The 55930-nt window shown below is 68.9% G+C and carries 59 protein-coding genes and 2 rRNA genes (2 of these 61 cut by a window edge); 38 read left to right on the forward strand and 23 right to left on the reverse strand.

The features are described from left to right. The 3 genes in view from ACRSBM_RS28680 to ACRSBM_RS28690 are tightly spaced (at most 9 nt apart) and all read left to right on the forward strand, a layout consistent with a single transcriptional unit that may run on beyond the window. Positions 1–458 carry the final stretch of an acyl-CoA dehydrogenase family protein gene (locus ACRSBM_RS28680; protein ID WP_434447896.1) on the forward strand. Its footprint begins 712 nt before the window's first position, so only the last 458 of its 1170 coding nucleotides appear in the window; its start codon lies beyond the left edge, outside the window; the stop codon is at positions 456–458. Between the two features lie 9 nt (positions 459–467). Beyond that, entirely contained in the window at positions 468–1208 is a 741-nt protein-coding gene (locus ACRSBM_RS28685; RefSeq protein ID WP_434447899.1) for a MaoC/PaaZ C-terminal domain-containing protein, read from the forward strand. Next, on the forward strand, positions 1205–1765 hold the full coding sequence (locus ACRSBM_RS28690) for a LuxR C-terminal-related transcriptional regulator (protein ID WP_434447902.1): 561 nt from the start codon (positions 1205–1207) through the stop codon (positions 1763–1765). The genes ACRSBM_RS28685 and ACRSBM_RS28690 overlap by 4 nt, the downstream gene beginning before the upstream one ends. On the opposite strand, the gene ACRSBM_RS28695 is transcribed toward ACRSBM_RS28690, so the two are convergent. Then, positions 1762–3714, reverse strand: a complete 1953-nt coding sequence (locus tag ACRSBM_RS28695) for a LuxR C-terminal-related transcriptional regulator (protein ID WP_434447905.1) — start codon at positions 3712–3714, stop codon at positions 1762–1764. The genes ACRSBM_RS28690 and ACRSBM_RS28695 overlap by 4 nt on opposite strands. A gap of 199 nt (positions 3715–3913) precedes the next feature. On the opposite strand from ACRSBM_RS28695, the gene ACRSBM_RS28700 reads away from it, so the two are divergent. After that, on the forward strand, positions 3914–4297 hold the full coding sequence (locus ACRSBM_RS28700; RefSeq protein ID WP_434447909.1) for an SsgA family sporulation/cell division regulator: 384 nt from the start codon (positions 3914–3916) through the stop codon (positions 4295–4297). Here ACRSBM_RS28700 and ACRSBM_RS28705 read toward each other — a convergent pair. Then, positions 4228–6561 (reverse strand): helix-turn-helix domain-containing protein, encoded by a 2334-nt coding sequence (locus tag ACRSBM_RS28705; RefSeq protein ID WP_434447912.1) that lies wholly within the window; start codon positions 6559–6561, stop codon positions 4228–4230. The genes ACRSBM_RS28700 and ACRSBM_RS28705 overlap by 70 nt on opposite strands. A gap of 10 nt (positions 6562–6571) precedes the next feature. Beyond that, complete coding sequence (locus ACRSBM_RS28710) at positions 6572–7219, reverse strand: GntR family transcriptional regulator (protein WP_434447914.1); 648 nt, start codon at positions 7217–7219, stop codon at positions 6572–6574. Between the two features lie 105 nt (positions 7220–7324). Here ACRSBM_RS28710 and ACRSBM_RS28715 point away from each other — a divergent pair, with 105 nt between their 5' ends. The 9 genes from ACRSBM_RS28715 to ACRSBM_RS28755 all read left to right on the forward strand — a co-directional run bounded on the left by ACRSBM_RS28715 (position 7325) and on the right by ACRSBM_RS28755 (position 16442). Beyond that, positions 7325–8278 (forward strand): asparaginase, encoded by a 954-nt coding sequence (locus ACRSBM_RS28715; protein ID WP_434447916.1) that lies wholly within the window; start codon positions 7325–7327, stop codon positions 8276–8278. A 65-nt stretch (positions 8279–8343) separates the two neighbouring features. Beyond that, the gene (locus ACRSBM_RS28720; protein ID WP_434447919.1) at positions 8344–8634 is read left to right on the forward strand and encodes a hypothetical protein; all 291 of its coding nucleotides are present in this window, start codon (positions 8344–8346) and stop codon (positions 8632–8634) included. Between the two features lie 90 nt (positions 8635–8724). Then, the gene (gene msrB / locus ACRSBM_RS28725; RefSeq protein ID WP_434447921.1) at positions 8725–9147 is read left to right on the forward strand and encodes a peptide-methionine (R)-S-oxide reductase MsrB; all 423 of its coding nucleotides are present in this window, start codon (positions 8725–8727) and stop codon (positions 9145–9147) included. A 359-nt stretch (positions 9148–9506) separates the two neighbouring features. Next, positions 9507–10370, forward strand: a complete 864-nt coding sequence (locus ACRSBM_RS28730) for a TIGR04222 domain-containing membrane protein (RefSeq protein ID WP_434447924.1) — start codon at positions 9507–9509, stop codon at positions 10368–10370. Positions 10371–10460: 90 nt separating this feature from the next. After that, on the forward strand, positions 10461–11228 hold the full coding sequence (locus ACRSBM_RS28735; protein ID WP_434447927.1) for a TIGR04222 domain-containing membrane protein: 768 nt from the start codon (positions 10461–10463) through the stop codon (positions 11226–11228). After that, positions 11228–11998 (forward strand): TIGR04222 domain-containing membrane protein, encoded by a 771-nt coding sequence (locus ACRSBM_RS28740; protein WP_434447928.1) that lies wholly within the window; start codon positions 11228–11230, stop codon positions 11996–11998. Before ACRSBM_RS28735 ends, ACRSBM_RS28740 begins: the two co-directional genes overlap by 1 nt. After that, a complete protein-coding gene (locus ACRSBM_RS28745) occupies positions 11998–12816 on the forward strand; it encodes a DUF692 domain-containing protein (RefSeq protein WP_434447930.1) in 819 nt (272 codons plus the stop codon). The genes ACRSBM_RS28740 and ACRSBM_RS28745 overlap by 1 nt, the downstream gene beginning before the upstream one ends. Positions 12817–12889: 73 nt before the next feature. After that, on the forward strand, positions 12890–13180 hold the full coding sequence (locus ACRSBM_RS28750) for a hypothetical protein (protein WP_434447933.1): 291 nt from the start codon (positions 12890–12892) through the stop codon (positions 13178–13180). Positions 13181–13355: 175 nt separating this feature from the next. Continuing rightward, complete coding sequence (locus ACRSBM_RS28755) at positions 13356–16442, forward strand: S8 family peptidase (protein ID WP_434447936.1); 3087 nt, start codon at positions 13356–13358, stop codon at positions 16440–16442. Here ACRSBM_RS28755 and hemQ read toward each other — a convergent pair. Genes hemQ through hemE form a run of 3 tightly spaced genes read right to left on the reverse strand, consistent with a single transcriptional unit; the run spans position 16429 to position 19606 of the window. Beyond that, positions 16429–17121: a hydrogen peroxide-dependent heme synthase gene (gene hemQ / locus ACRSBM_RS28760; protein WP_434447939.1), complete on the reverse strand. Its 693-nt coding sequence runs from the start codon at positions 17119–17121 to the stop codon at positions 16429–16431. The genes ACRSBM_RS28755 and hemQ overlap by 14 nt on opposite strands. 23 nt (positions 17122–17144) lie before the next feature. Further along, positions 17145–18572: a protoporphyrinogen oxidase gene (hemG, locus tag ACRSBM_RS28765; RefSeq protein WP_434447942.1), complete on the reverse strand. Its 1428-nt coding sequence runs from the start codon at positions 18570–18572 to the stop codon at positions 17145–17147. Beyond that, positions 18572–19606, reverse strand: a complete 1035-nt coding sequence (gene hemE / locus ACRSBM_RS28770; RefSeq protein ID WP_434447945.1) for a uroporphyrinogen decarboxylase — start codon at positions 19604–19606, stop codon at positions 18572–18574. Before hemE ends, hemG begins: the two co-directional genes overlap by 1 nt. Before the next feature lie 72 nt (positions 19607–19678). Between hemE and ACRSBM_RS28775 the strand changes: the two genes are divergently transcribed. Continuing rightward, entirely contained in the window at positions 19679–20221 is a 543-nt protein-coding gene (locus ACRSBM_RS28775) for a DUF3000 domain-containing protein (protein ID WP_045314992.1), read from the forward strand. 12 nt (positions 20222–20233) lie between these two features. Here ACRSBM_RS28775 and ACRSBM_RS28780 read toward each other — a convergent pair whose 3' ends face one another. Next, positions 20234–21376 carry a dipeptidase gene (locus ACRSBM_RS28780; protein WP_434447947.1) on the reverse strand — a complete coding sequence of 381 codons (1143 nt, stop codon included), beginning with the start codon at positions 21374–21376 and terminating at the stop codon, positions 20234–20236. A 255-nt stretch (positions 21377–21631) separates the two neighbouring features. Between ACRSBM_RS28780 and ACRSBM_RS28785 the strand changes: the two genes are divergently transcribed. Beyond that, the gene (locus ACRSBM_RS28785) at positions 21632–22348 is read left to right on the forward strand and encodes a response regulator (protein WP_015099292.1); all 717 of its coding nucleotides are present in this window, start codon (positions 21632–21634) and stop codon (positions 22346–22348) included. Between the two features lie 70 nt (positions 22349–22418). Then, on the forward strand, positions 22419–23675 hold the full coding sequence (locus tag ACRSBM_RS28790; protein ID WP_434447949.1) for an HRDC domain-containing protein: 1257 nt from the start codon (positions 22419–22421) through the stop codon (positions 23673–23675). Between the two features lie 148 nt (positions 23676–23823). Here ACRSBM_RS28790 and ACRSBM_RS28795 read toward each other — a convergent pair whose 3' ends face one another. Continuing rightward, complete coding sequence (locus tag ACRSBM_RS28795) at positions 23824–24474, reverse strand: O-methyltransferase (RefSeq protein ID WP_434447952.1); 651 nt, start codon at positions 24472–24474, stop codon at positions 23824–23826. A gap of 70 nt (positions 24475–24544) precedes the next feature. Between ACRSBM_RS28795 and ACRSBM_RS28800 the strand changes: the two genes are divergently transcribed. From ACRSBM_RS28800 to ACRSBM_RS28810, 3 genes are all read left to right on the forward strand, one after another. After that, positions 24545–25141 carry a TetR/AcrR family transcriptional regulator gene (locus ACRSBM_RS28800; protein ID WP_434447955.1) on the forward strand — a complete coding sequence of 199 codons (597 nt, stop codon included), beginning with the start codon at positions 24545–24547 and terminating at the stop codon, positions 25139–25141. Between the two features lie 95 nt (positions 25142–25236). Next, entirely contained in the window at positions 25237–25422 is a 186-nt protein-coding gene (locus ACRSBM_RS28805) for a GNAT family N-acetyltransferase (protein WP_434447957.1), read from the forward strand. A gap of 5 nt (positions 25423–25427) precedes the next feature. Then, complete coding sequence (locus ACRSBM_RS28810) at positions 25428–25724, forward strand: GNAT family N-acetyltransferase (protein ID WP_434447960.1); 297 nt, start codon at positions 25428–25430, stop codon at positions 25722–25724. Positions 25725–25741: 17 nt separating this feature from the next. On the opposite strand, the gene ACRSBM_RS28815 is transcribed toward ACRSBM_RS28810, so the two are convergent. Together ACRSBM_RS28815 and ACRSBM_RS28820 are read right to left on the reverse strand one after the other, a co-directional pair. Beyond that, positions 25742–25906, reverse strand: coding sequence for a hypothetical protein (locus ACRSBM_RS28815; RefSeq protein WP_434447963.1), 165 nt, complete (start codon positions 25904–25906; stop codon positions 25742–25744). A 102-nt stretch (positions 25907–26008) separates the two neighbouring features. Next, positions 26009–26659: a MerR family transcriptional regulator gene (locus ACRSBM_RS28820; protein ID WP_434447966.1), complete on the reverse strand. Its 651-nt coding sequence runs from the start codon at positions 26657–26659 to the stop codon at positions 26009–26011. A gap of 59 nt (positions 26660–26718) precedes the next feature. Here ACRSBM_RS28820 and ACRSBM_RS28825 point away from each other — a divergent pair, with 59 nt between their 5' ends. Genes ACRSBM_RS28825 through ACRSBM_RS28840 form a run of 4 tightly spaced genes read left to right on the forward strand, consistent with a single transcriptional unit; the run spans position 26719 to position 31457 of the window. After that, entirely contained in the window at positions 26719–27600 is an 882-nt protein-coding gene (locus ACRSBM_RS28825; RefSeq protein WP_434447968.1) for a hypothetical protein, read from the forward strand. Then, the gene (locus tag ACRSBM_RS28830) at positions 27597–28046 is read left to right on the forward strand and encodes an ABA4-like family protein (protein ID WP_434447971.1); all 450 of its coding nucleotides are present in this window, start codon (positions 27597–27599) and stop codon (positions 28044–28046) included. The genes ACRSBM_RS28825 and ACRSBM_RS28830 overlap by 4 nt, the downstream gene beginning before the upstream one ends. 34 nt (positions 28047–28080) lie before the next feature. After that, positions 28081–29352, forward strand: a complete 1272-nt coding sequence (locus ACRSBM_RS28835; protein ID WP_434447973.1) for a thiolase family protein — start codon at positions 28081–28083, stop codon at positions 29350–29352. After that, entirely contained in the window at positions 29349–31457 is a 2109-nt protein-coding gene (locus ACRSBM_RS28840; RefSeq protein WP_434447975.1) for a 3-hydroxyacyl-CoA dehydrogenase NAD-binding domain-containing protein, read from the forward strand. The genes ACRSBM_RS28835 and ACRSBM_RS28840 overlap by 4 nt, the downstream gene beginning before the upstream one ends. A gap of 43 nt (positions 31458–31500) precedes the next feature. On the opposite strand, the gene ACRSBM_RS28845 is transcribed toward ACRSBM_RS28840, so the two are convergent. Then, entirely contained in the window at positions 31501–31818 is a 318-nt protein-coding gene (locus ACRSBM_RS28845) for a hypothetical protein (RefSeq protein WP_434447977.1), read from the reverse strand. 191 nt (positions 31819–32009) lie between these two features. On the opposite strand from ACRSBM_RS28845, the gene ACRSBM_RS28850 reads away from it, so the two are divergent. Continuing rightward, positions 32010–32420, forward strand: coding sequence for an HAD domain-containing protein (locus ACRSBM_RS28850; protein WP_434447980.1), 411 nt, complete (start codon positions 32010–32012; stop codon positions 32418–32420). Here ACRSBM_RS28850 and ACRSBM_RS28855 read toward each other — a convergent pair. The 3 genes from ACRSBM_RS28855 to ACRSBM_RS28865 all read right to left on the reverse strand — a co-directional run bounded on the left by ACRSBM_RS28855 (position 32371) and on the right by ACRSBM_RS28865 (position 33920). Further along, complete coding sequence (locus ACRSBM_RS28855; RefSeq protein WP_434447981.1) at positions 32371–32874, reverse strand: DUF2199 domain-containing protein; 504 nt, start codon at positions 32872–32874, stop codon at positions 32371–32373. The two genes, ACRSBM_RS28850 and ACRSBM_RS28855, sit on opposite strands and share 50 nt — an antisense overlap. A 360-nt stretch (positions 32875–33234) precedes the next feature. Beyond that, positions 33235–33645, reverse strand: coding sequence for a type II toxin-antitoxin system VapC family toxin (locus tag ACRSBM_RS28860; RefSeq protein ID WP_434447983.1), 411 nt, complete (start codon positions 33643–33645; stop codon positions 33235–33237). Continuing rightward, positions 33633–33920, reverse strand: a complete 288-nt coding sequence (locus ACRSBM_RS28865) for a type II toxin-antitoxin system Phd/YefM family antitoxin (protein WP_434447985.1) — start codon at positions 33918–33920, stop codon at positions 33633–33635. The genes ACRSBM_RS28860 and ACRSBM_RS28865 overlap by 13 nt, the downstream gene beginning before the upstream one ends. 72 nt (positions 33921–33992) lie before the next feature. Here ACRSBM_RS28865 and ACRSBM_RS28870 point away from each other — a divergent pair, with 72 nt between their 5' ends. From ACRSBM_RS28870 to ACRSBM_RS28910, 9 genes are all read left to right on the forward strand, one after another. Continuing rightward, entirely contained in the window at positions 33993–34712 is a 720-nt protein-coding gene (locus tag ACRSBM_RS28870) for a DUF72 domain-containing protein (RefSeq protein WP_434447986.1), read from the forward strand. Then, positions 34709–36421: a glycoside hydrolase family 5 protein gene (locus ACRSBM_RS28875; protein WP_434447988.1), complete on the forward strand. Its 1713-nt coding sequence runs from the start codon at positions 34709–34711 to the stop codon at positions 36419–36421. Before ACRSBM_RS28870 ends, ACRSBM_RS28875 begins: the two co-directional genes overlap by 4 nt. Before the next feature lie 88 nt (positions 36422–36509). Next, positions 36510–37331, forward strand: a complete 822-nt coding sequence (locus tag ACRSBM_RS28880; RefSeq protein ID WP_434447990.1) for a DUF72 domain-containing protein — start codon at positions 36510–36512, stop codon at positions 37329–37331. A gap of 39 nt (positions 37332–37370) precedes the next feature. Continuing rightward, positions 37371–37727, forward strand: a complete 357-nt coding sequence (locus ACRSBM_RS28885) for a peptidase inhibitor family I36 protein (protein ID WP_434447992.1) — start codon at positions 37371–37373, stop codon at positions 37725–37727. 119 nt (positions 37728–37846) lie between these two features. Continuing rightward, complete coding sequence (locus ACRSBM_RS28890; RefSeq protein ID WP_434447993.1) at positions 37847–40249, forward strand: AAA family ATPase; 2403 nt, start codon at positions 37847–37849, stop codon at positions 40247–40249. Continuing rightward, positions 40246–40662, forward strand: coding sequence for a hypothetical protein (locus ACRSBM_RS28895; protein WP_434447995.1), 417 nt, complete (start codon positions 40246–40248; stop codon positions 40660–40662). The genes ACRSBM_RS28890 and ACRSBM_RS28895 overlap by 4 nt, the downstream gene beginning before the upstream one ends. Beyond that, a complete protein-coding gene (locus ACRSBM_RS28900) occupies positions 40640–41476 on the forward strand; it encodes a metallophosphoesterase family protein (protein WP_434447996.1) in 837 nt (278 codons plus the stop codon). Before ACRSBM_RS28895 ends, ACRSBM_RS28900 begins: the two co-directional genes overlap by 23 nt. Beyond that, positions 41473–44103 (forward strand): AAA family ATPase, encoded by a 2631-nt coding sequence (locus tag ACRSBM_RS28905; protein ID WP_434447997.1) that lies wholly within the window; start codon positions 41473–41475, stop codon positions 44101–44103. The genes ACRSBM_RS28900 and ACRSBM_RS28905 overlap by 4 nt, the downstream gene beginning before the upstream one ends. A gap of 263 nt (positions 44104–44366) precedes the next feature. Next, positions 44367–44999, forward strand: coding sequence for a hypothetical protein (locus ACRSBM_RS28910; RefSeq protein ID WP_434447998.1), 633 nt, complete (start codon positions 44367–44369; stop codon positions 44997–44999). 14 nt (positions 45000–45013) lie between these two features. Here the strand turns inward: ACRSBM_RS28910 and ACRSBM_RS28915 are convergent, their stop codons facing one another. The 5 genes from ACRSBM_RS28915 to ACRSBM_RS28935 all read right to left on the reverse strand — a co-directional run bounded on the left by ACRSBM_RS28915 (position 45014) and on the right by ACRSBM_RS28935 (position 48150). Next, on the reverse strand, positions 45014–45676 hold the full coding sequence (locus tag ACRSBM_RS28915; protein ID WP_434448000.1) for an AAA domain-containing protein: 663 nt from the start codon (positions 45674–45676) through the stop codon (positions 45014–45016). A gap of 178 nt (positions 45677–45854) precedes the next feature. Next, entirely contained in the window at positions 45855–46667 is an 813-nt protein-coding gene (locus ACRSBM_RS28920) for a hypothetical protein (protein ID WP_434448001.1), read from the reverse strand. Continuing rightward, on the reverse strand, positions 46667–47824 hold the full coding sequence (locus tag ACRSBM_RS28925) for a WXG100 family type VII secretion target (RefSeq protein ID WP_434448002.1): 1158 nt from the start codon (positions 47822–47824) through the stop codon (positions 46667–46669). The genes ACRSBM_RS28920 and ACRSBM_RS28925 overlap by 1 nt, the downstream gene beginning before the upstream one ends. Before the next feature lie 12 nt (positions 47825–47836). After that, complete coding sequence (locus ACRSBM_RS28930; protein WP_434448004.1) at positions 47837–48019, reverse strand: hypothetical protein; 183 nt, start codon at positions 48017–48019, stop codon at positions 47837–47839. Beyond that, the gene (locus ACRSBM_RS28935) at positions 48016–48150 is read right to left on the reverse strand and encodes a hypothetical protein (protein WP_434448005.1); all 135 of its coding nucleotides are present in this window, start codon (positions 48148–48150) and stop codon (positions 48016–48018) included. Before ACRSBM_RS28935 ends, ACRSBM_RS28930 begins: the two co-directional genes overlap by 4 nt. Positions 48151–48787: 637 nt before the next feature. On the opposite strand from ACRSBM_RS28935, the gene ACRSBM_RS28940 reads away from it, so the two are divergent. From ACRSBM_RS28940 to ACRSBM_RS28950, 3 genes are all read left to right on the forward strand, one after another. Beyond that, positions 48788–49726 (forward strand): helix-turn-helix domain-containing protein, encoded by a 939-nt coding sequence (locus tag ACRSBM_RS28940; RefSeq protein ID WP_434448007.1) that lies wholly within the window; start codon positions 48788–48790, stop codon positions 49724–49726. A 27-nt stretch (positions 49727–49753) separates the two neighbouring features. Further along, entirely contained in the window at positions 49754–50869 is a 1116-nt protein-coding gene (locus ACRSBM_RS28945; RefSeq protein ID WP_434448008.1) for a hypothetical protein, read from the forward strand. A 62-nt stretch (positions 50870–50931) separates the two neighbouring features. Next, on the forward strand, positions 50932–51849 hold the full coding sequence (locus ACRSBM_RS28950) for a hypothetical protein (RefSeq protein WP_434448009.1): 918 nt from the start codon (positions 50932–50934) through the stop codon (positions 51847–51849). On the opposite strand, the gene ACRSBM_RS28955 is transcribed toward ACRSBM_RS28950, so the two are convergent. Next, entirely contained in the window at positions 51822–52622 is an 801-nt protein-coding gene (locus ACRSBM_RS28955; protein WP_434448010.1) for an SDR family NAD(P)-dependent oxidoreductase, read from the reverse strand. The two genes, ACRSBM_RS28950 and ACRSBM_RS28955, sit on opposite strands and share 28 nt — an antisense overlap. A gap of 87 nt (positions 52623–52709) precedes the next feature. On the opposite strand from ACRSBM_RS28955, the gene ACRSBM_RS28960 reads away from it, so the two are divergent. Further along, entirely contained in the window at positions 52710–53069 is a 360-nt protein-coding gene (locus ACRSBM_RS28960) for a nucleotide pyrophosphohydrolase (RefSeq protein ID WP_434448011.1), read from the forward strand. Continuing rightward, positions 53066–53656, forward strand: a complete 591-nt coding sequence (locus ACRSBM_RS28965) for a hypothetical protein (RefSeq protein WP_434448012.1) — start codon at positions 53066–53068, stop codon at positions 53654–53656. The genes ACRSBM_RS28960 and ACRSBM_RS28965 overlap by 4 nt, the downstream gene beginning before the upstream one ends. Here ACRSBM_RS28965 and ACRSBM_RS28970 read toward each other — a convergent pair. From ACRSBM_RS28970 to ACRSBM_RS28980, 3 genes are all read right to left on the reverse strand, one after another. Then, positions 53653–53817 (reverse strand): hypothetical protein, encoded by a 165-nt coding sequence (locus ACRSBM_RS28970; protein WP_156094242.1) that lies wholly within the window; start codon positions 53815–53817, stop codon positions 53653–53655. The two genes, ACRSBM_RS28965 and ACRSBM_RS28970, sit on opposite strands and share 4 nt — an antisense overlap. Before the next feature lie 160 nt (positions 53818–53977). Beyond that, positions 53978–54094: ribosomal RNA gene (rrf, locus tag ACRSBM_RS28975) — 5S ribosomal RNA — on the reverse strand. A gap of 94 nt (positions 54095–54188) precedes the next feature. Continuing rightward, positions 54189–55930, reverse strand: a 23S ribosomal RNA gene (locus tag ACRSBM_RS28980); it runs 1343 nt beyond the window's last position.

Consider the following 55930-nt stretch of genomic DNA (forward strand, 5'->3'; position numbering starts at 1 on the left):
GGATCGGCCAGGGCCGCTACCTGCTGCCCGCCCGCGCGCTCGGCAGCGTCGAGCGGCTGGTCGAGATGGCGATCGAGCAGGCCAAGAACCGCGTCACGTTCGGCCAGCCCATCGCCGAGTACCAGGCGATCCAGTGGATGATCGCCGACTCCGCGGTCGAGATCGAGGCGCTGCGCTGGCTCGTGCTGCACGCCGCGTGGCTCGTCGACCAGAAGCAGGACTCGCGGCAGGCGCAGTCGATCGCGAAGCTCTACGGCGGCATCAAGGCCAACGAGATCGTCGACCGCGTGCTGCAGATCCACGGCGGCATGGGCTACACCCGCGAGCTGCCGATCGAGCGCTGGTACCGCGAACTGCGGCTGCTGCGCATCTACGAGGGCACCGACGAGATCCAGCGCCGCACGATCGCCCGCAACCTGCTCAAGGGCCACGCGAACGTCCGGGGCACATTGGGTTAGCTTGGGCTGATGCTGCAGCACGACATCCTCGGCGTCGTCGAACGACAGGTCCGCACCTGGTCGGCCGGCGACGCCGAGGTGTACGCGGCGGCGGTCGGCGGCCACTCCCCCGCGTTCGCCATCCCGCTGCTGCAACACGGCGGCCCGCAGCTCGGGCTGACCGGCGCCGACATGACGCAGGTCCTGCACGCCGAACAGTCGCTGTGGCTGCACCGCGAGCTCCCGGCGCACGGCTCGACGGTCGTCACCAAGACGGTCGAGAACATCTACGACAAGGGATCCGGCGCCCTCGTCGTCAGCACGTGGGAGTCGGACTACGCGACGACGCGGTCGTCGTGCTTCGTCAAGGGCGAAGGCGGTTTCGGCGGCGAACGCGGTGAGAGCCGCCAGTTCACCGTCCCCGGCACCACACCGGACGTCGGCTTCTTCCAGACGTCCGCCGACCAGGCGCTGCGCTACCGGGAGACCGGCGACGTGAACCCGATGCACCACGACCCGGCGTTCGCCGCCCGCGCCGGGTTCCCCCGGCCGATCCTGCACGGCCTGTGCACGCTCGGGATCACCGTGCGCGGCCTCGACTTCACCGAGCTGCACGCCCGGTTCACCGCACCCGTGCTGCCCGGTGACGAGCTCAGGATCGAGCGCTGGCCCACCGGCGAGTTCCGCACGTCCGCGAACGGCCGGCAGGTTCTGATCGGTTCGGTTTTCCGAAGTGGGCAGCCGCCGAACACGCGCACGATCGGCGCATGAGTAGTGCCCTGGCAACCGTGGACTCCGGCATCGAGCCGGTACGCGTGGCGGTGGAGTCCCGTGACCTGATCAGCGCGGCCGGCGTGACACACCTGCTGAAGAACTCACCGCGGGTCCGGGTGGTGCAGGATCGTTCGGACGCGCATGTGCTGCTGGCCGTCGTCAACGAGCTGTGCGCGCAACAGGCCGCACGCCTGCGGGCCGGCGGTTCGTCCCGGATCGTGGTGATCGCGGCACGCGTGCACGACCTCACACCGTCGATCGCCGCCCAGGCCGGGCTCGCGGTCCCCTTGCGACGAGCCGACGTCAACGCCGAACGCCTGATCAGACTGCTCGTCGGCGGGCAGGCGGTGCAGGAGCGCGCACCGGTGCTCAACGACCGCGACCTGCAGCTGCTGCGCCTGCTGGCCGACGGCGCCACGATCGCGGAGGTCGCCGCGCGGCTGTTCTGCTCGGAGCGGACCGTGAAGTACGCGCTGCACCAGCTGCTGGAACGGTTCGGGCTGCGCAACCGCGTTCACGCCGTGGCGTGGGCGTTGCGTTCCGGCCTGCTCTAAACGGGACCGAAGACCGACGAGAGCTGCACCCGCCTGCTGATGCCGACCTTGCGGTAGACGCGGGTCAGGTGCAGCTCGACCGCTCGTTGCGTGACGTTGAACCGCGCGGCGATCGCCCGGTTCGTCTCGCCTTCCAGCACCAGCAACACGATGCGCGACTCGTGCGGCGTCAGCCTGTCCCACGCCGCCCCGCGCACCGGCACCCGTGGCCGCGCCAACGCCGCCCGCGCCTGCTCCACCAGCTCGGCGGCGCCCGCCCGTTCGGCATCAGCGAGCGCGGCCCGTGGCGCGCCGAGGGCAAGGTGCATGCGAGCTCGGTGGTGCAGCAACAGGGTGCAGGCCCATGCCGGCGGCAACGAGCCCGTGTAACCGAGTCGCACCAAGGTCTCCCGCGCATCACCGGGACGTCCACTATCCACACAGGACGCCACGAACGCCGCCGCGCCCAACGCCACGCACCCTCGCGCAGGTGCCGCCTGGGCGAGGTCGCGCATGAGCCGGCCGACCTCGGCGTGGTCGCCGGCAGCCCGATGGGCCCACATCTCCAGGGCGGTCAGCCAGTCCTGCTCCGCCCCGGCGAGCCGGGCCCGCAGCCGTGGCGCGAGCTCCAGCACCATGTGCTCCGAACCGTTGCGCAGCAACCCGAGCCCGGCGAGAGCGAGCGACGGGACCAGACGCGGCCCGCTCTCCGGAAGATCGCGCAGCACCTGCTCGGGGTCCGCCGGGACGACCGGATCGCCGCCCACGGCGAGCACGTCCTCGTCGCACTGCCAGTCGAGCACCACCGCGTCGACCCACTCCCCGGCGACGGATCGCTGCCGCGCGAGCTCGTCGGCCCGGGGCGCGATCCCGCACCGCAGGTGCAGGTCCGCCATCCCCACCGCGACCCGCGCCGCGATCTCCGCGCTCACCGGCTCGCGCAGCGCCGCGCGCAGGCACCTCGCGGCGAGCTCCGCCCGTCCCGCCGCCCGGTGCAGCCGGGCCGCGCCGTGCAGCACGGGCGCGACCCAGTGCGCCCCAACGGGTTCCGCGCACGCCACGACGTGCTCGGCCACGAGCGCGGCCGGGTCACATCGCCTGTTCAGGACCTCCGCGGCCGCGCGGTGCAGACGTTCCCGCGACTCCGGTGCCATCTCGTGCCGGATCGCGTGTCCCAGTGCCGGTGATCGCACGCGCATCGGCTCGCCGGCCGCGAGCCGGGCGTCCACGAGGCGTTCGAACGCCGCGAGCGTCCGGAACGACCCCATTCCGGCGACCTCGCACACCACGTCCAGCGACGCGTTCCCGAGGACGGCGAGCGCCCGCGCCACGGCCACCGCGTCGTCGTCCAGCACCTGCCAGCTCCGGCGCACGGCCCGCAGCAGCCGCGGCAGCCGCAGTCCGGGCAGCACAGCGCGCAACGAGTCCGCGGAAACGTCGGGAACAACGTCCAGGACGTCGCTCAGCACCCCCGGCGCCCCGCCGCTGAACTCCAGGCACAACGCCGTCACCTCCGGCGGGACCTCGACGTCGAACCGGCGCCGGACCATCTCGGCGACCGCGGCGGCGTCGATCGGCCGCACCGGCACCCGCACGGCGTCCACGACCGCCAGTGCGTCCGGATCGCAGTCCCCGGCGACCACCACGGCGCCCCGAAACCGCGCCAGCCGCTCGGCCTCCTCCGCGCACAGCCGCTCGACGTCGTCGACCACGAGCACCGTGTGCCGGTCGGTTCCGGTCAGCGCCCGCAGCCCGCGCACCGGCCGCAACCCGCTGCGCACCGCGATGGACGACGCGACGGACAACAAAGCGCTCTTGCCCATACCAGTCGCACCATGCACAACGCACGACCGAGCGCCACCACTCAGGGCGTCCGTCAAGGCGGCGATCTCCCGCTCACGGCCCACGAGCAGCCCGCCCGCCTGGCGCGCGGCGGTGTCGACGAGGCCGGGACGAAGTGGGGCGACCATGCCGACCAGCAAATCGTCAGCGGCGCCGGAGGACCATGCAGAAGGACCGGCAGAACTGCCCCTTCGTACAGCACCACGGGTCGGCCCAGCCGGAAACTGCTCAACCAATCAATTGGTAATGACAAAAACGCAGATGAACCAATTAGGCCCCCATTACGTGATGCTTTTTGTACACAGGCGAACACGACAGGGAGTCCCGATGCGGGTCGCGACACGCACCGTCTTCGACTTCGTCCGGCCGGGCGGCACCACCGCTCCGGTCGAGACCGAGCTGCTCTACCAGGCCGACGACCCGTTCGCGGTGACGATGAAGTTCCGCGCCGGTGGCTCGGTGGCCACCTGGATCATGGGCCGCGACCTGGTCTCCGAGGGCATGAGCATGACGGCGGGCGCCGGCGACGTGCGGTTGCGGCCGGTGCGGGGCCGCATGCTGGTGCTGGAGCTGATCTCCGACCGGCACGTGACGGTGTTGCGGGTGCCCGCGGAGACGCTGCGGAAGTTCCTCGACGCCACCTACCGGCTGGTGCCGCCCGGCACCGAGCGGTTCGACGCCGACGCGTTCCTGAGCGCCGTCCTGCGCTGACGGAGGTCGCCCTCGTCCGTCAGGCACTTCCGCACCTCGGCGGCGATCTCGCGCGTGGCGTCGGTGTCCCACCGCTCGCACGCGGCGAGCGAGTCACGCAGATGACGTTCATACGCACCGCATTCGCCCCGTGAGGCGGCGTTGCCGGCGAGCTCCCGCAGGACCTCGATCTCCCCGAGTCCGTCACCGATCACGCGGAACCCGTCGAGCGCCCGCGCCAGGTCCTCGTCGGACTCGGCGAGCCGGTCCGCGGCGCGGTGGGCCAGGGCGCGATGCCACTGCGTGCGCGCGAGCCACGACGTCATCCGTGCGCGTGTGTAGACGTCCTCGGCCTCGGTCAACGCGGCAACGGCTTCATCCGGCCGGTCAGCGTCTATCAGCGCGAGACCGAGCCATCCGAGCGTGCGCCCGAGCGCGGAGAGTTCGTAGATGGAGTGGGCATAGGTGCGTTGTTCCTTCGCCACTTCCTCGTGGGCGGTCACAGCGGCGTTCGGCCGGTTCATCAACCGCCACAGCACACCGAGCACAGACTGTGCGTAGTGCACGTCCGTGGGCTCGTGCATCGACGCGATCGCCTTGAGGCACACGCGTTCGGCCTCGTCGAAGTGGCCCAGTCCGCTGTGCGCGGCCGACGCGATGAGCCACACCCAGCCGAGGTGCCCCGGCTCCCCCGACGACTCGGCGACCCGTGCCGCGTGGGTCAGCACCTCCAGCGCCGGTCCCGGCCGGTCGGCCACGTCGAACAGCACCCAGCCGAGCTGGGCGAGCAGCACGACCTCCTGCCACGGCTCGCGTGCGCAGGCGAGGGCGAGGCGGTAGACGCGTTCCCAGACCAGGCCCGGTTCGACGGCCGCGTAGTGCGACAGAGCGATCGCGGCGCGGGCCACGTCGTCGTGCAGGTCCTTCGCCCGCGCCCGGTCGAGGATCTCGGGCAGCAGGTCGCGGTGCTCGTCCAGCCAGCGCCGCGCCGTCGCCACGTCCGGGAAAGCCCGGCCGCGCCGCCGGACGCGCCGCGCGTCCCCGGTCTGTCCGAACAGGACTCCCGCGGCCACCGTGGTCTCCAGCAGCCAGGCCAGCATCCTCCGGTGCGCCTCGTCGTCGGTGGCGTCGACCAGGCCCTGGGCGAACGTCCGGACGAGGCCGTGGATCGCGTAGCCCCGGTCGTCCGGGTCGAGCAGGCTGACCTCGGTGAGCTCCTCCAGCGCCTGCTCGGCCTCGATGACGGTGACGCCGGCCAGTTCGGCGGCGAGCTCCGCGGTGACGTGCGTGCCGACGAGCAGCCCGAGACGCCGGAACACCAGCCGCGCGGTCTGGGGCAGGTGCGCGAGCGACACCTCGAACGCGCCGCGCACGTCGAGATCGCCCGCGGTGAGCGCGGCCAGGCGGCGCTCCTCGATCTGCTCCACGAGGTGGCTCAGCGGCCAGCGGGGACGGCTGGCGAGCCGGTTGCCCGCGATCCGCACCGCGAGCGGCGACCTCCCGCACAGCCGGACGAGCTCCCGCGCGGTCCGGGGATCGGCGTCGACGCGGTCCGTCCCGACGATCGACGCCAGCAGTTCGAGGGCACAGGGCTCGGTCAGGCCGCCGAGCCGCAGCCAGGTCGCGCCCTCCAGCCCGGCCAGCCTGCGCCGGGACGTGACGACCGTGAGGCAGTCCGGACTCGCTCCGAGCAGGCGGACCTCCTGCTCCGTACGCGCGCCGTCGAGTATGAGCAGCAGGCGCTTGCCCGCGAGCAACGACCGGTAGAGCCGCGTCTGCCCGTGCACGTCCTCCGGCACGTGCTCAGCGGGGACACCGAGGTCCTTGAGCAACCGCTGGAGTGGCTGCGCGGCGCCACCCAGGTCGACGAGCAGCTGTCCGTCCGGAAATCGGCCCTCCAGGAGGTGGGCCGCCCTCACGGCGAGGCTCGTCTTGCCGGTTCCCGCGGCGCCGTGGACCACCACGAGCCCGCTGGGCCTGTTCGCGATGATGTCGAGCTCGGCATCCCTGCCGACGAGGTCCGCCACGTACATCGGCAACGACCCGGCCGGGCTCGTCAGCGTGATCCGGCCGGTCCTGGCGAGGCGGCGCAGCTCGTCGCGGTCGCGTGCGTCGAGGTCCAGGGCGTCGAGCAGGGCCTCGGTCGTGCGGCGCTGCGGGGAACGGGCACGGCCGCGTTCCATGTCGCTGATGGCGCGGACGCTGACACCGGACCGCTCGCTGAGCTCCTCCTGGCTGAGCCCGGCGTTCTTGCGGTGCCGCAACAGCAGGGCGCCGAACGTCATGCGACCGACGCTAGTGGTTCAGGCTCGTGAGCATCTGCGCACACACCCGCGAGAGGTGCCGGCGCATCACCGTCGACGCCTTCGCCGCGTCGCCGTCCGCGACCGCCCTCACGAGTTCGTCGTGGTCGTCCATCGACGCGTGCTGGTGGGGTGGGTCGTCTTCCAGCGCACTGCGCAGGAGCACCACGCGTTGCTGCACGAGCCGCACCTGCTCGGCGATGTACGGGCTGCGGGCGGCGTCGAGCAGCGACTGGTGGAACGCGAGGTCCAGCCGGTACGGGAACGGCTGCCCCGTCCGATAGTTGCGCCGGCTCTCCGCGCAGACCTCCTGCAACCGCACCAGGTCGACGTCGGTCCGGCGTGACGCCGCCAGTTCCGCTGCCGCGCATTCCAGGGCGGTGCGCAGCTCGAACAACGCCCTGACGTCCTCGGGAGTGGCATCGGGCACGAACGCGCCCCGGTGCGGCACCAGCGTCAGCAGCCCCTCGGAGGCCAGGTGCCGGATCGCCTCGCGCAACGGGCCGCGGCTGATGCCGAGCTTCTGCGCCACCTCGACCTCGTTGACCCGCGAGCCGGGAGGGATCTCCCCGGTGAGCACCTGCTCGCGCAGCACGTCCACGGCCTGACCGGCCAAGCTGAGGTGGAGCGGGGGTGTCACCTTCGTCTCCTGATCTGGACGGCACCGGCCGTCCTCCCGCTAAACTAGCGAACGTGTCAACTGTCGACAGTTGGCAGTTTCGGAGCTGAACGCGGGAGGGGCGACATGGGACACGAGGTCTTGGCCGAGGTCTGGCGGGGCGACTTCCTGGAGTCGGTGCACCACGGCACCGTCGTCGCCACCGATCCGTCCGGCACCCCGGTCCTCTCCGCCGGCAGGCCGGGCGACGTCGCGTTCCCGCGCTCGTCGAACAAGCCGTTGCAGGCCCTCGCGATGCTCCGGGCCGGCCTCGGCCTCGACGGGTCGTTGCTCGCCCTGGCCTGCGCCTCCCACTCCGGCGAGGACTTCCACGTCGCCGGCGCCCTGCGGATCCTGGCCTCGGCCGGTCTGACCGAGGACGCCCTGCAGTGCACCCCGGACCTCCCGCTCGGCGAGCAGGCCCGCGCCCGGCATCTCGCGCAGGGCCTGGCCGCCGCACCGAAGTACATGAACTGCTCGGGCAAGCACGCCGCGATGCTCGCGACCTGCGTCGCCAACGGCTGGTCGACCGCGGACTACCTCGACCCGGCGCACCCACTGCAGGTCGCGACCCGCCGGACCATCGAGGACGTCGCCGGCGAGCCCGTCGCCCAGGTCGGCGTGGACGGCTGCGGTGCCCCGATCTTCGCCATCAGCCTCACCGGCCTCGCCCGCGCGTTCGGCCGCCTCGCCAGCGCGCCGGCGGGAACCCTCGAACACCGGGTCGCCACCGCCATGAACACCTACCCGCAGTGGGTCGGTGGCACCGGTCGCGACGTCACGGTCCTGATGGACGCCCTGCCCGGTGTCATCGCCAAGGACGGCGCCGAGGGCGTCTACGCGGTCGGCCTGCCCACCGGCGAAGGCGTCGCGCTGAAGATCGCGGACGGCTCGTCGCGCGCCCGCGCCGTCGTCATCGTCGCGGTGCTCAAGCGGCTCGGGGTGGACGTGAGCGAGGTCGAGGGCCTCGCCACGGTGCCGGTCCTCGGGCACGGCCGCGCGGTGGGCGCCGTCAGGCCCGCGCTCGCCATCGCGAGCTGAGGCTTCACTGACCGGCAACGCCCGGCTCGTCTTGTTCCCGCGCTCCAGCCACTAAGCTGGGACATATGGGCGATTCGAAGGAAGAGGACGAGAAGTTCCAGGAGGAACTGATCGGCCTCGACCCCAACGACCCCGAGACGAAGGCGTTCGCCGACCACCTCGACAGGATGCAGCGGCAGCGCCCCGGCTACACCGTCGAGGGGTACCTGGAAGGTGTCCAGGACTTCGCCGACTCGGCGAACCGGACCACCGGGCACCAGCGGCTGGTGGCCGTCATCGTGGTGGGCCTGATCCTGCTCGGCGTCCTCCTCACGGTCTGGTTCGCGCTGGGCGACATCCTCTCCATCATCTTCTGACCCGAACGACTCCTTAACCGTGTCTTACGGGGCGGCGGACGACACACCCTGCCGGGAAGCCCTGTACTCGCGGCGGCGTTATAAAGAGTCATGGAACCTGTTGTCGGCGCCACCCCCAAAGTCGTGCGTTCCGAAGAGGAATGGCGCGCCACGCTCAACCCCGCCGAGTACGCGGTGCTGCGCCAGGCCGGCACCGAGCGTCCGTGGACCGGCGAGTACACCGAGACCAAGACCGAAGGCGTCTACGAGTGCCGTGCGTGCGGAGCCGAACTGTTCCGCAGCGACACCAAGTTCGACTCGCACTGCGGCTGGCCGTCGTTCTTCTCGCCGCTGGCGGGCGACTCGGTCATCCTGCGCGAGGACCGCACGCTCGGCATGAAGCGCGTGGAAGTGCTCTGCGCCGCGTGCCACAGCCACCTCGGACACGTTTTCGAGGGCGAGGGGTACCCCACCCCGACCGATCAGCGGTACTGCATCAACTCCGTCTCCTTGAAACTCGTTCCGTCCGAATAGGAGACTGGGCCCCGAGTCCGGTCACACTGGACCGGGCCGACCTGGGAGGCACAATGATCTTCCGTACCGCCCCGCGGGGCACCGACGGCGAAGGCTCCGGCGGAGTCGACGGCGGCTCGTCGAGCTAGTGGCGTGTGGCCCGGAACGTTGGCTGGGTAGTGCACGCTCAGCAGGGCGCCTCGCGGCAACGTTCCGAGCCGCACCACCGGCAACGCCCGCGAAGAATGGGCGACAGCCACAAATCAGTGACAGATCGCGGACAACCCTAAGGCTTCGTCAACAAGCCTTGTGGGCCTGTGGCGTGGACCACACCATTGACGCACCGAAGCACATTCGGGGCAGTCAGGGGGTGGGGTCGCATGGAGCAGTGGGGGTTGTCCGGACCGGAGTTCCTTCAGCTGTACTGGATCGGGCTGGCGCTGGCGGTGCTGGTCGCGATCGTCGTCCGGGTACGCGTGCGGGCGGGTCACAGCACCCAGCCCGTACGCTCCCTGGACATGGACGAGCTCGCATATCTTGCGGGCGGTCCACGGCGCGTGGTCGAGACGGCCATCGCGCGACTGCTCACCGCGGGTGAGCTCAGGACTTCACGGCGTGGCACCGTTCAGGCCACGTCCACCACGCAGTCGCTGAACCCGGTGGACCGCGCCGTCATCATCGACAGCGAGCGCTACACCAACCGCACGGTCAACCTGATGATCCCGGCCATCGCCAAGGACGAGGTCGTCACCTGGATCGGCAGGCGACTCGTGACCATGGGCCTGCTGGTCGACCCGGACGCCGCGAAGAGCGCGGTACGCAAGGGATCCATCGCACTGTGGGTGCTGCTCGCGATCGGAATCGCCCGCTGGGTCAACGGCATCGAGATCGGCGCGGACATCGGCTGGCTCACGCTGTCGCTCGTCCTCACCGGCCTGCTGCTCCTGCTCCTCATGCGCCGCGGCAAGAACGTGACACGTACGCCCAGGGGCAACCGGGTGCTCGCGGAGGCGCGCGGCACGAAGGCCAGGACGGACGAGGCCGTCTACGCGGGCGCGGCCGGAGCGGTCCTCTTCGGTGGCCTCGCCGTCTACCCGGACCTCGCGGTGCGCAGCTCGTTGCTCGCCTCCAGTTCGTCCGGAGGCGGCGCCTACAGCTCGTGTTCATCCGGTTCTTCTTCGTGTTCAAGCGGAAGCAGTTGTGGCGGTGGCGGCGGCTGCGGTGGCGGGTGCGGCGGCAGCTGATCCGTTGTCAGGTCCGATTCGGGTAACACCGGGAACCCAGGGGTAGATCTCACGTCGAAGAAGCACTGGCGCCAGTGAAGGGGAGTGCTGATGTCCACGTCTTCGACACCGCACCGGGCCACGTGGTCCGCGGAGGAGATCGGGTTCCTGGCAGGGGGACCGGGCAGGGCGGCCCAGGCCGTGCTCGCCCGGTTGATGGACGGCGGTCTCGTGCGCGTCTCCCGCGAGGGACTCGTGACCGCCGTCCACCAGAACACCTACGGCGCCACGACTCCGCTGGAGGCGTACGTCCTCGCCGGACTCCACGGCACCGCTCGCCCGATCCACCAGGTCGTGCAGGTGGCGATGGCGAGCCACGAGATGGGCGCGCTGGCGCAGAGCCTGATCGCCCGCGGGGTCGTGCACCAGGGGTGGGGCAGGCCCAGCGGCGGCAGGACCGCGTTGCGGGTGGTGTCGTTCCTGCTGGCCTTCGCCTCGGTGATCGTCGCCTTCGCGGTCGAGTCCTGGGTGTTCGTGCTGACGGGAATGCTGTTCGTGGTGGCACTCCTGCTGCGCGACAAGGGCAGGCTCACGGCGAACGGCAGGACCGTGGTGCGATACGCGTTCCGCAACGCCCGCAGCGGCGCGGACCAGGTGGCGTTGTTCGGGCTGCGCCAGGGCAAGCAGCGCACGAAGACGTCCAGTTCGTACAGCGGCAGCGGTGGTTGCAGCTCGTACGACTGGAGCCACCACAGCTGCGGCGGCTCGTCGTCGAGCAGTTCGAGCAGTTGCAGTAGTTCCAGCAGTTGTTCGAGCAGCAGCAGTTCGAGTTGTAGCAGCAGTAGTGGTAGCAGTTGCGGCAGCGGAGGAGGCGACTGATGGCGACATCGACGACGGCACGCGGAACGCGGTTGCCCCCGGAGCAGATCGGCTACCTGGTGGCAGGACCCGGCCGGGCGGCGGAGACCGCGGTGGCCAGGCTGCTCGACGCCGACCTGGTGCGGGTGTCGCGCGACGGACTCGTGTCCGCCGTGCACCAGACCGAGCTGGGCGCCTCGACCGCGGTCGAGACGTTCATCCTCGTCAACCTGCGCAAGGCGGTCCGGTTCGACGCGGTCGTGCGGAACGCCGCGAAAAGCGCGGAGATGCGGACGCTGCACCAGCAACTGCGGGCACGCAGGCTGACGCGCGACCCCCGTCCCCGGCTCGCGGCGTGGTGGGTCTTCCTCGCGATCGGCGGCGTCCTGAGCTTGCTGGCCTTCCTGGAGCCGTGGACCCTCTTCGGCGCGGCAGGGTTCCTGGGCGCCGCGTATTGGACGTATGGCGCGAAACCGCTCACCAGGGCGGGCCGGGCGGCGTTGAAGGACGTGACCGCGAGCGACAGGGTTCTCGCGGTGGCACTGGAAGGTTTCCGCGGCAGGATCGGCAATCAGAGTGCCGGCGAGCTCTTCGGGCTGCCGCAGAGCGTGGTCAAGATGCTGCCGCGCAAGAGGAAGAGGAAGGCCGGGCGCGGAGGTGCCACGGGCGCGGCCGGCTGCGGCAGCGGGTGTGGCAGCAGCGGTTGTGGAAGCAGCAGCAGTTGTTCGTCGGGCAGCAGCAGTGACGGCGGCAGCAGCAGTTGCGGCGGTGGCGGCGGAGGAGGCGACTGATGGCGGGGATCAAGGACCTGGGTGTCGGCATCGGCTGGCGCCCGGAGATCGACCTGACCGTGGAACGGTTGCCCGGCGTGGACTTCGTCGAGGTCGTCGCCGAGAACCTCCACATCGGACACCTGCCGGAGTCGGTGACGCTGTTACTGGAGCGTGGCATCCCGGTACTCCCCCACGCCGTGTCGCTGTCGCTGGGCGGCGCGGACGAGGTCGACCTCCACCGGGTCGAGCACCTGGGCGCCGTCGCCGAGGCCGTCGGAGCGCCGATGGTCAGCGACCACGTCTGCTTCGTGCGGGCCGGTGGCCTCGACTCGGGCCATCTCATGCCGGTGCCGCGCACCAGGGACGCCCTCGACGTGCTCGTCGCGAACGTCAAGCTCGCCCAGCGGAACCTGCCGGTGCCGCTCGCGCTGGAGAACGTCGCCGCGCTGCTGGAGTGGCCGGACGGCGAGCTGTCCGAGGGCCAGTTCCTCGCCGAGCTCGTCGAGCGCACGGACTGCTGGTTGCTCGTCGACGTCGCGAACCTCTACGCGAACGCCCGCAACATCGGCACGGACCCGGAGCGGTTCCTCGACGAGATCCCGCTGGAGCGGCTGGCCTACGTGCACGTGGCCGGCGGCGAACAGCACGGAGACGTCTACCACGACACGCACGCCCACGCGGTTCTGCCGGAAGTGCTGGAAGTGCTGGACGAACTCTGCTCGCGCGTCGCCCCGCCCGGCGTCCTGCTGGAGCGCGACGACAACTACCCGTCCGACACCGAAATCGCGTCCGAACTGGCCGCGATCCGCGCCGTCGTGGACAAACACCGTGCCTGAAATCCGCGAAAAGAATGATCCTTCGGCCGCACGCGAAAGGCTTGCGGCCCAGCAGGCCGAGCTGCTAAACGCATTGCTCGCGAACGGACCGGCTCCGGCGGGATTCGACGAACAACGACTCGGCGTCGAACGCCGCGCGTTGCTGTCGAAACGGCGCGGCATCGCGCGGATGCTCGGCCCCGCGGTCGCCGACGAGCTCGGCGACCGGTTCCGGCCGCTCTTCGACGCCTACGCGGTCGAACATCCTCGTCGTGCGGGCTCACGCGCACGCGAGGATGCGGCGGCGTTCGCGGAATGGTGCCGTGCCTCCGGAGAGCTGCCGGCGAAACGCCAGGCGCGCTGGAAGTTCTGGCGGTCGAACTGACGAGCGAACGTTCCGGGGGCCAGAATCCCCCATTCAGCCCTGTGTGACCTGACCCACCATCGATACGTTCGAAAGGGTCGGGGGGCCTTTTTACCATTGCCTTCGCTTTGCCGCGAAAGGCCTTCCGGCCTGCGCGGACCACAGCGCGCAGAATTCGAACCACGAGGGGATTCGAATGCGCGGAAAATCCAAAGTGCTGGGCGCCGTCACGGCGCTCGCCCTGACCGTGGCACCGGCCGCCACAGCCGCGGCCGCTCCACCAGCGGGCAACGCCCCGCAGAAGACCGCCGACGAGGTCACCCTCGTCACGGGCGACAAGGTCCTGCTGGGACACGACAGGCAGGTCGTCGCGATCCAGCCAGGAGAGGGCCGCGGGAACATGGCCTTCAAGACCGCTCGCACCGCGGACGGTCACACGATGGTCGTGCCGAAGGACGCGTTCGAGCCCCTGGCGGCGGGCCGGCTCGACAGCAGACTCTTCGACGTCACCACGTTGCTGGAGTTCGGCTACCGCGACCGCATGCCGTTGATCGTGGACGGCCGGGCGAGACTCGGTGCCAGGTCCTCGGACGACTGGACGGCGCTCAAGGCCGAGGCCGCGACCGGTGACAAGGTCTGGCTCGACGGCATCCGCAAGCCGAGCCTCGACCGCAGCGTCGCCCAGATCGGCGCGCCGGCCGCCCACCAGAAGGGCATCACCGGCAAGGGGATCAAGGTCGCGATCGTCGACACCGGTGTCGACGAGAAGCACCCGGACCTCGCCGGTCAGCAGATCGCGGAGAAGAACTTCACCTCCGACCCCGACACCACCGACAACGTCGGCCACGGCACGCACGTCGGGTCGACGGTCGCGAGCCACGACTCGAAGTACGGCGGCGTCGCACCGGGCGCGCAGCTCATCGACGCGAAGGTCTGCATCGAGTTCGGCTGCCAGGAGTCCTGGATCCTCGACGGCATGCGCTGGGCGGCGGAGCAGGGCGCCCAGGTCGTCAACATGAGCCTCGGCGGTGGCGACACCCCCGAGGTCGACCCGCTGGAGCAGGCCGTCAACGACCTGACGGCCCAGTACGGCACGTTGTTCGTCATCGCGGCGGGCAACTCGGGGTCGCCCGGCTCGGTGAGCTCGCCCAGCACGGCGGAGGCCGCGCTGTCGGTCGGCGCCGTCGACCGCGACGACAAGATCGCCCCGTTCTCCAGCAAGGGCCCTCGCGTCGGAGACAGCGGGCTCAAGCCCGAGGTGACCGCACCGGGCGTCGACATCGTCGCCGCCAAGGCCGGGACCACCGACCACTTCGCGGCCAGCGGCACGTCCATGGCGACCCCGCACGTGGCGGGCGCGGCGGCGTTGCTCAAGCAGCAGCACCCGGAGTGGACGCCGGCGCAGCTCAAGTCGGCGCTCGCGACCACGGCCAAGCCCGCCGAGGGCGTCAGCGCGTTCGACCAGGGCGCCGGGCGCATCGACGTGGCCAAGGCGGTCGAGCAGGTGCTGACCGGCGACGTCGCCGTCAACCTCGGCCTGCACGAGTGGCCGCACGGTGACGACAAGCCGGTGACCAAGGCGATCACCTACACCAACCCGACGGACGCGGCGATCACGCTCGACCTGGCGCTCAAAACCACCGCGCCGGCCGGCATGTTCGCTCTCGGCGCCACGAAGGTCACGGTGCCGGCCAAGGGAACGGCGTCGGTCAACGTCACCGGTGACAGCCGCGTCGGCACCCAGGACGCCGCGTACACGGGCGAGGTCGTCGCCACGTCCGGTTCGCACACCGTCCGCACGCTCGTCGGCATCGACCGCGAGGTGGAGAGCTACACCCTCACGATCGACATGACCGGTCGCGACGGACAGGATCCGGGGACCTCGTTCACGTTCCTGGTCGGCCTGGACAACAACACGTTCAAGCCGATCGCCGGTACGGGCGACGTGAAGATCCGCCTGCCCAAGGGCACGTACTTCCTCGACACGACGCTGTACAACGGCGAGCGGGGCATGGACCTGCTCTACCAGCCCACCGTGAAGCTGACCGGCGACGTGACGGTCAAGCAGGACGCCCGCCTGGCCCAGCCCGTGTCGGTGAAGGCACCGGAGGAGACCGGTGACTTCACGCTCGGGATGATCGCCTTCCGCCGAGCTGTCGACGGCCAGAGCCGCCTGCAGGGCACCATGCTCGTGTTCGGCGGTTTCCAGGACGTCGGGATCGCCCAGGCAGGCGGACCGCTGCCGCCCGGCGACCTGTCGTCGCTCGCGATGCTGCAGGCCAACACCACGGCCGACCCGCACACGTTCTACCGGCTCGCCTACCCGGTTCCCGGCGGCCTCCCCGTCGGCCTGGTCAAGGCGCCTGCCAAGAAAGAACTGGCCAGGGTCGAGTCCACCATCGGCGGCCAGAAGCCGGACAGCCAGGCGTCGAAGGGCGAGTTGCCGTTGTCCCCGCAGGGATTGGGCGGCAGCACCGCGCTCTACCCGGTGGCGCCGGGCGCGACCGCGGTCGACTACGTGAACACCGAGGACGTGCGCTGGCAGTCCGCGATCATGACGCGGCACGCCAACGGCGCACAGGAACGCATCACCTCCGCGACCCGCACGTACCAGGCGGGCAGGACCTACCAGGAGCGCGAAGTCCGGCCGGTGTTCTCGCCGGGTCTGCCCGAGTCGCAGTACGGGTTCGTCGAGCGGTACGGCACGCAGCTCTACGTCGGCGTGCCGATGACGAGCGACGGCACCCACGGCGACGGCACGTCCACTGTGGACAGCGCCAGGACCGCGTTGTACCGCAACGGTGTCCTGGTCGGTGAGACCACCACGCCAGGCGGAGTGTTCGACGTGCCGCTGCCGCGGGCCGACTTCCGCGCCGAGATGAGCGTCGACCGGAGCTCGCAGTTCGAGTTCAGCACCAAGGTGTCCGCGGTGTGGACCTTCAAGTCCCAGGGCACCGAGGGCAAGATCGACGCGCCGCCGTTGTCGGTGGTGAAGTTCGAACCGAAGCTCGACGCCAACGGCGCGGTGCCCGCGGGCACGTTGCAGCGCATCGGACTGCTCACCCAGACGCAGGGTGACGCGGGCAGGGTGCGCGTCACCGGAGTCCAGTACTCGCACGACGACGGCAAGACGTGGCGCCGTGCGGGCGTGGTCGGCAACAGCGCGTTGGTCTACAACCCGGCGAACGCGCAGTGGACTTCGTTGAAGGCCACCGCGACGGACGCCAAGGGTGGAACCGTTGAACTGACCGTGATCCGGGCCTACCGGGTCACGGCAGGTTAAGGACGAGCTCGGCCGCCGGGACGCGGGTGCCCGTGTAGAAGGGGATTTCCTCTCGCACGTGCAGCCGCGCCTCGGTGCCGCGCAGGTGCCGCATGAGGTCGACGATGCGGTGCAGCTCGTCGGCCTCGAACGCGAGCAGCCACTCGTAGTCGCCGAGGGCGAACGACGCCACGGTGTTCGCGCGCACGTCCGGGAAGTCGCGGGCTTCCTTGCCGTGGTCCGCCAGCATCTTGCGGCGGTCCTCCTCCGGCAGCAGGTACCACTCGTAGGACCGCACGAACGGGTAGACGCAGATGTACTTGCGCGCCTCTTCACCCGCGAGGAACGCGGGGATGTGGCTGCGGTTGAACTCCGCGGGCCGGTGCAGGGCGACCTGCGACCAGACCGGCGTGGAGACCTTGCCGAGCGGGGTGCGGCGGAAGCCGGTGTAGGCGGCCTGCACCTGCTCGATCTCCTCGGCGTGCCACCAGATCATGTAGTCCGCGTCGGCGCGCAGACCGGCCACGTCGTAGACGCCGCGGACGACGACGCCCTTGCCCTCCAACGCGTCCAGGTAGTTCTGGGTCTCACTGGCCGCCGCGGACCTGTCGTCCGGCAGCTTGCCCGGTTCGACCCGGAACACCGACCACATCGTGTAGCGGATGGTGTCGTTGAGCTCGTTGTAGTTGAGGCGCGCCATACGTCCATCTTGGCACGCGGCTCTCAACGCCGAACGCGGCCCAGCAGGTGTGCTGCGACACGGGCGGCGGCCGCGTCGGCGGTGGCGATGCACGCCGGCACGCCCACGCCGTGCAGCGTGGCGCCCGCCACCGCGAGGCCTGGCACGTCGCCGATGCCGCGTTCGATGGTCTCGACCAGGTCGACGTGCCCGACGCCGTACTGCGGTAGTCCCCCGCCCCAGCGCTGCACCACGTAGTCGATCGGCGCGGCCTTGACGCCGGTGAGCTCGTGGAGGTCGTTGCGCACGGCTTTGACCAGGTCGGCGTCGCTGCGCTGCAGGAGCGCAGTCTCGCCGTGCCGCCCGACCGAGCCGCGCAGGACCACGGGCTCGCCGTAGTGCGACCACTTGCGGCTGGAGAACGTGAACGCCTTGGCGGTGAACGGGGTGATGCGGTCGGAGTACCGCTCCCCCTCCGCGATGAGGATGCCGGAGCGGTCCGGCAGCTCGGTGCCCGGCGGCAGCGCCAGTGCGACCACGGCCATCGAGGCGACCTCGACCTTGCCGTACGCAGCGGACACCTGCGGCGCGATCTCGTGCAGCAGCTTGCGCGCGGACGGAGCCGGGACCGCGAGCACGACGCCGTCGCACTCCAGGTACTCCGGGGTCGCGGCCGACCCGATCTCGAGCCGCCAGCCGGCGCCGAGCCACGACAGCACGCGGACCGGCAGACCCAGCCTGACCTCGGGTTTCGCCACCTCTGCGAGCCGATCGACGAGTGAGGAGACGCCGTTGCTGAGTGAGGCGAACACCGGCGGACGTGCGGCGCGGGGCTGCGGTGGCGCTGGCATCATCATCGCGGCGGCCGCGAGCAGCGAGCCGACACCCTTGTCCAGCAGCGTCGCGATCTGCGGCATGGTGGCGCGCAGGCCGAGCTCGTCCGCGCGGCCCGCGTAGACGCCTCCGAGTAATGGGCTGACCAGGCGGTCCGCGATCTCCGGGCCGAACCTGTCCTTCATGAGCGTGCCGACGGCGACGTCACCGCCGCCGAGCTCGATCGGCGGAAGCGTCGGTTCCATCTCGACCCGCAGCGCGCCCTCGGACGACAGCAGGTGCCGCACGGTCTCGACGCTCGCCGGGACACCCATGAACGTGTGCGCGGGCAGCTGGTGCGTGCGCCCGGCCGCGTGGACGGACGCCTTCGCCGCCGTCGGGTGCACGACGTGGCCGGCGAGCCCGATCTCGTTGATCAGCTCCTGCGCCTCGGGCTTGCGGTGCAGGAACGCCTCGGCGCCCACGTCGAACCGCACACCCGCGAGCTCGGTCGTGCGCAGCTTGCCACCGAGCCGGTCGGACTGCTCGATCACCGTGATCCTGGCCGCGGGACCGAGCAACATCCGCAACCGGTGCGCGGCGGCCAGGCCGGAGATGCCTCCCCCGACGACGGCGACGTGCGGCGTTCTTGCCTGCATTACAAGCTGTGGATCAGCTCGACGGTCCGGGTGATGATCTCCGGATCGGTGTCGGGCAGCACGCCGTGACCGAGGTTGAAGATGTGGCCCGCGGCGGCCTTGCCCTCGGCGTGGATGCGGCGCACCTCGCGTTCGACGGCCTCGAAGCCCGCGAAGAACAGCGCCGGGTCGAGGTTGCCCTGCACGACCGGCTCAGGCAGTTCGGGAGCGGCCTTCCGCAGGCGCTCCACCGCGACGTCGAGCGGGAGACGCCAGTCGACGCCGACGACGTCCGCGCCGGCCTCGCGCATCGCGGGCAGCAGCTCACCGGTGCCGACACCGAAGTGGATCCGCGGGACGGTGCTGATCGTCTCCAGGACGCGCTTCGAGTGCGGCAGAACGAACTCGCGGTAGTCACGCTCGGACAGCGCGCCCGCCCACGAGTCGAACAGCTGGACCGCCTGCACGCCCGCGTCGAGCTGCGCGTGCAGGAAGGCGGCCGTGACGTCGGCGATCTTGGAGAGCAGCGCATGCCACAGCTCGGGGTTGCCGTGCATGAGGGCCTTGGTGCGCTCGTGGTTCTTGCTCGGCCCGCCCTCCACGAGGTAGGAGGCGAGCGTGAACGGCGCCCCCGCGAAGCCGATCAGCGCGACCTGCTGCGGGAGTTCCTTCAGCAGCAACCCGATCGCGTCCGCGACCGGCTGGACCTGCTCGGCGTGCAACTCGGGGAGCCTGCGCACGTCGTCGAGGGTCCGGACCGGGTTCGCGACCACGGGACCGGTGCCCGCGACGATGTCGAGGTCGACACCGGCGGCCTTGAGCGGCACCACGATGTCGGAGAACAGGATCGCGCCGTCGACGCCATGCCGCCGGACGGGCTGCATGGTGATCTCGCAGACCATCTCCGGGTCCATGCACGCGTCGAGCATCGCGGTGCCCTGGCGAAGCGCCCGGTACTCGGGCAACGACCGTCCCGCCTGCCGCATGAACCAGACAGGCGTGTGCGACGGGGTGCCGCCACTTGCGGCCACGAGGAGGGGAACTGATGCAGTCATATCTCTTTCATGGTCCCACGTCCCGGCGTGCCGCCGTCACTCGGTCGGTTTGCGAGGCATACAGTCAGTTGTGTGACCGAGCCGGAAATCTTCCGCCGGGCGGTGGGGACGCTCAAGTCGGTTCGCCACAGGCCCGAGATCGAACTCACCGAAGTTCGCCCGCCGCAGCGGCTCGCGCCGTGGGCGTACGCGCTGACCGCGGAGGTCACCGGCCCGTCGGACGAGCTGTCGACCGGAAGGCTCGTGCTGCTGCACGACCCGGACGGCGACGAGGCGTGGGGCGGTGTCCTGCGCGTCGTGGCGTACGTGCGCGTCGAACTGGATCACGAGCTCGCGTCGGATCCGCTGCTGCCCGAGGTCGGCTGGTCGTGGCTGACGGAGGCCCTGGAGCAGTCCGGAGCCGGCTTCACCGCGCTGGGCGGAACCGTGACGCAGACGTCGTCGGCGCGGTTCGGCGACATCGCCGGCCCCGCTCGCACCGACGACCTGGAGCTGCGCGCGTCGTGGACCGCGCTCGACGGAGAACTCGCCGAGCACGGCACCGCGTTCTACGAGCTGATGGCGACGGCCGTGGGGCTGCCGCCGGTCGGGGTCACCATGTTCGGGCAGCGCTAGTTCCTCGCTGGATCAGTCGGCGTCCTTGAGGACGCGCAGGACGTTCGCCCCCGCGAGCTTCGCGCAGTCGTCCTCGGACCAGCCCTTGTCCAGCAGCGCACCGAAGAGGTTCGGGTACGTGGAGACGTCCTCGAGTCCCTGCGGGAGCGCCTGGACGCCGTCGTAGTCGCCGCCCAGCCCGAGGTGGTCGATGCCGACGACCTCACGGGCGTGCTCGAGGTGCAGGACGACGTCGTCGAGCGTGGCGACCGGCTTCGGGTGGTCCACGATCCACTTCTCGCCGAAGGTCTTGCGCTCGTCCATGTCGGCGTGGCTCTTGCCGGCGGCGGTCATGGCCGCACGAAGGGCTGCGTCCCATTCAGCGACACGAGGTGAGACGAAGTCCGGGACGAATGTGATCATGGCCACACCGCCGTTGGTCTTCAGCTTGACCAGCACGTCGTCCGGGATGTTGCGCGGGTGGTCCGCGACGTGGCGGCACGACGAGTGGCTGAAGATGACGGGCTTGACGCTGGTCTCGAGCGCGGCGTGCATCGTGCTGGGCGCGACGTGGCTCAGGTCGACGAGCATGCCGATCCGGTTCATCTCGCGCACGACGTCGCGGCCGAACTCCGTCAGCCCGCCGTGTTCTGGCTCGTCAGTGGCGCTGTCGGCCCACGGGGTGTTGTCGTTGTGGGTCAGCGTCATGTAGCGGACGCCCAACCGGCGCAACGCGCGCAGGACCCCGAGTGAAGAGTTGATGGAATGCCCGCCCTCGGCCCCGAGAAGCGATGCGACACGCCCGGACGCGAAAACTTTTTCAGCCTCGGCGGCGGTGGTCGCGATGTCCAGGTGATCGGAGTACCGCTCCGCCAGCTCGTAGACCAGCTCGACCTGCTCCAGGACGGCGGTGACCGCTCCGTCGCCCGCGAGCCTGCCGGGAATCCAGACGGACCAGAACTGCATCCCCAGTCCGCCCTCGCGCATTTTCACGATGTCGGTGTGCAGGCTGGGATGACGTTGCCTGAGATCGATCTTCGCGGCGGTGGTGTAGACGTCCTCGCCCGTTCCGTCACCGAACTCGCGCAAAGCCCACGGCAGGTCGTTGTGGCCGTCGACGAGAGGGACACGCTGCAGCAACGTCCGCGCTCGCTCGACACCGGAACTGCTCGGCACAACCAACTCCTAGATGTCGTTCTGAGAGGGGCTCGCGTTACACCCCCTATCTAGTTGTCATCCAATCGTGTGACACATGAGGCCATCTGTCACAACTCAATAGGGATAGATACCCGATTGATCGTCCCGTAGACCCGCATGGGCGGCTACGCTGCCCCAGACGACACCACTTTCGGTCGATCAGTGGCGCGGCTGATTGGACGAAAGTCTCCGGTGCCGGTCGGGGGGCACGACCGACTCCAGGGAGGTAGTGACGTGGCTGCCGTCGGCTTAGGTCAGGCCGTTCGTACCACGCCAGCCGGCTCGTTGCCGGCGAACATGGTCCCGCACCCGCGGGAAGAGCTTTTTTCAGTGCTGGTGGTCGACGACCACCCACTGCTGAGGGAGGCGATATCAGCTCGGCTCACCCAGATGGGAGCCGGGACAGTGCATGAGGCCGCATCGGTGGCAGAGGCTCGGGCGCGGGCACTTGCAACCGGACCTTGCGACCTCGCGATCCTCGATCTGGGTCTGCCGGATGGCACCGGCATCGACCTGGTCACGGAACTCCGTGCCCAGGGCTGGCCCCGCATCGTGGTTCTCGCATCCTCCGACGACCCCTACGCGGTCAGGTCGGCCTTCCAGGCGGGCGCCCAGGCGTACCTCCTGAAGTCCGCCTCTCCGATGGTGGTCACCGACGGGGTGCGCAGGGTCCTCGATGGTGGCGTTTACGCAGATCCGAGCGTGGCACCAGTACTCGCAGCGGGTACTCGGGTGCCGGGCACCGACAACACTCCGCGGGAACTCTCCGCGCGTGAGGTCGAGGTGCTCCAGCTGGTCGCCGATGGCCAGAGCAACAAGGAGATCGGCGAAGCTCTGAGCCTGTCCGCGTTGACGGTGAAGTCTCACCTGTCGCGGATCGGCCGGAAGCTGGGCACCGGGGATCGCGCTCAGATGGTCGCGCTGGCCATGCGTGCCGGCGTGATCCGTTAGATACCGGTTTGAAGCACTGAACCGGCCGAGAACACCTGTGAGTGGTGCGATCGTCGTAGGGTCATCCGCTGTGGATGTACCCGCCGACGAGCCAACCGCACCGACCGGACCAGATCCGATACCGCTGACGGAACCTGCTGATGGGGTCCCGCCCGTGGTCACCGATCCTGCTGCGCTCCGGCGAGCCGCTGACGCGCTCGCCGGGGCGAAGGGCCCGGTCGCGGTGGACACCGAGCGAGCCTCGGGCTACCGCTACTCACAGCGTGCCTATCTGGTGCAACTGCGCCGGGAAGGCGCCGGCACCTGGTTGGTCGACCCGATCGCCCTAGGCGGACGGCTCGACCCGCTGGTGCACGCGCTCGATGGCACTGAGTGGGTGTTGCACGCGGCGTCTCAGGACCTGCCGTGCCTCGCCGAACTCGGGCTGCGACCGAGCGCGTTGTTCGACACCGAGCTGGCGGGCAGGCTGGCTGGGTTCGAACGCGTTGCGCTGGGCACGCTGGTGGAACGGCTGCTCGGCTATCGACTGGAGAAGGGGCACGGCGCGGCCGACTGGTCACGCCGGCCCCTTCCCGCCGACTGGCTGACGTACGCCGCTCTCGACGTGGAGCTGCTCGTGCGGCTGCGCGACGTTCTCGAAGCCGAGCTGGAGCGCCAGGGCAAGCTCGCCTGGGCGCTCGAGGAGTTCGAGGCGGTACGGACGGCGCCATTGCCGCGCCCCCGTACCGACCCCTGGCGGCGCACGTCGGGTATCCACCGCGTGCGCAACCAGCGGCAACTGGCCCTGGTGCGATCGCTGTGGGAAGCCCGCGACGCCGTGGCCCGCGAACGCGACATCGCCCCAGGCCGAGTCCTCCCGGACTCCGCCCTGATGGAGGCGGCCGCCCGCAACCCCGCCTCGGAAGCAGAGCTGCTGGCGCTGCCGGTCTTCCGCGGACGATCCCAGCGCCGCATGTCCGGTGTCTGGATGAACGCCCTGCGCAAGGCGGCGGCACTCACCAAGTCGGAGCTCCCGGAGCCCGCGGGCCAGCACGACGGCCCTCCCCCGCCCAACCGCTGGGCGGACAAGGACCCGGACGCCGCGGCACGCCTGGCCGCGACTCGTGCGGCGCTGACGACCATCGCCGACGCCAACACCCTCCCGGTGGAGAACCTGCTGCTGCCCGACCTGGTGCGCCGCACCTGCTGGCAACCGCCGGCCGACCTCTCCCCCGAATCCGTGGCAGGCGTGCTGCGCGAGGGCGGGGCGCGGTCGTGGCAGATCGAACTGACGCTAGAAGCTCTAACGAAAGCGTTGGCCGCCACAGCGCCTACACCTTCTAACTGACATCCGATATTTCAGTTAGAGCCTCTTACCCGAGTGACACGTTGACGACGGCGCCGACAAGCCAAGCGCCGTCGTCAACCTGTCACGTGTGTGCACAGACGCAACGGGCGTCGCCGGCGACCCGCGCATCAACGGCCGTCGGGCTGCGTCACGCCGATGATGCCCGGCAGCTGACCTCCATACCGTCTTCGACGGGAAACGCGACGCTGACGTACCCGTTCGCCGGATCGCGCACGTACTCGAGATAGCCGGCCATCGACTCCTGGTCGATGTCGTCGGCGACGACCAGTGCACCGGGCGCCAGCCGGGGTTCGAGATCACGCAGCACCGGCAGGCAGAGCTCCTTCCAGCCGTCGAGCAGGACGAGCCCGATCGGCCCCTTCACGTCCGCCAGCGTGCGACGGGCATCGCCGGGCAGGATCGTCACGACACCGCCGAGCCCGGCCTCCTCGAGGTTTCCGCGCGCGGTGGCGACCTTCGCCTCGGACATCTCCGTGCCGTACACGTGCCCCCTGCCGTTGTCGGCGACGCCGGCCGCCAGGTAGAGCGTCGAGATGCCGAACGACGTACCGAACTCGACGACGGTCTCCGGCCGACAGGACCGGACCAGGCTGTAGAGCAGTTCCCCGCCGCGAGCGGAGATCGGCATGTAGACGCCGGCCAGCGCGTCGGCACGTTCCTGCGCACTGGCCGACCGCAGTTCGTCCCATGGAGCGTCGAAGTCGTCGTCGCCCTCGGCAGCGCCGAAGAGCCGGTCGAGGACCGAACGCACCCGAGGCTCGTGCAAAGTGATCGTCATGGCGGCTAGAGTAGACGCAACGTTGCGTCTTGCCTAGCTCTGACTAAAATACGCCTCCGGGAGGTGGGCGATGGGAACCGCACATCGCGGAAACCGGCACGGCCGCAGCGAGGAAGCACGTCAGGCGGTCCTGGAGGCAGCCGACGACCTGCTGGCCGAACGCGGTTTCGCCGGCGTGACGATCGAGGGCATAGCCGCCCGCGCCGGCGTGGCGAAGCAGACGATCTACCGCTGGTGGCCGTCCAAGGTCGACGTGCTGCTGGAAGCGTTCACCGAGGACATGGCCGAGCACCTCACGCCGGAAGACCACGGCGACCTGGGCACCGACCTCCGCACCCACCTGGCCCGCCTCGCCGAGTTCCTCACCGACTCCGACCCCGGCGCCGTCTTCCGCGCCCTGACGGGCCAAGCCCAGCACGACCCAGACCTCGCGACCCGCCTGCGCGACGACCACCTCAGCACCCAACGCGACCGCGACCGCCTCCCCCTGCAGCGCGCGATCGAACGCGGCGACCTCCCCGACGACTTCGACGTCGACCTGGCACTGGACCAACTGGTCGGCCCCGTCTACTACCGCGTCCTCGTCACCGGCACCCCGGTCCCCCGCCCGTTCACCGACGCCCTCGTCGCCGCCTTCCTGCACCACCACCAGCCGCACCAGAACTGATATATCGGCCGCCACGCCGTTGCTGACCTGCCCCTTAGCAACGACTCTTTTGACGTCGTCCGCAAAAGACCCATTGCAAGGGTGCCGAGTTCGCGATGATCAGCACTGACCGCCTGGACCTGATCCCGCTCCGAAGCGAGCACGCCGCGGAGATGACCGAGGTGCTGTCAGACCCGGCTCTGCACACCTTCACCGGCGGCACACCTCTCACGCCGGCCGCGCTCCTCGCCCGCTACGAGCGACTGGCCGTGGCTCACCCGATCCGGCGGTGCGGTGGCTGAACTGGGTGATCCGCCTTCGCCCCGAGAACCGCCTCGCCGGCACCGTCCAGGCGACGATCGCCGATCATGTCGCCGAGATCGCCTGGGTCGTCGGCACGCCATGGCAAGGCCGCGGCTTCGCCGGCGAAGCCGCACGAGGCCTCGTCGCCTGGCTCGCCACCCAGCCGGTCCACACCGTCGTCGCGCACATCCACCCCGACCACCACGCGTCCGCCGCCGTCGCCACCTCCGCCGGCCTAACCGCCACCGGCGAACTGCACGACGGCGAGGTCCGCTGGCAGCTCCATCAGCCTTTGCAATGACTCTTTCAGCGACGAGATCAACGCGGCAGGTAGACCGCAAAGCAGAGGTCCAGCGGCCGAGCCAGCCGGTCCACCGAGCGCCGGGTAACGGCGCAGCGCCGCGCGATCAGCTCCTGCGTGACGGCCACGAAGCCCGTCTGGCACAGCTCCGCACCCGCCACCAAGCCCTTGCAATGACTCACTTGCAGACGATGTCCAAAGAGTCATTGCTAAGCAGCAGGTAGCGGCCACCGCCGAACTGATATATCGGCCGATATATCAGTTTCGAACCACCGAACGCGCGTTCAGTCCGCAGCAGGGACGACGGCGCCGCCACCGTTCATCCGGCGCGACACCTGGGCATGCGCGAGACGTCGAACAGCCTTGAGAACGGTGTCACCGATCAAGGTGCCGACAACCATCGCCTCAATGACGTCGTCACGCGAACTCTGCCGGGCGATGTACTCGAGGTCGGCCTCCGCGATGATCTTCAACCCCTCCAGGTAGGAGTCGAGCAGGTCGCGGAAGTCGTCGTGGCCGACCGAGCGGGCCGCGGACAGCGCGGAAGCGAGCATGTGGATCACGTTGCTCTCGGTGACGTCGACACACTCCTCCTCACCCTGCCGCTCCAAGAAGGCCCGGACGTCCTCGATCGCGAGCGGATCGAGCTCGGCCGCGCCCGGCTGGCTGATGGCCTCCTGCACGGCGCCGAGCTTGTTGTGCAGCGACTCGTCGCGGGTGTCGATGGCGGCGAGGACCTCGCGCACCGACGCGATGGAGAGGCCACCGACGTCCACGAGGGCGCGCACCAACCGGAGTCTGCGCAGGTGCTCGTCGTCGTAGTGCGCCTGGTTCGGGCTGGTCAGCACGCCGGCGGGCAGCAGTCCCTCGCGCAGGTAGTACTTGATCGTCGCCACCGGGACGCCGCTTCTCTTCGAAAGCTCGCCAACACGCATATGGATAGTGTAGCTTCCGGATAGTAGAGAGTGCCGCTATCCATACAGGGGGTACAGAGATGCTTCGCACGTGGCACCGGCCGTTAGTCCTGTTCGGCTGGTCGATGATGGCGCTGATCCCGATCGCGCTCTTCGGGCTCCTGGTCGACGACCGGACGCTGGTGAACTCGCCGATCTGGCTCAAGCCGCTCAAGTTCGCCGTCTCGCTGGCGATCTACGCGTTCACGCTGGCGTGGCTGCTCACGTTCCTGAAAAGGTTCCAGCGCGTCGGGTGGTGGGCGGGCACCGTCCTCACGGCGGCCGGCGCGCTGGAGATGGTCGTGATCGTCGGCCAGGTCGTGCGCGGCAGGCGCAGCCACTTCAACTTCGAGACGCCGCTCGACACGGCGCTGTTCTCGATCATGGGCACGACGATCGTCGTGCTGTGGGTGACCCACGCGATCGTCGCGATCCTGCTGTGGCGCACGAAGATCGAGAACGAGGCGCTCACCTGGTCGATCCGGCTCGGCCTCGTCATCTCGTTCCTGGGACTCGGTGTCGGGTTCCTGATGACGCGACCGAAGCCCGGGCAGGCCATCGACGGCGGCACCCTCGGCGCACACACCGTCGGCGCGCCCGACGGCGGTGCCTACATGGCGCTCACCGGGTGGAGCACCCAGTACGGCGACCTGCGGGTCGGGCACTTCGTGGGCATGCACGCGCTGCAGGTGCTGCCCGTGCTGATCGCGCTGCTCGGCCGCCGCGCCAACGCGAAGTTCGCCTGGGTGCTCAGCGGGTCGTTCCTCGGGATCTTCCTGCTCGTGACCTGGCAGGCGTTGCGCGGCCAGTCCCTGGTCCAGCCCGACAGCACGACGTTGCTCGCGCTCGCCGGGATCATCGTCGCGACCGCACTGGGTGTGGTGTGGGCGCGCACTCCGCAGAAGGAGCTCGTGTACGCATGATCGCCACCCTGTTCGACCTGACCTTCCTGCTGATCGCGCCGTTCTGGGCGCTCATGATCTTCGCGCCGAAGTGGTCATGGACGCGGCGGATCGCCGAGTCGTACCTGATCGCGCTGCCGCCGGTCGTGATCTACATCGTGCTGATGGTTCCCGTGCTGCCGGAGCTGCTGCCGCTGGTCACGAGTCCCGAGATCGGTGCGCTGGCCGAGTTCATGAGCACCCCGACGGGCGCGGCCCTTGTGTGGGCGCACATGCTCGCGTGGGACCTGTTCGTTGGGCGCTGGATGTACCTCGAGGGACGCCGGCTCGACGTCCACCCGCTGGTGATGGCACCCGTTCTGGTGATCACCATTCTGCTGGCCCCGGTCGGGTTGCCGCTGTTCCTGATCGTGCGCAAGGTGTGTGACGCAACGAACAGGCGCACCGCTGTGGTTACCCACCAGTAACTAGGGCTAGAGTTGGCGTTACCGACCGGTAGGGATGTCGCGCTCCCCTGCCGGAGTGGACAGAGTTGTCACCACAAGTGGAGGAGACGCCGTGGCCGCACCAGCAGCGCCGGCACGCGTTCGGAACGTGGTCTTCGTCGACGGCGTCCGCACGCCGTTCGGCAAGGCCGGCCCCAAGGGGATTTTCGCCGAGACGCGTGCCGACGACCTCATCGTGAAGGTCATCCGTGAGCTGCTGCGCAGGCACCCCGAGCTGCCGCCGGAGCGGGTCGACGAGGTCGCCATCGCCGCGACCACGCAGATCGGCGACCAGGGCCTCACGCTCGGCCGCACCGCCGCACTGCTCGCGGGCCTGCCGAAGTCGGTCCCCGGCTACTCGATCGACCGCATGTGCGCGGGCGCGATGACCGCCGTGACCACGGCCGCGAGCGGCATCGCGTTCGGCGCCTACGACGTCGCCATCGCGGGCGGTGTCGAGCACATGGGACGCCACCCGATGGGCGAGGGCGTCGACCCGAACCCGCGCTTCCTGTCGGACAAGATCGTCGACACCAGCGCGCTCGTGATGGGCCAGACCGCCGAGAACCTGCACGACCGGTTCCCGCACATCACCAAGGACCGCACCGACGCCTACGCGGCCGCTTCCCAGGCCAAGTACGCCGACGCGCTCAAGAACGGCAAGATCGGGCCGGAGCTCGTGCCCGTCGCGACCCGTTCGGCGGAGAACGGCTGGGGCCTCGCGACGGCCGACGAGCCGCCGCGTCCCGGCACCACGGTCGAGGACCTGGGCAAGCTCAAGACGCCGTTCCGCCCGCACGGCCGGATCACCGCGGGCAACGCGGCCGGTCTGAACGACGGCGCGACCGGCTGCATCCTCGCCGAGGAGGAGACGGCGCGCGAACTCGGCCTTCCCATCGGCATGCGGATGGTCGGCTACTCGTTCCTGGGTGTCGAGCCCGAGGTCATGGGCATCGGCCCGGTGCCCGCCACCGAGAAGGCTCTCCAGCGCGCCGGTCTGTCCATTGAGGACATCGGGCTGTTCGAGATCAACGAGGCGTTCGCCATTCAGGTGCTCGCGTTCCTCGACCACTTCGGCATCGCCGACGACGACGCCCGCGTGAACCAGTGGGGCGGCGCGATCGCGACCGGCCACCCGCTCGCTTCCTCGGGTGTGCGCCTGATGACGCAGCTGTCGCGTCAGTTCGCCGAGCGCCCGGACGTGCGCTACGGCCTCACCACCATGTGCATCGGCATCGGCATGGGTGGAACGGTTATCTGGGAGAACCCGAACTGGAGTGGCAAGTGACCATCAGCGCTGAGGAAGCAAAGGCGATCTTCCCCGACGAGGTCGTCACCCACGCCAAGACTCGTCTGATCTCGGTACCGGGCCTGGACAAGCCGGTCGCGTTCATCACGATCGACAACGGCCTGGACCACACCCGTCCGTCGACGTTCGGCCCGCAGTCGCTCGTCTCGCTCGGCGCGGCGTTCGACGAGGCCTACGCCGCGAAGCCCGCCGCGATCGCCGTCACCGGCAAGCCGTTCATCTTCGCTGTCGGCGCGGACCTGTCCGCCGTCGAGCAGGCGACGGACCGCTCGCAGGGCGTCACGATCGGGCAGCTGGGCCACGACGTCTTCAAGAAGTTCACCGACTCGGACATCCCGACCTTCGCCTTCGTCAACGGCGCGGTCATGGGCGGTGGCCTCGAGCTCGCGCTGTCGTGCCACTACCGCACGCTGGCGTCGAACGCGGCCGCGATCGCGCTGCCCGAGGTGTTCCTGGGCCTGTTCCCCGGCTGGGGCGGCACGCAGCTGCTGCCGAACCTGATCGGCGCCAACGACGCCGTGACGGTGATCTTCGAGAACGCGTTGAACCAGAACAAGATGCTCAAGCCGGCCGACGCGCTGAAGCTGGGCATCGCGGACGTGCTGTTCGACTCCGCCGACTACCTGGAGCAGTCGCTGCTGTGGCTGTCCGGTGTCGTGCGCGGTGAGATCACCGTGCCCCGCAAGGAGATCGACCGCGGCGAGGCGTGGGACGCCGCCGTCGCGCGTGCCAAGGGCATCGTGCACGGCAAGACCAAGGGCGCGGCGCCCGGCGCGTTGAAGGCGCTGGAGCTGCTCGAGCTGGCGCGCGAGAACGACCTCGAGAAGGGCTACGCCGCCGAGACCGAGGGCCTCGCGGACCTCGTCATGAGCGACGAACTGCGCGCGGGTCTGTACTCGTTCAACCTGGTGCAGAAGCGCGCGAAGCGGCCGGCCGGCGCACCGGACAAGTCGCTGGCGCGCAAGGTGACCAAGGTCGGTGTCGTCGGCGCGGGCCTGATGGCCTCGCAGATGGCGCTGCTGTTCATCCGCCGCCTGCACGTGCCGGTCGTGCTGACCGACATCGACCAGGCGCGTGTGGACAAGGGCGTCGGCTACGTCCACAGCGAGATCGACAAGCTGGCCGGCAAGAAGCGCATCTCGCCGGACGAGGCCAACCGCCTGAAGGCGCTGGTCTCCGGCTCGCTCGACAAGGCCGCGTTCTCCGACGCCGACTTCGTGATCGAGGCCGTGTTCGAGGACCTCGCCGTGAAGCAGCAGGTGTTCGCCGAGGTCGAGGAGCACGTCTCCGCCGAGGCGATCCTCGCCACGAACACCTCGTCGCTGTCCATCACGGACATGGCGTCGAAGCTCAAGCACCCCGAGCGCGTCGTGGGCTTCCACTTCTTCAACCCGGTCGCGGTCATGCCGCTGCTGGAGATCGTGCGCGCCGAGCAGACCGACGACGCCACGCTCGCCACGGCGTTCGCGGTGGGCAAGCAGCTCAAGAAGTCCTCGGTGCTGGTGAAGGACGCGCCCGCGTTCGTCGTGAACCGCCTGCTGACCCGCTTCATGGGCGAGGTCATCAAGTCGGTCGACGAGGGCACGTCGTTCGAGGTCGCGGACAAGGCCACCGAGCCGCTCGGCCTGCCGATGTCGCCGATGATCCTGCTGCAGCTGGTCGGTTCCGCCGTCGCGCTGCACGTGTCGGAGACGATGCACGGCGCGTTCCCGGACCGCTTCTCGGTGTCGGAGAACATGAAGAAGTTCGTCGCCGCGGGCAAGGCCGCCGTCTGGCAGTGGGACTCCACGGGCGCGCAGACCGTCGACCCCGAGGTGCAGGCGCTGTGGGAGTTCGGCTCGACGCCGCTGACCGGTGACGAGGTGAAGAACCGCGCGCTGGAGGCGTTGGCCGAGGAGATCCGGATCATGCTCGACGAGGGCGTGGTCGCGGAGGCGCAGGACATCGACCTGTGCATGCTCCTGGGCGCCGGGTGGCCGTTCTGGCTGGGCGGCATCACGCCGTACCTGGACCGCACGGGCATCTCGGAGAAGGTGACCGGCAAGCGGTTCCTGGCTCCGGGCGTGGCTTCCGTGCCTGCCTGAATGTCGTTCCCGAAGCCCCGGCTCTCTCGACGGAGCCGGGGCTTCACTCCGTTTCGGGCTGGTACTGCTCGGCGCCGCCGTCCTGGCGGATGAAGTAGGCGTCGATGTTCGTGGCGCGCAACGTCACCTCGGACCCGGCCACCAGGTCCCGGAACCTCAGCAGGTCCGGCAGCCCGATCGCGACCACGTCGAACGGGTGCTTCTGGCGCAGCATCAACGACCTGCGCAACGCCTCGCTGAACGCCCTGCGGGGCGAGTCGTCGTCTTCGGGGACCTCCACCAGCGCGCCTTCGAGCTGACGTTCGAGAGCGGCCCGCACGTGGGACGCCGTGCCCCACGCCGCGATGTCCGTGACAGTCATGTGTCCCGTATCGGGAAAAATCGCGCGAGCATTAGCAGTCGGGATGTTTCGATCAGGTCATGACGACCCGTCCCGCGATCCTGCTGGACGTCGACGGCCCGCTGAACCCGTTCCTGGTGTAGCCGGCCCGGCGCCCGGCCGGCTACACCACGCACCGAATCCGTCCGCACGGCTTCTTCCGGCCCCTGCGTGTGTGGCTCGACCCCTCACACGGCCCGTGGCTGCTCTCGCTCGCCGCCGCGACAGGTGCGGACCTGGTGTGGGCGACGACGTGGGAGCACGAGGCGAACCAGTTCATCGGGCCACGCACCGGCCTGCCCGAGCTGGAGTGGATCGACTTCGGCGGGCGCGGCGCCGACCACGCCGACGGCCACCACGGCAAGGTTCCGGCGATCACCGCCTGGGCGGGGACGCGGCCGTTCGCGTGGCTGGACGACGACCTCCAGCCACGCGACAGCGAGTGGGCCGCGGCCCGGCCGGACACGCTGCTGGTGCCGGTCGACCCGCGCAAGGGGATCGGCGTGGACCACCTGGAACGGGTCCACACGTTCCTCACTGGTGCAGAGCGATCTCCGCGAACTCCTGAACGCGCGCGAGAGTGATGCCCTTGCGCTGCTCCACCGCCAGCGGGTGGTCGGTGGGTTCGAGCTCGATCAACGGCCGGACGCCGATCCCCTGCGTGTGCAGGTTGGTCTTGAGGTTGAACGTCGTGGGCTCGTAGCCGGGCAGAACCGTCGACAGCCAGCCGAAGTACGGCGGCTCGTTCACGCGCGCCGGGTCGTCGAAGACCTCGGCCATGCGGGAGAAGTTCGCGGGCGAGAGCGAGACCCACACGCCCCACGCGAAGTCATCGTCGGCGTCGCGCACGGGCAGCAGGATCTGGCCGCGCACGAAGAAGTGCTCGTCGTCGATCACGCACTGCTCCTCGCCGAGGAGGTTGGCCGGGTTCTCGGCGATCTCCGGCGACCAGTACACGGGCGCGTGCATCGAATAGGCGAAGGGAAGGCCCTCGTGCACCTGGCCGCAGCACGTGCAGGTGAAACCAGTGGAAATCATGCCCGGAAGCGTAGGGGCGGATGGTGATCTGAAAAGCGGTTTCGGTTCACCTCAGCGACCTGCCCTCGCCGCCGTGATCACCGTGCGGCGCAAGGCCTACTGACGGCCGAATACGTCACCGTCTTCTTCGGTCTTGCCCTCGTCTACTTCTTCCTGGCACGCGGCACGAGCTCGATCCCCGTGCTGCTCCTCCTGGGTGGCGCGAGCGTCGTGTACCTGCTGCGCTTGTCTGCGGCGGGCGGCTGGATCTTCGCCACCCGCTACCAGCGCGCGCTCACTGCTGACGGCGTCGATCGAGCACGCGCTCTACGGGATGCTCGTGTTCACCGTCGGGCTCGGCCAGTACTTCTTCCACGGCGCCTAGACCTGGCGGATCGGCACGACCTCGACAAGCCGTTCGACGTCCTTGAAGTCCTTGACGTTCATGGTCAGCACCGGCATTCCCGCCACCGCCGCCGTGGCCGCGATCTGCAGGTCCATCCGGCGCGGCCGCGGGCTGCGCCCCGCCCGGCGCACCAGCGAGGCCATCTGCCCGTAGACCTTGGCCTCCTCCACGCCGAACGGCAGCACGTCGAAGGTCTGCAGCGCCGCGTAGTACCGCTCCGTGCGGGCGAACCGCTCGATCGGATCATCGGTGTCGAGCCCGAACGCCAGTTCCGCGATCGTGACCGCGCTCAGGAAGGGTTGTGCGTGCAGGTACTCGCCGAGGTTCGCCCGCTCCAGCCTGATCAGCACGCAGGTGTCGAGCAGGCACCGACTCACCTCTGCCACGGGTCGTCCACCGGGTCGTCCGCGCCGAAGAACTCGTCGGCCGCCTTCCGGTCGGCCTCCCAGCGCCTCGCGTCGACCGACGGCAGAGTCCCGAACAGCGCCTGTGCGTCACCGAGGGAAGGCTTCACGGCGATCTCCGCGCGATAAGGCGAGAGCTGGGCGACCGGCCGGTTGTTCCGGGTGATCACGAAGCTTTCACCCGCCTCGACCCGCCGCATGATCTCCGCGTTGTCGTTGCGGAGCTCACGCTGTCCGATGGCTTTGAGCTGCTGCATGCCACCACCGTAGCTCAATCGACCAATAAGTGCTACGGAGTAGCTACAGCCTCTCGCGGTTATCCGGACGAGGTGATCGGCATCGGCACGTCCGGCTGGCGCTACCCGGAGTGGCGCGACGGCTTCTACCGCGATGTCCCGCAACGGCGCTGGCTCAGCCACCTCGCGGAGCACGTCCGCACGATCGAGATCAACAGCTCGTTCTACCGGCTGCAGCCGCCGTCGAACTACCGCAAGTGGGTCACCGAGACACCGCCCGGTTTCACCTTCGCCGTCAAAGGCCCGAAGCTGATCACGCACGTCCGGCGCCTGCGGAACATCGAGGACCCGCTCAAGACCTTCGTCGACTCGCTGACACTCGGCGCCAAGCAGGGTCCGATCATCTGGCAGCTGCCACCCACCCTCCGGTTCGACCGGGCGGTCCTGCACGACTTCCTCGCCGCACTCCCCGCAGGCAGGCACGCGCTGGAGCCACGGCACGAGTCGTTCCGCACCGACGCCTACTTCGACGTGCTGCACGCACACAACGTCGCCCACGTCGTGTCGGACGCGCCCACGTTCCCGTGCATCGAGGCCGTCACCGCGGACTTCGCCTACCTCCGGTTGCACGGCCACGACGAGCTGTACATCAGCTCCTACGACGACCGGCAACTCGACGAGTGGGCCGAGAAGGTCCGCGGCTGGGACCGCGACACGTACGTCTACTTCGACAACACGATGAAAGGCGCGGCGCCCTACAACGCACAGGCTCTAGCGCAACGCCTCAGTTCGCCGTTACCGTCACATATGTGAAACTAACTCGCGTCTCGGCCACCCTGCTCCTGGCCGCGAGTCTCGTGGCACCCGCGCAAGCGGAAGCGGCGACCTGGACCGGCCCCCTCAGCACCCGAGGCCGGTGGATCGTCGATGCCCACGGTGACCGCTTCAAGCTCAAGTCCGGCAACTGGCACGGTGCGAGCGGCACCTGGAACGGTTCCGGCGACATCAACGACCCCAACACCCACCACGCCGGCGAGAAGGCGGACCAGGTCCCGCTGGGCCTCGACCGCGCGACCATGACCACGATCATCAGCGGTTTCAAGGAGATCGGCGTCAACAGCATCAGGCTGCCGTTCTCCAACCAGATGATCAAGGACAACAACCCGGTCAGCGGCCTGAAGGACGCGCAGCTCAACGGCAAGCGGCCGCTCGAGGTCTACGACGCCGTCGTGGCCGAGCTGACCCGCAACGACCTCGCCGTCATCCTCAACAACCACACCACGACGTCCCGGTGGTGCTGCGGCGTCGACGGCAACGAGCGGTGGAACACCAGCCAGAGCACCGACCAGTGGATCAACGACTGGGCGTTCATGGCCAACCGGTACAAGGCGAACAAGCGCGTGGTCGGCGCCGACCTCTACAACGAGGTGCGCCGCAACGTCTGGGACGACCCGAACTGGGGCTGGGGCAACGACCACGACTGGCACAAGGCCTCCCAGCAGGCCGCGGACCGCATCCAGCAGACGGCGCCGGACCTGCTGGTCATCGTCGAGGGCATCAACTGGACGGGCATCCCGGTCGACGGCTTCGCGCACGGCCGTCCGACGCTGGAGCCGGCGAGGTTCCTCAGCCACACGCTCGCCAACCCCGACAAGCTCGTCTACTCCGCCCACTTTTACGGCTACACGGGCCCGAACCACAGCGGTGCCACGGGAATCGGCGAGACGACCGACCCGCGCTACCAGGACCTGACTCCCCAGGAACTGACGAACGTCCTGCAGCGCCAGGCCTTCTACATCACCGAGGCCCAGAAGCACTTCACGGCGCCACTGTGGATCAGCGAGTTCGGCGTCGGCGGCCTCGACGAGTCGAACCCGAAGGCACGCGACTGGTTCGAACGCTTCGTCGACCAGCTGATCGCGAAGGACACCGACTTCGCCTACTGGCCGCTGGTCGGTTTCCACGCCAACCGCGGCGGCAACAGCTGGGCGTTGCTGCGGTGGGACGCGAACGGCAACCGCATCAGCGTCAACGACGGCGACGACTGGCGGGCCGGCGCGTGGAACCGCCTGATCAACGCGCCCAGCCGCACCGGGCAGGTCCCGCGCGAGACGCGCTGGAACATGCTCCTCAAGGAATCGTGCCCGCAGAACGAGAAGCTCGTCGGCATCAGCCACACCGGCAACCGCGGCCTGTGCGTCAGCGGTCCACAGTGGAGCACCACGAGCCGGGTCACCAACGAGCAGCACGTGACCGGCGACTGGGCGGTCGGCTACACGAAACTGCAGTGCCCGAACGGAAACGCGGCTGTCGGCTACGCGAACCACACGCTGATCTGCGCCCCCGTCGCACAGGGCTCGCAGACCCGCGTGCTGTGGTTCGACCGGGGTGATAACCGGCCGGACCAGGGCGGCGACTGGGCCCACGGGCACTACAAGGGCCAGTGCGCGCAGGACGAGCACATCGCCGGTGTCGCCTACAACTGGCGCAGGACGCCGGACGCGTTGCTCTGCCGGAAGTAAAGGCCGGAGAGCGGCCGCGGGATCCCAGGTCTCGCGGCCGTTCTTCTGCCGGCACGCCGTCTTGTCCGTCCCGTGCAACGATGACCACGTGGGCGAGATCAGGATCGGCACTTCGGGGTGGGTCTACCCGCCGTGGCGCGGCGTGTTCTACCCCAAGGGCGTCACGCAGAAGCGGGAACTGGCCTACCTGAGCGAGCACCTCAACTCGGTGGAGATCAACGGGTCCTTCTACTCGCTGCAACGCCCGTCGAGCTACCGGAAGTGGGCCGCGGAGACACCGGACGACTTCGTGTTCGCCGTCAAGGGCAGCCGGTTCATCACGCACATGAAGCGCCTCAAGGACGGCACCGAGCTCCTCTCGAACTACCTCGCGTCCGGCGTGCTCGCACTGGGACCGAAGCTCGGCCCGATCCTCTGGCAGCTCCCGCCCACGCTGCAGTTCGACGCCGATCTCCTCACCGGCTTCTTCGAGGGCCTTCCCCGCACCACCACCGAAGCCGCCGAGATCGCCGAACGGCATGACCACCGCGTCGACCCGGCACACACCACCACGGACGCCGAACGGCCGATGAGGTACGCGCTCGAGATACGGCATCCCAGCTACAACACGCCGGAGTTCATCGATCTCCTCAAGCGGCACGACATCGCGCTGGTCGTCGCGGACGCCGCCGGCAAGTACCCGCTGATCGAAGAGGTCACCAGCGACTTCGTCTACGTCCGGCTGCACGGCCACGACGAGCTCTACGTCAGCGGCTACACCGACGAGGGCCTCGACATGTGGGCGGCGAAAGTCAGGGCGTGGCGGGAGCACGGCGACGTCTTCGTCTACTTCGACAACGACGCGAAGGCCTACGCCCCGCGCGACGCTGTGAAGTTGCGAGAGCTGGTCCAAGATCGTCTGGCCGATTGATCCGAACGGACGCACACTCGTCCGGACGGAGGTGTGCCCATGTCGACGAAGAGCCTCATCGCCGCCCTGGCGATCACCGCGGGCACGGTTGCCTCCAGTGGGATCGCCGTAGCTCAGAGTGACAAGACCTGCGACAAGGGCGAGTTCTGCGTGTGGGCCGGGCCCGAGTACACGGGTGCCGTGCAGCGCCTCGACCTGGAGACCGCGAACCCCGGCGAGTGCATCACGCTGACCCTCGTCGGCAAGTCGTTCGCGAACCGCCTGAGCAGGGACATCACCGTGTACCAGCGGGAGAACTGCTCGACCGAGGCAGAGTTCACCACCTATCCCAGGCACGGCACCTACGTGCCGGACGCGTACTTCGTCATCCGCGGCGTGCAGGTGTGGGGTCCATAACGACGGCCGACTACTTTAGTCACCCTATGTAACACCACCCGATCGTGTGAGTACTCGTCAGTAGCCCTCATTTGGTGCCTAAGTTGCCGCCCTATCGAGTGGTGGCAGCTGGAGGAAACGTGACCGTGGCGGGTGAAGCCGGGTTACTCGAACTGATGGCCGGGCGACTGGCCGAATACGATCTCACCCCACGAGCGGCGGAACTGGTACTGGCGGCGTGCCAGGGCGACGGGGCACTGGACCGAGCCATCGCCGACGTGCCCGCCCAGGAGGAAGCTCCGCGGGAGGAGACCGACGGCCCCGGTCACGGGATCTACCTGTCGGAGATCCGCGTGCGCGGCTTCCGGGGCATCGGGCCCCAGGCACGCCTGCCGCTCGCACCGGGTCCCGGCCTGACGGTCGTCACGGGACGCAACGGCTCGGGCAAGTCGAGCTTCGCCGAGGCCGCGGAACTGGCGCTGACCGGCTACAACGCCCGCTGGACCCGCGCGCGGCACGACGTGTGGCTGCAGGGCTGGCGCAACCTGCACCAGGCCGACACCGCCGTCGAGCTGGACCTCGTCCAGGCCGCGCGTCCGGGCCGGACGACGATCCGGAGGCGCTGGTCGCCGGAGGAAGACCCGGCGCAAGGCGAGTGGACGCAGGACAACGAGCCGTTCGACGACCGCAGGTGGCACGACGCGCTGGAGACCTACCGGCCGTTCCTGCCCTACAGCGAACTGGGGACCGTTCTCGACGCACAGCCAGAGGATCTCTACGAGGCGATGCACCGCCTTCTGGGCCTGGAAGCGATCACCGAGGCGCAACAGGCGCTCGCCGACCACCGCAAGCGCCTCGCGGAGATCGTCGCCCGCCCCTACGACCGGCGCGAACGCGTGCGCGCGGAGCTGGCCGCGTCCCCGGACGAACGCGCCCGCCGTGCCGCCGAGCTGCTCGGCAGCGACTCCCCCGACCTCGACGCGATCGCGGACCTCGCGCTCAGAGCCGACGTCGGCAGCGGAACCAGCCTGCTGCACCAGATCGTGGAGGTGCCGCTGCCGCCAGAGGACGAGGTCGACAGGGTCCGCGAGACGCTCGACCTGGCGCTCGGCGCGGTCACCGTGGTGGCGACCGACAACGCGCAGGACTCGTTGCGGTGCAGCGAGATCCTGCGACTCGCGATCCAGCTGCAGGAGTCCGGCGGCACCGGGACGTGCCCGGTGTGCGACCTCGGCAGGCTCGACGGTCTGTGGCTCGGCAAGGCCAAGGCACGCGCCGAGCACCTCGCCAGGGCCGCCGCGGAGCTGCACGACGCCGCGGACCGGCTGGACATGGCGGTGGCGGCCGCGCGGGCACTGTGCCAACCGGCGCCGGACGTGCTGCTCGAAGCGCAGGACATGATCGACACGACGGCCGTGCTGCAGGCGTGGCAGGACTGGCAGGACTGTGTGGCGATCGACGACCCCGTGCGACTGAGACAGGTTGCATTCGACCGGTATACAAACCTCGTACAGGCTGTGGACCAGCTGAAATCCGTCGCACGCGAGCAGATCGACCGGCACGACCTGGTGTGGCGGCCGATGGCGATCGCGTTGTTCGAGTGGCATTCGCAGGCCCAGCAGGCGCTGGCGGACGCCGAGATCCTCGCCGACGTGACCGAGGCGGAGAACTGGATCCGCAAGACCGCGGCCACCCTGCGATCGGAGCGCATCGCCCCGTTCGCCAAGGAGTCGCAGCGGATCTGGCAGCGGTTGCGCCAGCAGAGCAACGTCGATCTGGGCGCGGTGCGGCTCGGCGGCACCCGCAACGTCGAGCTGGACGTGTCGGTCGACGGCGTGTCGAACTCGGCGGCGGCGGTGATGAGCCAGGGAGAGCTGAATTCGCTGGGGCTGGCGCTGTTCCTGCCGCGCGCGATGGTCGACGAGAGCCCCTTCCGGTTCGTGGTGATCGACGACCCCGTGCGGGCAATGGACGCGTCCAAGGTGGACGGTCTGGCGCAGGTGCTCGCCGACGTCGGGCTCACCCGCCAGGTCGTGGTCTTCACGCACGACGAACGGCTGGTGGAGGCGCTGCGGCGGTTGCGCCTGAGCGGGACCGTCTGGGAGGTCTGCCGCGGCGAGGAGTCCGTCGTGCGGGTGCGGATGTCCGACGATCCCGTCGGCCGGTGCCTGAACGACGCCCGCGCGATGCGGGACGACGAGGCCCTGCCGGACGCGTTGCGGGCCGAGTTGGTGGCGTCGTGCTGCCGGACGGCTCTGGAAGCGGCGTCGCAGGCCCGGTTCCGGCGCGAACGGCTCCAGGGCGGGACGCCGCACGCCGAGGTGGAACGCGCGCTGGAGTGCGCCCTGACGACCAGGCAGAAGCTCGCGCTGGCCGTGCTCGACGATCTCGGGGAGCAGGCGAAGCTGTTGCCGCACCTGGAGGACGTCGTCGGGTCGTGGGCGGTGGACCTGCTGCAGTCGTGCCGCGTCGGCGGTGAGAGCGGCGATCTGGACGTGCTGATCCGGGACACCGAACTGCTCGCGGGGTGGCTGCAGCGATGACACTTCCCTCGGACGTGCAGGACCGGCTGACCTGCGTGGCGAACCTGCTGGAGCGCCCGGACCGGCTCGACGGCGTGCGTATCCGGTGCTGCGCCGAACTGCTGCGCACGGCGGTGGAACGCTCGGTGGCGCGAGCCTGCGGCGCCGAGAACACCGACCAGCCCGTGCACGCCCTGCTGATCGGCCTTTCGTCCCATGTGGACGCTGACGTGGCGCACGACGCCTCACAACTCTGGCACGCGTTGAGCCGCGCGATCCGCCACCACGGCTACGAGCTGACCCCGGCCGTCGCGGAGCTGATCGGCTGGCACGCCGACACCGCGGCCGTGAGCGAGGCGCTCCAGCCGGCACTGACCCTGTCCGGCACCATCGATCTCGCTGAGGGCACCGGTGAAACTGCTGCTGTTCGCTGACCTGCACCTGGACACGCGCTTTCCCAGCGCCGGCCCGGTGCGGCGCCAGGCGTTGCGCGACACGCTGGGCCGCATCGTGGACCTCGCCCAGGAATCGAACGTCGACGCGATGCTCTGCGCCGGCGACCTGTACGAGCACGACCGCTGCTCCCCTTCCACGGCCGCGTTCCTGCGGTCGTCCTTCGACTGCTCGGTGCCCGTGTTCCTGGCACCGGGCAACGACGACTGGTACGGGCCGCAGTCGGTCTACCAGCAGGTGGACTGGACGCCGAACGTGCACGTGTTCTCGTCCGGGTCGCTGACACCCGTGGAGCTCACCGACGGCGTCACGCTGTGGGGTGCCGCGCACGTCGGTCCCGGTCCGGCGCGGGACGTCCTGGACGGTGTCGCGGTGACCCGCGGCGGCGTGAACCTGGCTCTGTACCACGGTTCCGCGCCCGGCGACGTCGCGATCACCGGCCTGGACCACGCGTTCCTGGGACACGTACACACGCCGGAGCACGCTGTACGCCACACGTTCCCCGGCAACCCGGAGCCGCTGACGCCGGGCGAGACCGGCGAGCGCGGGGCCGTCCTGTGCACGGTGCACGAGGACGGTTCGGTGTCGCGCGAGGTGGTCGACGTGTCCGCGTCGGGGGAGCTCGACTGGATCGACTCCGAGAAGGCGTTCCCGTTGCTGGACTTCGACTCAGTGGCCGCGGAACGGACCGTGCGCGGCCAGTTCGTGCGCGATGTGCTGGCCGATCGGTCGTTGGACACCGTTGTGCGCGGCCGCGTGCTTTCCACGGGCCTGCGGGCGTTGGAGGAACGATGAGGATCGAGTCGGTCACCGCGCACGCGTTCGGGCCGCTGCACGACCGCACGCTGCCGTTGGCGCCCGGTCTGACCGTGGTGTCGGGCGTGAACGAGTCCGCGAAGTCGTCCTGGCACGCCGCCATCCGCGCCGCACTGTGCGGCGAACCGTCGTCGCGGTACCGCCCGTGGCAGGGCAAGTCCTGGCGGGTGGCGGCGATGGTGTCACTCGAGTCCGGTGAGGTCGTCGCGGTGGAACGCGACCTGAACGACGACGCGGCGCCCGACGTCTCGCGCCGGGTCGGCCTGGACCGCATGTCGTTCGCCGCGACCGCCTGCGTGGACCAGGCGCAGCTGCTGACCGTGCTGGACGCGGCGGACGGTCTGCAGGACCACCTGCGCCGTGCCGCCGCCACCGCGGGCACGGACGGCACGGTGGAGCAGGCGTTGCACCGGCTGACCCCGCCCGTGGAGGCGTTGAAGGACGCGCGGAACCGTTTGCGCGAGGCCGAAACGGACCTGGCCGCGGCCCGCCGCGAACACACGCGGTACCTGGAACTGAGCGCGCGAGCCCGTTCGGCTGCCGCTGCCCGTGCGCGCCTGGCCGTCGCGGAGCACGCCGCCTCCCTCGACGCGCTGTCCGCCCGCGCGGCCCGGCTGGGCGAGCTGCAGGAACGCTTCGGCGACTCGCCGCCGTCCGGGCTGGCCGCGCAGGAGGAGTTGGCCCGCCTGGTCAACCGCGCGCTGGCGGCGTGGCGGGCGGCACCGACCCCGCGCGTGCTCACGGGCCCGTCCGCGGCGACCCTGGAGGGCGAGCTCGAAGCCCTGCCCGAGTTCCCGGCCGGCGAGACGGCGCTGGACGACGAACTCCTGGTGGTGGCTTCGGCTCACGCGACCGCTTCCGCCGTCGCCACCGCGCACGGCGAACGTCGCCCGGCACCCCCGACCACCGCCGAACCACCGGTGCTGCGCGGCCTGGCCACCCGCCTGGATCCCGCCGCCGGTGGCCGCCTGACCACGGCGTCGATCGACGTGGACGCCGCTCGCCAGTTCCAGGACGAGGCCGCCGCGAGCGCCGCCCGCACCCAGGTCGAGGCCGACGTGGCGGCGGCGCGCGTGCAGGAGATCGCGGTGCCGAACCCGTTCCTGCGCAACGCTTTGCTGGCCCTGAGCTGCCTTACGACCCTGGTGGGCCTACTGCTGTTCCTGACCGACCAGCGCCTCGCCGCCGCCGGCGTCCTGGTCGCCGCGCTGGTGGCCGGTGTGGCCGGAGCCGTCTCTCGTGGCGACGCACCCCAACGCGAAGCCGCCGTGACGTTCGCCGCCGACCGCGCCGAGGCCGCGACCTGGGCGCGAGGCGTGCTGTTCACCGCCGACCGCAACCTGGCCGAGGCCGAGGGCCAGCGCGCCGTCGCGGCCGAGGCCCTGCGCGTCCACGACGAGGCCGTGGCCGAATGCGCGGCCCTGGGCGTGCCGGCGGACCGCGAAACGTTGTGGCGCCTGGCCAACCGCGCGGCCTGGGAAGCAGAACACGCCGACCTGGTGTCCCAGGTCGCCCGCACCGAGAAGGCCGTCCGCGTGGAACTGGCCGCCAGGGGCAAGGCCGACGCCTCGATGTCCGTGCCGGACCTGCTGGTGGACTACGAAACCGACTGCAAGGTGCGCGCCCGGCAGGCCTTGATGGCCGCCCAGCGCCCGCTGCTCGCCCAGGCCCTGGCAGACCGCCGCCTGGCCGAGGCCACCGTCTCCGAGGCCGCCGCCGCCCGCACCCGAGCCCTGGACCTGCTGCGCGAAGCCGTCACCGCGATCGGCCGCACCGGCGAGCGCCCCGAGGATCTGCTGCGCGCGATCGCCGAGTGGCAACGCGGCTGGGACCGCCTGCTGCGTGAGGCCGAAGACGAGCGCAACGCGTGGGCCGAACTCCAGTCACTGCTGGCCGGCGGCACCGCGGACGACCTGGAGGCCACCCTCTCCGCCGCCCACACCCACCAGGCCTGTCTGCAGGAAGCCGCCCTCCGCTACGCGGCCTGCGACCCGGTCGACCCGGCACTGGCCGCCTCCGCGGACTCCCTGGCGGCCACCGTCGCCGAGATGGCCCGCGCCCTGCCGAGCGTCCCGGACGCGGAGGAAGCCGTGCAGGCCGCCTCCGCGACCCTGGCCGAGGTGACCGCCGAGGTGGAAGCCGTCGACCTGGCCTCCCGCTACCTGACCGCCGCCCGCGAGAAGGTGCACAGCACCATCGCACCGGCCCTGGAGGACACGCTCCGCACCTGGCTCCCCCTGGTGACCGACGGCCGCTACGTGGACGCCGCCGTGGACCCCGCGTCCCTGACCGTGCGGGTGTGCGCGGCGTCCTCGACGTGGCACCAGGCCTCACGCCTGTCACTGGGCACGGCCGAACAGGTCTACCTGCTGCTGCGCGTCGCCCTCGCCCAGCACTTGGCTTCCGAGTCGTGCCCTCTGCTGCTGGACGACGTCACCGTGCAGGCGGACGACGTGCGCACCCGCGCGATGCTGGACCTGCTGCTGCACCTGTCGGCGGACCGGCAGATCGTGCTGTTCGCGCAGGAGGCCGCGGTGGTGGAGTGGGCGCGCGAGCGGCTGGGTGAGCGGGACGTGCTGCACCAGCTCACGCCGCTGGCGGCCTGACCGGGAGAGAGGCCGCGGGCGCGGCGTTCCGGGCGGCGGCGTCGCCTGGAGCGCCGCGCTCACCCGGCAACGGCTCGCCTCTCCTGCTGATCGGCAGCGCGGTGCGCCGCAGCCACCCAAACTTGCTCGCCTCCGCCGCTGGTCGGCAACGCTCGGCGCGCACTGCAGCATGGCAGAACTGCTCGCCTCCGCTGCTGACCGACAACGCCCCGCGTGGACCGCAGCCGCCCAGAATTGTCAGACCCCGCCGCTACCGTCGATCCATGACCAACGCCGCCTTCCGCAAGCTCACCCCCGCCACCGACGAGAGGCTCGCCGACCTCGGCCTGCGGCTGGCGATCCTGGACCGGGCGATCGCCGCCGGCATCGACGCCCGCGCCGCCTCACCGCCGTTCGGGCCGACGAACGCGCCGGGCCTGCTCGACTGGATCCACCGGGTCGGCACGCTGCGGCAGCTCCTCGCGGCCGAGGGCTGGCAGCGGCTCGACCACTGGAACGCGGGCCTGATCCGCCACCCGTCCCGCCCCATCCTGCTCGGCACGCTGCAGGGCAACCAGGGCACGGGCTCGCCGGACGCGCCGCTGCGCAGCGACTACGCGAAGGGCCCCGCCATCGCGGCGATGATGCGCGACAACGACCACGACCAGTTCGCACTGTTCGAGAACGTGCGCAGCGAGGGCCTGAAGCTGTGGTTCCTGGTGACGTACCCGCTGCAGCTGGAGGACCGGCTCGTGGTGTTGCGCGAGGTGTCGCAGCCGGAGCCCACGCCGCAGAACCAGATCATCGAACGGTGGGCGCACCGGATTCCGCTGCCACCAATGGAGTTCCCGCTGTCCAAGACGCCGAACGTGGACGGTCCGGAGGAGGTGGATTTCCCGATCGCGCTGCGCCGCTGATCCGTCGTCTGGCCTCAGTGGTCGAACAACGTCCACGCCGGCATGCGCGAGGCTGGAGCTTCCAGAAGCTCGGTCCGCCGCAATCCCAGCCGCAGATGCCTGGCCGAATCCGCGGCTCCGGCACCGCGGTCCAGCAGAATCGTTGTGCCGTCGATCCGAGCGTCGGCGAGGTATCCCCGTGAACTCACGTGCGGCTCGGCGGACGGATACCTCCGCTTCAGCTTCACCAGGAGCGGATCGACCTCGATCGAGGCCTCACCACTCAGCTCCGTCGCCGCGACCAGAGCGGCACCTATCCCACCGCGATCACGCCACAGCGAACGATCTCGGACGACGAGCAGGTGCGCTCTGGCGCGGGTGATGGCCACGTTCCAGAGAAACAGCTGGCGTTCCACCCAGCCGATGCTCTGCGGCGGCATCCCCTCACCGGCGACCAGCGCGAACACGATCGCATCACACTCCCCATCCTGGAAGGTGTGGACGGTGCCGATTCGCACGCGTTTCTCGTGTGAGCTCAGCGTCGACACCGCCCACCCACGCACGTGAGGCAGCACCGATCGCACCAGACTCCAGTCCGGCGAGTTCCCGTTGGACCGCAGCAGTTCGAGAATCGCGCCGCTGCCCCCGGCGAGCGCTTTCGGCGACTGAGACGGCCAGCAGGTTGCGGGAAGCCTCACGCACGCGCCGTTCCGCCTCGGCCAGTGAGGCCGAGAGCTCGGCGTACGGGCGCACTCCCGCCACGACCTGACGAGCCACCCGCTCGTTCTCCTTGGCCGCCTACGGTGCAGCCGCGGTCACAGGCAGGTTGATCCCGACCCCGCTCTGGGTTCGTTGCCGACCGTCTGAGATTGACATTCAGACGGCAACAGCAGGGTGTCGCGGTCTCGCGTCAGGCATCCGGTCGAGCAGCCCGACGATCGTGTCGACGTGCGACACCAGCGTTTCCGGGTCGATGCTATTGCGGAACGTCGCGTAGACGAGCCCGCTCTCGAAGGTCAGGAACATGAACCGCCCGTTGGTGAGCAAAGGCAACTCATCCAGTTGGGCGAGGAACCATTCGAGGTTCTCGAGGGTGAACGACCTCGCCGCGATGGAGAGGTCGCTGGCGGCCACGGCGAACTCGTCATCCGCGGACGGCGGCAGGCGCAGCGGTAGCCAGTCGGCTTGGCTGAGTTCCGCTGTACGCGGCGGTGCGGGTGACGCACGCCGCGTCAACTGGTGGTCGCGGAAGGAGACGTCCACGTGGCGGGCGATCCTCATCGGAGCCAGCAGCGAAGTGGCCACCTCGATCCGGTGTTCGAGCAGCCGATCCACGCCGTTCGAGTTCTGCTGCCTCATCGAGGCCTGGGACACGCGGACGTGCCATGGGCCGCGCTGGAAATCCAGCGCCAAGTCGAACCTGGGTTTCGACCGCTGCAGGAGCTTCTCCTTGAAATCGTCCACGTCGTTCGACAACGGCGCCTCCAGCACTGCCGACCAGGCGGCCGCCCCTTCCGGACCGATCACGGTGCCGCCGAGACTGGTCGCGAGAGGGGTCAGCTCGACGCGCTGCTTGCCGTCTGCATTGCGGTTGCGCCGGATCTGCCACCAACGCGTCATGACCTTCACACCGAGGACGAAGGCCAGGACACCCGCGATCGGCCAGGAAAGCCGCACAATCTCCATCATCAGATGTCCAGATATCCTTCGATGCGCTGCTTCTGGTGATCCGTGCCGGTGTCGTCGTACTCGTTGGACTTCTGGTAGGAACCGATGTTCCTCAAGGGCTTGTCAATGCCCGCGTTCGTACCCGTACCGACGCCGAGCTGACCTTTTGCCGCGTCAACCGCAGCCTTGCCCATCGATCCGAGGAACCCCTTCTGGACCCGCTCTCCGATCATGCCTTCCTTGCTCCACAGCTTGACATCCGCCGGCACGCGAACACCGGGAAGGCCCTTCTCGGGATCCTTCTTGCTGATCTCCTTGGTGAGATCCGCGAGCGCGCTGTTGGTCCTCTTGTCCGCCATGGACTTCTGGAAAGCAGTCCGCACGTTCCTGACCCTGCTCACGAGGTTACGCAGGAAGGCCATGATCTTGTCCAGGAACTGACGCAGCCTGGCCATGATCCGGGCGACCCGGCTTCCGGTCGTCGCCACCCTCACACCAGTGGCGGCACCGGCCGCCGCAGTCGACGCCCCGAAGCTCGGCACCGCGGCCGCCAGAGCCGGAATCCAGATCATGATCAGCCAGGTGATCAGCTCGGTCAGGATCGCTTTGATGAAGTCCTCGACGATCGTCATGATCATGCTGGAGATCTGCAACATGCTCGCGAGCTCGCCGGCCTGCCCGGCGACACCGTCGATGCCGTTGGCGAACTCGCCGAGCTTGGTGCTGGCCACTTCTGACGTCTGACCGCCCCAGGTCTGGATGGTGGCCTGCAGGTTCTGGTCGAACTGCTTGCGCATGTCGGCGACGCCCTTGGCGATGTTGTTGAAGTTCTCCGCCGCCTGCTGCAGCGCGGGCCCGTCGCCGCTCACCATGTGGATCGCGTCCTCCAACGGCTGCACCACGCTGATGAGGAAGTTCAGGCCCTGGCCGACGAGGAAGCCGATCGGGTCCGTCACGAGGCCGTAGGCGGACGTACCGAGGGAGCCGAGCAAGGCGGCGCCCTCGGAGGCCAGTCCGGTGATCTCGGAGCCATCCGCACCGTCACTGAACTTCTCCGCCGCCTCGCGCGTCTTGAGGTAGCCGCCGACGAACGGCATCGCCTCGGCCATCTTCTTGCCGGTGGACTTCTCTCCGAGCGTGATCTCGACGCCGGCGACCTTGGTTTTCTGTTCCGCCATGACGTGGCCGTCCTACTTCAGGTCGATCTCGATCTGGATGCCGTCGAAGATCTTCTTCAACGCCTCCTCCTGGTCCGCGTAGCCCTGCGCAGTGCCTCGGAACTTGTCCGAAGCAGACTGGAGACCTGCCTGCATGTCGGTGAACAGGTCCTTCAGATCGCCAAGCAACTGCGTGTAGTTGTCCTTGACCATCACGTGGCCACTGCCACCATCGCGGCGAACTGCTGCTGCATCTCGCCGATGTTGGGGAACTGCCCCTCGACGCGATGCATCTGAACTTGGAGTCGCTCGAACTGAGCGACGAGCTGGTCGAACTCCGCCGACATCAAGCCTTGAACCTCCTCCGGACCGTGGTGCTCCGCAGGTGCAGTGACGCCACGACAACACCCACATACTGACAGTGAGCAAGCCGAAGTGAGGGCGGAACAATCAACTCCACACCTGGCGTGTGACAGGCGCAACGGACGCGGCCTGAGGAGGTCTTTGCGACGAGGAGTACGCCAGGGCAATCAAGGCCGGCCGTACCGCCGCCAGTCCCGGCACGTTCCTGGGTGAGGAGATCACCCAGACCGCGGCGGGCTGGATCGACCGCAAACCGGACACTCCACACCTCACCGCCCGCTCTCCTCGACCGTCGGCAACGCGTGAGCGACCACGCCGTTCGCCGGTTCTCCAATAAGAGCTTCGACGAGGTCAGAGGAGCGCTCGGCGGCGCGTTGGAAGAGAGGCCCCCGGAGGTGAACGACAGTGCTGTGGAAGGCTGAAGGTCCGCTGTCCTGGAAGGCCTCGCACGCGCGACTGTGGCCGAACGGCTGTCCGATTTCCGGCCATGCGCAAGGTTCTCGGAGAACCTCGCACGTTGTGCGCGATAACGGCTGATCCTGTCCGGCTACACCGATCCGGACTCGTCCAGCACGCCAGAGCTGAACAGCGTTGTCTCGGCCGCGGCCAGCAGGGCCCCGCGTGGCACTGATCCTTATCAAGGGTGAGAATGACCGGATCATGCTCACGCCCTCGCGACTCACGCTCGCCCGCACCCGGCGCGGACTCACCGCGGCCGAGCTGGCGCGCAAGTCGGGCGTGCAGGCGCGGGCCATCGGCGAGTACGAACGCGGCCTGCGCAGGCCGCAGCCCGCCACGGTCGAGTCGCTGGCGGGGGCACTCGGGTTCCCAGCTGCCTTCCTGACGGCGTCCGAGCCGCCGACGCCTCAGGGCTCGCCAGCGAACGCCCAGGCGAGCGCGGCGGCGCAGCTCGCGATCGAGTTCAACGGGTGGCTCGATCGGCTGTTCGTGCTGCCCCAGCCCAGCCTGCCGCCGCCGCGGACGTCCCCTCAGGGCACGCGCGACGCGTGGCGGCTCGACTCGGGGCCCGCGCCGAACATGGTGCAGCTGCTGGAGTCGCATGGGGTGCGGGTGTTCTCGCTGCCGGTCGACTGTGCCGGGCAGGAGGCGTTCTCCTGCTGGCACAACGGGACGCCGTTCGTGTTCCTCAGTCCGGCCGCGACGCCGGAGCAGGCGCGGTTCGACGCGGCCGTTCAGCTCGCTGTCCTGCTCGGGCACGAAGAACCGCGGGAGTTCGCCGCCGAGTTCCTGATGCCGCAACGACAACTGCTGGGTACCGACCACCGGCACTGGCACGTGGCACGCGACCAGTTCTCGAAGTGGGCGAACGTCCACAGCCTGGTGCAGGGCGGCATGGTGCGCCGGGAGACCTCGAAGCTGCTCACCAAGGTGTTCCGGGTCCTGCGCGAGAACGGCACGACACCGCCGCACGTGGCCAAAGAGCTCAACCTCGGGCTGGAAGACCTCAATGGACTGGTGTTCGGACTGGTGCTGACAGCACTGCCAGGTGGCGGAGAACCAGGACCGCGAGGACGCGCGCGCCTTACCCTGGTCCACTGATCCGGCCTGGGGGGCAACATGATGTTCGTGCGGTATCTCGTCGCGGTGCCGTTGATCCTGCTGAGCTACGCCGGCGTGCCGTTCGGCTACCTGACGATGTCGTCGTACCTGTTCCAGCGGTCGCTGCCGTACGGGACCACGGAGTTCAACTTCGCCGCCGAGTTCAGCGAGAAAGTCACCGACTTCGACGGGTTCTGGCCCGTCCCGGTGGCGTTGGGGCTGTTCGCGGTGCTGTGGTGGATGACGGCGGCATGGCCGCGGATCGCGTTGCTGCCGTCGGTGCCGGTCGCGTTCATGGGCCTGGTCGGCGGGTCGGGATGGGAGAAGATGGTGCTGGCCGCGGCGACGCCTGCGCTCGCGTGCGGACTCGCTTGGCTCGCGGCGAAGGTCGTGTCGTGGCCGGTCACCGGCGACGTGCGGCGCTCGGCCGTCGAGGTCCTCATCGGACTGCGCGGCGACGGGCGGCTGCGGGTGCAGTCGCGCCGGCTGTTGCTCGACAAGCTGCCGCCGCCGCGCCACAAGCTGTCGCCGGTCGGGCGGGTCGCGATCCGGTTCGACCGGATCAAGCACGTCGAGGCGGGGGACGTGCGGACGCCCGCGCAGTGGCGGTTCGGCAACACCAGTGAGCTCACGATCACGCCGGGGCCCGTGCTGCGGATCATCGGCGGCGGCCAGGAGTGGCTGCTGCCGGTTGACGACATCGAGACGGCGACGCGCCTGGTAGTGGAACGGGCGAAGGTGCGCGCCAAGGCCGACCAGAGGCCGCCGTTGGAGAGCAGTCGCTGGTCGAACGCGAAGAAGCTGTGGGACCTGGCGGGCACACAGCCGTTGCAGCCGAACCTGCAGAAGGTCCGGCACGGCAACCATCACGTGATGCTCGTGATGAGCGCCCTCACGGCAGCGATGGCCGGATACGCGATTTTCCGCATGTTCACCGGCAGCTGGAGCTTCCTCTTCGGTGCCCTGATCTTCGGTGGCATCTCCCTCGGCACTGCCGGCGCCTGGGCTTCCATTGGCGCCGCTCAGCGGCTCGCCGAAGAGAACCCTCACTCACCGTTGACGGACGACCCCGATGTGCGACGAATTCCGGTCACCGGTTGGAGCCCTCGGCTCGCCACACTGGGCCAAACGAGCGATCTGTGAAACGCATCGCCCGGCATCCCCGACACTCAGAGTGACGGGAAGCCGAGTCGTGAGGATGCCCCATGACGATGCAGCAACGTTCAGAGCCTTCGCCTGCCGCCGTCCTCATCGCCGTTGCCGTGCTCGCGCTGGTTCTGACTGTTGCTTTCGGCCCACTGGGCTTCGTCATCGGCCTCGCCTTGTTCGCGTTGATGTTCGTCGGCACCAAGAACAGAACGCCTGACCAGATCACCCCGATCCGCACCCGGTCCCGCCTGCGCCGGCTGTCGACGGCGGGACGGGTCGCGATCGTCGGCGAAGCCCACCACCAGGACGCCATCGCCGAGATCGCGAGGCACTCGTCCGTACCGGCGCTGGACGGCGCGATTCCGGCGACGGCGGTGCTGGTGCCGGAGTCCGCGAGCTGGCACGACCGCGAGGCGGTGCGCGTCGACCTGCTGCGCGGCGACGGCTCCGCGGCCACCGCCGGCTACCTGCGCGCCGAGCAGGCCGCCGACTACCACCCGCTCCTGCGCGAACTGGCCGAGCGCGGCGAAATCGGCTCGTGCCCCGCCCGCATCATCGGCGGCGGCCAGCGCTACTTCGGTGTGCACCTGCATCTCGGTGCCCCACGGCTGTTGCTGCTCGACCACGAGGCGCTCGGCACGGCGCCGACGCTGCCCGCCGAACAGCAGGTCACCGTCACGGGTGAGGCAGCCCATCAGCACGTGTTGCATCGCGTGGTCAACGGCCGCACTCCAGTCCACGTCATCGCCGAACTTCGTGACTGCCGCATCGCCAAGGGCTCACACACGGGCGAACACACCCTCGAGGTGCTCCTCGAAGGCGAGAGCGTCGGCCAGCTCACGTATGCGATGGGTCTTCGCTACTACGACATGGCGGAGGAGTGGCGCGTCCGCACGGGGCGCGCGCTCTGCGAGGCCGTCATCACCAACGAGGGCACCCGCGGCCTTCAGGCGAACTTGCTGCTGCCCAAGTAGCCGGCGAACGTTCGCGGCTTCCGGCCGAGGACTCGCTGCACGCCGTCGGACAGGTGCGCCTCCGCTCCCGTGCGGATGCGCAGCAGCAGTGTCGTGATGAGGTCCGCGATCTCGTCCGGATAGCCGAATCCGCGCAACGAGGCGGTGAACTCGTCCGGCTCGACGTCGCTGTATACAACGGGGATACCGGTCACCGCGACGATCCGGGCCAGCATCTCCGGGAACGACAACGCCTCCGGTCCGCTCAGCTCGTAGGTCTGCCCCGCGTGCCCTGGCTGGGTCAGCGCGGTGACGGCGACCTCGGCGATGTCCAGCACGTCGATGAACGGATGAACGCCCTGGCCCGCGGGCAGCGCCAGCTCGCCCTGCTGCACCGGCGCCGCGAACAGGTCCTCGTCGAAGTTCTGCATGAACCAGGTCGGTCGCAGGACGGTCCACTCGACACCCGAGGCCTTGATCGCCGACTCGAACGGGTCGTCGTCAGGAGCGCCGCGCATCGACAGCAGGACGAGCCTGGTGACTCCCGCCTTCACCGCGACAGGCACGAACTCGACCAGCAGCGAGGGGTTCTCCGGCGGCACGACGTAGACGGCGGTGATGCCGGCCAGGGCCTGCTCCCAGGTGCCGGCAACGGACCAGTCGAACTTCGTGGCCGACGACCTCGACGCGGGACGGGCCGCGGGCCCGAGAAGGTCGACGACGCGCCGGCCGGTCTTGCCGGTGGCGCCGAGCACGAGGACGGTCGAGGGGTTGATTACGCTCAATGTTGACATGACTAGAGCCAATCAATGTTGACGCGGACGATCCATGCCTGATCAGCCGCTGCTCTTGCTCGTTCGTCCACGTGGTACTCAGTGGACATGAGTCAGCGTGATCTCGTGGATCTGAGGGACGCCCTGCGCGCGTTCGCCGCTGCCCGTGACTGGGACAGCTACCACACGCCCAAGAACCTGGTCATGGCGTTGTCCGCGGAGGTCGGCGAGCTCACCGACCTGTTCCAGTGGCTGACGCCGGAAGAGGCGCGGGACGCGATGCAGGACCCGGATCTCGCCTGGAACGTGCGAGACGAGCTCGCGGACGTGATGCACTACCTCACGAGGCTGGCGGACAAGCTCGGTGTCGACCTCGTCGACGCCGCGTTCGCCAAGATCGAACGCAACGAGCGGCGCTTCCCGACGGGAAGTTTGACGCCGGTACCGGTGGAGAAGGGTGAGCTTTGAGTCTGCAGAACGTGCATGTCCTGCACATGCACCAGAAGGTCACGTTCATGGTCAACCGCTACGAGGTCTTCCTCGACGACAACGGCGAGCCGGGCGCTCTGATCGGCTTCGCCGAGCAGAAGCGGCTCAAGATCAAGGAACGGATCACGATCTACACCGACTCGTCCAAGAGCCAGGTGCTGTTCGAGTTCAACGCCCGCAAGGCGATCGACCTCGGCAGCGGCTATGACGTGACCGACGCGAACGGGCAGCGGATCGGGTTGTTCCGCAAGGACTTCGCCAAGTCGCTGCTGCGGTCGACCTGGCACCTGGAACAGCCGGGCTGGGGCGCGACGACCGGCGCCGAGCGCAAGAAGTGGCTCGCGGGCTTCCGCCGGCTGTGGCAGTGGATCCCGATCATCGGAGACGCGCCGTTCCCCATGCGCTATCACTTCGACTTCGTCAAGGAGAACGGCGCTCCCGTGTTCAGCGTCGACAAGAAGACCTGGCTTCGTGACCACTACCTGGTCTCGATCCAGGATCCTGGCGTCGACCGCCGGCTCGTGGTCGCGCAGGCCGTGGCGCTCGACGCACTGCAGTCCCGCTAGAGGTACGTGAGCAGGAGGAGGATCAGGCACACCAGCAGCACGACGCCGAGCACTGCGGGCAGAAGCGACTGCGAGGACGGCGCGGGCTCGCGGGCGTGCCTGCCCCGCCTCCTGCGCGCTCGCCACCGCAAAGGTGCCTCCCCGGCCCACTGCTCGTTCATGACGATCACGGTAGGGACCGGGAAGCCGAGCTTGACTCACGTCACCCGCTCGCCGGGAACGCATCACCCGGTCGGCCGCCACAACGAACACGGCACCGGACAGAACACGAAAAGACCCTGCGGGGAGCGCTTGTGGCGCTCAACCCGCAGGGCAAATTAAGTTCGGCGGCGACCTACTCTCCCACACCGTAACCAGTGCAGTACCATCGGCGCAGAAGGGCTTAACTACCGGGTTCGGAATGGGACCGGGTGTTTCCCCAACGCTATAACCACCGAAACACTATGGAAATATTCAACCAAAACCCCGAACAACAGGGTTCGATCAGTCCTGGTTGTTCTTCCAGAACCGCACAGTGGATGCGTAGCGTCTTTGTAACAAGTCCTCGGCCTATTAGTACCAGTCAGCTCCAACCGTTACCGGTCTTCCACCTCTAGCCTATCAACCCAGTGGTCTAGCTGGGGGCCTTAACCCACGAAGGGTGGGATACCTCATCTTGGAACGAGCTTCCCGCTTAGATGCCTTCAGCGGTTATCCCTTCCGAACGTAGCCAACCAGCAATGCTCTTGGCAGAACAACTGGCACACCAGCGGTCCGTCCGTCCCGGTCCTCTCGTACTAGGGACAGCCTTCCTCAAGTATCCTACGCGCGCGGCGGATAGGGACCGAACTGTCTCACGACGTTCTAAACCCAGCTCGCGTACCGCTTTAATGGGCGAACAGCCCAACCCTTGGGACCTACTCCAGCCCCAGGATGCGACGAGCCGACATCGAGGTGCCAAACCATCCCGTCGATATGGACTCTTGGGGAAGATCAGCCTGTTATCCCCGGGGTACCTTTTATCCGTTGAGCGACCACGCTTCCACAAGCCATGGCCGGATCACTAGTTCCGACTTTCGTCCCTGCTCGACCCGTCAGTCTCACAGTCAAGCTCCCTTGTGCACTTGCACTCGACACCTGATTGCCAACCAGGCTGAGGGAACCTTTGAGCGCCTCCGTTACTCTTTGGGAGGCAACCGCCCCAGTTAAACTACCCACCAGGCACTGTCCCTGATCCGGATCACGGACCGAGGTTAGACATCCAATACGACCAGAGTGGTATTTCAACGATGACTCCACACTGACTGGCGTCAGCGCTTCACAGTCTCCCACCTATCCTACACAAGCCGAATCGAACACCAATACCAAGCTATAGTAAAGGTCCCGGGGTCTTTCCGTCCTGCCGCGCGTAACGAGCATCTTTACTCGTAATGCAATTTCGCCGGGCCTGTGGTTGAGACAGTCGAGAAGTCGTTACGCCATTCGTGCAGGTCGGAACTTACCCGACAAGGAATTTCGCTACCTTAGGATGGTTATAGTTACCACCGCCGTTTACTGGCGCTTAAGTTCTCAGCTTCGCCCCGAAGGACTAACCGGTCCCCTTAACGTTCCAGCACCGGGCAGGCGTCAGTCCATATACATCGTCTTGCGACTTCGCATGGACCTGTGTTTTTAGTAAACAGTCGCTTCTCGCTGGTCTCTGCGGCCAGCTGACCCTAGCCCGCGAAGGGCTTCAAGTCCTCTGGCCCCCCTTCTCCCGAAGTTACGGGGGCATTTTGCCGAGTTCCTTAACCACAGTTCGCCCGATCGCCTCGGTATTCTCTACCTGACCACCTGTGTCGGTTTGGGGTACGGGCCGCGTGAAAGCTCGCTAGAGGCTTTTCTCGGCAGCATGGGATCACTCTACTTCGCCTCAATCGGCTACGCATCACGTCTCAGGATATATGCCTGGCGGATTTGCCTACCAGACTCCCTACACGCTTGCACCAGTACTACCACTCACTGGCGGAGCTACCCTCCTGCGTCACCCCATCGCTTGACTACTACAAGTTCAGGTCCCGCGCTCCACAACCCAGCTAGTCCCGAAGGACATCGCCGAGCGCTTCGGGCGGTTAGTATCACAAGGTTCATCATGGGCGCGTTCACACGGGTACGGGAATATCAACCCGTTGTCCATCGACTACGCCTGTCGGCCTCGCCTTAGGTCCCGACTTACCCTGGGCGGATTAGCCTGGCCCAGGAACCCTTGGTCATCCGGCGGACGAGTTTCTCACTCGTCTTTCGCTACTCATGCCT

Source organism: Lentzea xerophila, from assembly GCF_051094245.1.
Classification (GTDB): Bacteria; Actinomycetota; Actinomycetes; order Mycobacteriales; family Pseudonocardiaceae; genus Lentzea; species Lentzea xerophila.

Bases quoted from the DNA above. Each gene is read 5' to 3' on its own strand.
- ACRSBM_RS28820 (WP_434447966.1), bottom strand. From the start codon at position 26,659: ATGCGTGTTGGCGAGCTTTCGAAGAGAAGCGGCGTCCCGGTGGCGACG.
- ACRSBM_RS28925 (WP_434448002.1), bottom strand. From the start codon at position 47,824: ATGGCGGAACAGAAAACCAAGGTCGCCGGCGTCGAGATCACGCTCGGA.
- ACRSBM_RS28735 (WP_434447927.1), top strand. From the start codon at position 10,461: ATGTCCACGTCTTCGACACCGCACCGGGCCACGTGGTCCGCGGAGGAG.
- ACRSBM_RS28905 (WP_434447997.1), top strand. From the start codon at position 41,473: ATGAGGATCGAGTCGGTCACCGCGCACGCGTTCGGGCCGCTGCACGAC.
- ACRSBM_RS28935 (WP_434448005.1), bottom strand. From the start codon at position 48,150: ATGTCGGCGGAGTTCGACCAGCTCGTCGCTCAGTTCGAGCGACTCCAA.
- ACRSBM_RS28950 (WP_434448009.1), top strand. From the start codon at position 50,932: ATGACGATGCAGCAACGTTCAGAGCCTTCGCCTGCCGCCGTCCTCATC.
- ACRSBM_RS28690 (WP_434447902.1), top strand. From the start codon at position 1,205: ATGAGTAGTGCCCTGGCAACCGTGGACTCCGGCATCGAGCCGGTACGC.
- ACRSBM_RS28885 (WP_434447992.1), top strand. From the start codon at position 37,371: ATGTCGACGAAGAGCCTCATCGCCGCCCTGGCGATCACCGCGGGCACG.
- ACRSBM_RS28715 (WP_434447916.1), top strand. From the start codon at position 7,325: ATGGGACACGAGGTCTTGGCCGAGGTCTGGCGGGGCGACTTCCTGGAG.
- ACRSBM_RS28705 (WP_434447912.1), bottom strand. From the start codon at position 6,561: ATGACGTTCGGCGCCCTGCTGTTGCGGCACCGCAAGAACGCCGGGCTC.
- ACRSBM_RS28720 (WP_434447919.1), top strand. From the start codon at position 8,344: ATGGGCGATTCGAAGGAAGAGGACGAGAAGTTCCAGGAGGAACTGATC.
- ACRSBM_RS28695 (WP_434447905.1), bottom strand. From the start codon at position 3,714: ATGGTCGCCCCACTTCGTCCCGGCCTCGTCGACACCGCCGCGCGCCAG.
- ACRSBM_RS28700 (WP_434447909.1), top strand. From the start codon at position 3,914: ATGCGGGTCGCGACACGCACCGTCTTCGACTTCGTCCGGCCGGGCGGC.
- ACRSBM_RS28755 (WP_434447936.1), top strand. From the start codon at position 13,356: ATGCGCGGAAAATCCAAAGTGCTGGGCGCCGTCACGGCGCTCGCCCTG.
- ACRSBM_RS28685 (WP_434447899.1), top strand. From the start codon at position 468: ATGCTGCAGCACGACATCCTCGGCGTCGTCGAACGACAGGTCCGCACC.
- ACRSBM_RS28730 (WP_434447924.1), top strand. From the start codon at position 9,507: ATGGAGCAGTGGGGGTTGTCCGGACCGGAGTTCCTTCAGCTGTACTGG.
- ACRSBM_RS28960 (WP_434448011.1), top strand. From the start codon at position 52,710: ATGAGTCAGCGTGATCTCGTGGATCTGAGGGACGCCCTGCGCGCGTTC.
- ACRSBM_RS28955 (WP_434448010.1), bottom strand. From the start codon at position 52,622: ATGTCAACATTGAGCGTAATCAACCCCTCGACCGTCCTCGTGCTCGGC.
- ACRSBM_RS28895 (WP_434447995.1), top strand. From the start codon at position 40,246: ATGACACTTCCCTCGGACGTGCAGGACCGGCTGACCTGCGTGGCGAAC.
- ACRSBM_RS28920 (WP_434448001.1), bottom strand. From the start codon at position 46,667: ATGATGGAGATTGTGCGGCTTTCCTGGCCGATCGCGGGTGTCCTGGCC.
- ACRSBM_RS28800 (WP_434447955.1), top strand. From the start codon at position 24,545: ATGGGAACCGCACATCGCGGAAACCGGCACGGCCGCAGCGAGGAAGCA.
- ACRSBM_RS28805 (WP_434447957.1), top strand. From the start codon at position 25,237: ATGATCAGCACTGACCGCCTGGACCTGATCCCGCTCCGAAGCGAGCAC.
- ACRSBM_RS28830 (WP_434447971.1), top strand. From the start codon at position 27,597: ATGATCGCCACCCTGTTCGACCTGACCTTCCTGCTGATCGCGCCGTTC.
- msrB (WP_434447921.1), top strand. From the start codon at position 8,725: ATGGAACCTGTTGTCGGCGCCACCCCCAAAGTCGTGCGTTCCGAAGAG.
- ACRSBM_RS28910 (WP_434447998.1), top strand. From the start codon at position 44,367: ATGACCAACGCCGCCTTCCGCAAGCTCACCCCCGCCACCGACGAGAGG.
- hemE (WP_434447945.1), bottom strand. From the start codon at position 19,606: ATGACTGCATCAGTTCCCCTCCTCGTGGCCGCAAGTGGCGGCACCCCG.
- ACRSBM_RS28825 (WP_434447968.1), top strand. From the start codon at position 26,719: ATGCTTCGCACGTGGCACCGGCCGTTAGTCCTGTTCGGCTGGTCGATG.
- ACRSBM_RS28740 (WP_434447928.1), top strand. From the start codon at position 11,228: ATGGCGACATCGACGACGGCACGCGGAACGCGGTTGCCCCCGGAGCAG.
- hemQ (WP_434447939.1), bottom strand. From the start codon at position 17,121: ATGGCGCGCCTCAACTACAACGAGCTCAACGACACCATCCGCTACACG.
- ACRSBM_RS28865 (WP_434447985.1), bottom strand. From the start codon at position 33,920: ATGCAGCAGCTCAAAGCCATCGGACAGCGTGAGCTCCGCAACGACAAC.
- ACRSBM_RS28845 (WP_434447977.1), bottom strand. From the start codon at position 31,818: ATGACTGTCACGGACATCGCGGCGTGGGGCACGGCGTCCCACGTGCGG.
- hemG (WP_434447942.1), bottom strand. From the start codon at position 18,572: ATGCAGGCAAGAACGCCGCACGTCGCCGTCGTCGGGGGAGGCATCTCC.
- ACRSBM_RS28855 (WP_434447981.1), bottom strand. From the start codon at position 32,874: ATGATTTCCACTGGTTTCACCTGCACGTGCTGCGGCCAGGTGCACGAG.
- ACRSBM_RS28835 (WP_434447973.1), top strand. From the start codon at position 28,081: ATGTCGCGCTCCCCTGCCGGAGTGGACAGAGTTGTCACCACAAGTGGA.
- ACRSBM_RS28970 (WP_156094242.1), bottom strand. From the start codon at position 53,817: ATGAACGAGCAGTGGGCCGGGGAGGCACCTTTGCGGTGGCGAGCGCGC.
- ACRSBM_RS28795 (WP_434447952.1), bottom strand. From the start codon at position 24,474: ATGACGATCACTTTGCACGAGCCTCGGGTGCGTTCGGTCCTCGACCGG.
- ACRSBM_RS28745 (WP_434447930.1), top strand. From the start codon at position 11,998: ATGGCGGGGATCAAGGACCTGGGTGTCGGCATCGGCTGGCGCCCGGAG.